52 protein-coding genes and 2 pseudogenes (1 of these 54 only partly in view) are annotated in these 55,695 nt (G+C 70.4%); 26 read left to right on the plus strand and 28 right to left on the minus strand.

Annotated elements, in window-relative coordinates; genetic code table 11:
- Positions 1-365, minus strand: a 365-nt coding sequence (locus ABTZ17_RS13370) for a sigma factor (RefSeq protein WP_352195706.1), incomplete at its 3' end; no start/stop codon positions are given.
- Positions 366-757: 392 nt separating this feature from the next.
- Here ABTZ17_RS13370 and ABTZ17_RS13375 point away from each other — a divergent pair.
- Entirely contained in the window at positions 758-1,186 is a 429-nt protein-coding gene (locus ABTZ17_RS13375) for a DUF3052 domain-containing protein (RefSeq protein ID WP_352195707.1), read from the plus strand.
- Positions 1,187-1,313: 127 nt separating this feature from the next.
- On the opposite strand, the gene ABTZ17_RS13380 is transcribed toward ABTZ17_RS13375, so the two are convergent.
- The 3 genes from ABTZ17_RS13380 to ABTZ17_RS13390 all read right to left on the minus strand — a co-directional run bounded on the left by ABTZ17_RS13380 (position 1,314) and on the right by ABTZ17_RS13390 (position 3,738).
- Positions 1,314-2,504 carry a PP2C family protein-serine/threonine phosphatase gene (locus ABTZ17_RS13380; RefSeq protein ID WP_352195708.1) on the minus strand — a complete coding sequence of 397 codons (1,191 nt, stop codon included), beginning with the start codon at positions 2,502-2,504 and terminating at the stop codon, positions 1,314-1,316.
- Positions 2,505-2,944: 440 nt separating this feature from the next.
- Positions 2,945-3,454, minus strand: coding sequence for a hypothetical protein (locus tag ABTZ17_RS13385; RefSeq protein WP_352195709.1), 510 nt, complete (start codon positions 3,452-3,454; stop codon positions 2,945-2,947).
- On the minus strand, positions 3,451-3,738 hold the full coding sequence (locus ABTZ17_RS13390) for an STAS domain-containing protein (protein WP_352195710.1): 288 nt from the start codon (positions 3,736-3,738) through the stop codon (positions 3,451-3,453). Before ABTZ17_RS13390 ends, ABTZ17_RS13385 begins: the two co-directional genes overlap by 4 nt.
- An 850-nt stretch (positions 3,739-4,588) precedes the next feature.
- On the opposite strand from ABTZ17_RS13390, the gene ABTZ17_RS13395 reads away from it, so the two are divergent.
- The 3 genes from ABTZ17_RS13395 (at position 4,589) to ABTZ17_RS36880 (ending at position 6,113) form a co-directional block, all read left to right on the plus strand.
- Entirely contained in the window at positions 4,589-4,957 is a 369-nt protein-coding gene (locus tag ABTZ17_RS13395) for a cupin domain-containing protein (RefSeq protein WP_352195711.1), read from the plus strand.
- A gap of 100 nt (positions 4,958-5,057) precedes the next feature.
- Positions 5,058-5,621 (plus strand): DUF6328 family protein, encoded by a 564-nt coding sequence (locus tag ABTZ17_RS13400; RefSeq protein ID WP_352195712.1) that lies wholly within the window; start codon positions 5,058-5,060, stop codon positions 5,619-5,621.
- 135 nt (positions 5,622-5,756) lie between these two features.
- The gene (locus ABTZ17_RS36880; RefSeq protein ID WP_502994664.1) at positions 5,757-6,113 is read left to right on the plus strand and encodes a hypothetical protein; all 357 of its coding nucleotides are present in this window, start codon (positions 5,757-5,759) and stop codon (positions 6,111-6,113) included.
- 172 nt (positions 6,114-6,285) lie between these two features.
- Here the strand turns inward: ABTZ17_RS36880 and ABTZ17_RS13410 are convergent, their stop codons facing one another.
- The 3 genes from ABTZ17_RS13410 to ABTZ17_RS13420 form a co-directional block, all read right to left on the minus strand.
- Entirely contained in the window at positions 6,286-6,729 is a 444-nt protein-coding gene (locus ABTZ17_RS13410) for a DUF2267 domain-containing protein (RefSeq protein WP_352195713.1), read from the minus strand.
- Positions 6,730-6,760: 31 nt separating this feature from the next.
- Positions 6,761-7,168, minus strand: a complete 408-nt coding sequence (locus tag ABTZ17_RS13415; RefSeq protein ID WP_352195714.1) for a DUF2267 domain-containing protein — start codon at positions 7,166-7,168, stop codon at positions 6,761-6,763.
- 126 nt (positions 7,169-7,294) lie between these two features.
- Positions 7,295-7,729, minus strand: coding sequence for an Hsp20/alpha crystallin family protein (locus ABTZ17_RS13420; protein WP_352195715.1), 435 nt, complete (start codon positions 7,727-7,729; stop codon positions 7,295-7,297).
- A 124-nt stretch (positions 7,730-7,853) separates the two neighbouring features.
- On the opposite strand from ABTZ17_RS13420, the gene ABTZ17_RS13425 reads away from it, so the two are divergent.
- The 3 genes from ABTZ17_RS13425 to ABTZ17_RS13440 all read left to right on the plus strand — a co-directional run bounded on the left by ABTZ17_RS13425 (position 7,854) and on the right by ABTZ17_RS13440 (position 10,428).
- On the plus strand, positions 7,854-8,540 hold the full coding sequence (locus ABTZ17_RS13425; protein ID WP_352195716.1) for an HSP18 transcriptional regulator: 687 nt from the start codon (positions 7,854-7,856) through the stop codon (positions 8,538-8,540).
- Between the two features lie 384 nt (positions 8,541-8,924).
- Positions 8,925-9,626, plus strand: a complete 702-nt coding sequence (locus ABTZ17_RS13435) for an SDR family NAD(P)-dependent oxidoreductase (RefSeq protein WP_352195717.1) — start codon at positions 8,925-8,927, stop codon at positions 9,624-9,626.
- Positions 9,627-9,633: 7 nt separating this feature from the next.
- Positions 9,634-10,428 (plus strand): YqjF family protein, encoded by a 795-nt coding sequence (locus ABTZ17_RS13440; protein WP_352195718.1) that lies wholly within the window; start codon positions 9,634-9,636, stop codon positions 10,426-10,428.
- Between the two features lie 322 nt (positions 10,429-10,750).
- On the opposite strand, the pseudogene ABTZ17_RS36885 reads toward ABTZ17_RS13440, so the two are convergent.
- Both ABTZ17_RS36885 and ABTZ17_RS13445 read right to left on the minus strand, forming a co-directional pair.
- A pseudogene (locus ABTZ17_RS36885) lies at positions 10,751-10,846 on the minus strand (hydrophobic protein); the annotation flags it as partial.
- A gap of 425 nt (positions 10,847-11,271) precedes the next feature.
- Positions 11,272-11,499, minus strand: a complete 228-nt coding sequence (locus ABTZ17_RS13445; protein WP_352195719.1) for a hypothetical protein — start codon at positions 11,497-11,499, stop codon at positions 11,272-11,274.
- Positions 11,500-11,778: 279 nt separating this feature from the next.
- Here ABTZ17_RS13445 and ABTZ17_RS13450 point away from each other — a divergent pair, with 279 nt between their 5' ends.
- The 4 genes from ABTZ17_RS13450 to ABTZ17_RS13465 all read left to right on the plus strand — a co-directional run bounded on the left by ABTZ17_RS13450 (position 11,779) and on the right by ABTZ17_RS13465 (position 14,712).
- The gene (locus ABTZ17_RS13450) at positions 11,779-12,606 is read left to right on the plus strand and encodes a DUF4397 domain-containing protein (RefSeq protein WP_352195720.1); all 828 of its coding nucleotides are present in this window, start codon (positions 11,779-11,781) and stop codon (positions 12,604-12,606) included.
- 147 nt (positions 12,607-12,753) lie between these two features.
- Positions 12,754-13,383 carry a class F sortase gene (locus ABTZ17_RS13455; RefSeq protein ID WP_352195755.1) on the plus strand — a complete coding sequence of 210 codons (630 nt, stop codon included), beginning with the start codon at positions 12,754-12,756 and terminating at the stop codon, positions 13,381-13,383.
- Positions 13,384-13,430: 47 nt separating this feature from the next.
- Positions 13,431-13,988, plus strand: a complete 558-nt coding sequence (locus ABTZ17_RS13460) for a sigma-70 family RNA polymerase sigma factor (RefSeq protein WP_352195721.1) — start codon at positions 13,431-13,433, stop codon at positions 13,986-13,988.
- Positions 13,972-14,712 carry an anti-sigma factor gene (locus ABTZ17_RS13465; RefSeq protein ID WP_352195722.1) on the plus strand — a complete coding sequence of 247 codons (741 nt, stop codon included), beginning with the start codon at positions 13,972-13,974 and terminating at the stop codon, positions 14,710-14,712. Before ABTZ17_RS13460 ends, ABTZ17_RS13465 begins: the two co-directional genes overlap by 17 nt.
- A gap of 352 nt (positions 14,713-15,064) precedes the next feature.
- On the opposite strand, the gene ABTZ17_RS13470 is transcribed toward ABTZ17_RS13465, so the two are convergent.
- Positions 15,065-17,143 carry a glycosyltransferase family 4 protein gene (locus ABTZ17_RS13470; protein ID WP_352195723.1) on the minus strand — a complete coding sequence of 693 codons (2,079 nt, stop codon included), beginning with the start codon at positions 17,141-17,143 and terminating at the stop codon, positions 15,065-15,067.
- A 149-nt stretch (positions 17,144-17,292) separates the two neighbouring features.
- Here ABTZ17_RS13470 and ABTZ17_RS13475 point away from each other — a divergent pair, with 149 nt between their 5' ends.
- Together ABTZ17_RS13475 and ABTZ17_RS13480 are read left to right on the plus strand one after the other, a co-directional pair.
- Positions 17,293-17,955 carry a glycosyltransferase family protein gene (locus ABTZ17_RS13475; protein ID WP_352195724.1) on the plus strand — a complete coding sequence of 221 codons (663 nt, stop codon included), beginning with the start codon at positions 17,293-17,295 and terminating at the stop codon, positions 17,953-17,955.
- A gap of 167 nt (positions 17,956-18,122) precedes the next feature.
- Positions 18,123-18,677 (plus strand): glycosyltransferase, encoded by a 555-nt coding sequence (locus ABTZ17_RS13480; RefSeq protein ID WP_352195725.1) that lies wholly within the window; start codon positions 18,123-18,125, stop codon positions 18,675-18,677.
- A gap of 349 nt (positions 18,678-19,026) precedes the next feature.
- Here ABTZ17_RS13480 and ABTZ17_RS13485 read toward each other — a convergent pair whose 3' ends face one another.
- The 5 genes from ABTZ17_RS13485 to ABTZ17_RS13505 form a co-directional block, all read right to left on the minus strand.
- Positions 19,027-20,316, minus strand: a complete 1,290-nt coding sequence (locus ABTZ17_RS13485) for a cyanophycinase (protein ID WP_352195726.1) — start codon at positions 20,314-20,316, stop codon at positions 19,027-19,029.
- An 87-nt stretch (positions 20,317-20,403) separates the two neighbouring features.
- Positions 20,404-21,618 (minus strand): M20 family metallopeptidase, encoded by a 1,215-nt coding sequence (locus ABTZ17_RS13490; RefSeq protein ID WP_352195727.1) that lies wholly within the window; start codon positions 21,616-21,618, stop codon positions 20,404-20,406.
- The gene (locus ABTZ17_RS13495) at positions 21,615-22,379 is read right to left on the minus strand and encodes an amino acid ABC transporter ATP-binding protein (protein ID WP_352195728.1); all 765 of its coding nucleotides are present in this window, start codon (positions 22,377-22,379) and stop codon (positions 21,615-21,617) included. Before ABTZ17_RS13495 ends, ABTZ17_RS13490 begins: the two co-directional genes overlap by 4 nt.
- Positions 22,376-23,302 (minus strand): amino acid ABC transporter permease, encoded by a 927-nt coding sequence (locus ABTZ17_RS13500; protein WP_352195729.1) that lies wholly within the window; start codon positions 23,300-23,302, stop codon positions 22,376-22,378. The genes ABTZ17_RS13495 and ABTZ17_RS13500 overlap by 4 nt, the downstream gene beginning before the upstream one ends.
- Before the next feature lie 53 nt (positions 23,303-23,355).
- Positions 23,356-24,306 carry an ABC transporter substrate-binding protein gene (locus tag ABTZ17_RS13505; RefSeq protein WP_352195730.1) on the minus strand — a complete coding sequence of 317 codons (951 nt, stop codon included), beginning with the start codon at positions 24,304-24,306 and terminating at the stop codon, positions 23,356-23,358.
- Positions 24,307-24,642: 336 nt separating this feature from the next.
- Here ABTZ17_RS13505 and ABTZ17_RS13510 point away from each other — a divergent pair, with 336 nt between their 5' ends.
- Positions 24,643-26,070: a pre-peptidase C-terminal domain-containing protein gene (locus ABTZ17_RS13510; RefSeq protein ID WP_352195731.1), complete on the plus strand. Its 1,428-nt coding sequence runs from the start codon at positions 24,643-24,645 to the stop codon at positions 26,068-26,070.
- 82 nt (positions 26,071-26,152) lie between these two features.
- Here ABTZ17_RS13510 and ABTZ17_RS13515 read toward each other — a convergent pair whose 3' ends face one another.
- Complete coding sequence (locus tag ABTZ17_RS13515; RefSeq protein WP_502994665.1) at positions 26,153-27,490, minus strand: aspartate ammonia-lyase; 1,338 nt, start codon at positions 27,488-27,490, stop codon at positions 26,153-26,155.
- 358 nt (positions 27,491-27,848) lie between these two features.
- Between ABTZ17_RS13515 and ABTZ17_RS13520 the strand changes: the two genes are divergently transcribed.
- A complete protein-coding gene (locus ABTZ17_RS13520; RefSeq protein WP_352195733.1) occupies positions 27,849-28,715 on the plus strand; it encodes a MurR/RpiR family transcriptional regulator in 867 nt (288 codons plus the stop codon).
- 177 nt (positions 28,716-28,892) lie between these two features.
- Positions 28,893-29,924: a MerR family transcriptional regulator gene (locus tag ABTZ17_RS36890; protein ID WP_502994666.1), complete on the plus strand. Its 1,032-nt coding sequence runs from the start codon at positions 28,893-28,895 to the stop codon at positions 29,922-29,924.
- A gap of 43 nt (positions 29,925-29,967) precedes the next feature.
- Here ABTZ17_RS36890 and ABTZ17_RS13535 read toward each other — a convergent pair whose 3' ends face one another.
- Positions 29,968-30,558, minus strand: a complete 591-nt coding sequence (locus ABTZ17_RS13535; protein WP_352195734.1) for an RNA polymerase sigma factor — start codon at positions 30,556-30,558, stop codon at positions 29,968-29,970.
- Positions 30,559-30,990: 432 nt separating this feature from the next.
- On the minus strand, positions 30,991-31,479 hold the full coding sequence (locus ABTZ17_RS13540; protein ID WP_352195735.1) for a DUF2267 domain-containing protein: 489 nt from the start codon (positions 31,477-31,479) through the stop codon (positions 30,991-30,993).
- 690 nt (positions 31,480-32,169) lie between these two features.
- Between ABTZ17_RS13540 and ABTZ17_RS13545 the strand changes: the two genes are divergently transcribed.
- Positions 32,170-32,346, plus strand: a complete 177-nt coding sequence (locus ABTZ17_RS13545) for a CsbD family protein (RefSeq protein WP_352195736.1) — start codon at positions 32,170-32,172, stop codon at positions 32,344-32,346.
- A gap of 398 nt (positions 32,347-32,744) precedes the next feature.
- Entirely contained in the window at positions 32,745-33,428 is a 684-nt protein-coding gene (locus tag ABTZ17_RS13550; RefSeq protein ID WP_352195737.1) for a hemerythrin domain-containing protein, read from the plus strand.
- A 79-nt stretch (positions 33,429-33,507) separates the two neighbouring features.
- Here ABTZ17_RS13550 and ABTZ17_RS13555 read toward each other — a convergent pair whose 3' ends face one another.
- Together ABTZ17_RS13555 and ABTZ17_RS13560 are read right to left on the minus strand one after the other, a co-directional pair.
- Positions 33,508-36,987 carry an ATP-binding protein gene (locus ABTZ17_RS13555; RefSeq protein ID WP_352195738.1) on the minus strand — a complete coding sequence of 1,160 codons (3,480 nt, stop codon included), beginning with the start codon at positions 36,985-36,987 and terminating at the stop codon, positions 33,508-33,510.
- Between the two features lie 272 nt (positions 36,988-37,259).
- Positions 37,260-38,180, minus strand: a complete 921-nt coding sequence (locus ABTZ17_RS13560) for a pyridoxamine 5'-phosphate oxidase family protein (protein WP_352195739.1) — start codon at positions 38,178-38,180, stop codon at positions 37,260-37,262.
- 616 nt (positions 38,181-38,796) lie between these two features.
- Here ABTZ17_RS13560 and ABTZ17_RS13565 point away from each other — a divergent pair.
- From ABTZ17_RS13565 to ABTZ17_RS13575, 3 genes are all read left to right on the plus strand, one after another.
- A complete protein-coding gene (locus tag ABTZ17_RS13565; protein ID WP_352195740.1) occupies positions 38,797-39,186 on the plus strand; it encodes a hypothetical protein in 390 nt (129 codons plus the stop codon).
- The gene (locus ABTZ17_RS13570; protein WP_352195741.1) at positions 39,162-39,512 is read left to right on the plus strand and encodes a hypothetical protein; all 351 of its coding nucleotides are present in this window, start codon (positions 39,162-39,164) and stop codon (positions 39,510-39,512) included. The genes ABTZ17_RS13565 and ABTZ17_RS13570 overlap by 25 nt, the downstream gene beginning before the upstream one ends.
- 194 nt (positions 39,513-39,706) lie before the next feature.
- Positions 39,707-40,780 carry an OB-fold nucleic acid binding domain-containing protein gene (locus ABTZ17_RS13575; protein WP_352195742.1) on the plus strand — a complete coding sequence of 358 codons (1,074 nt, stop codon included), beginning with the start codon at positions 39,707-39,709 and terminating at the stop codon, positions 40,778-40,780.
- Between the two features lie 10 nt (positions 40,781-40,790).
- Here ABTZ17_RS13575 and ABTZ17_RS13580 read toward each other — a convergent pair whose 3' ends face one another.
- Complete coding sequence (locus ABTZ17_RS13580) at positions 40,791-40,970, minus strand: DUF6087 family protein (RefSeq protein WP_352195743.1); 180 nt, start codon at positions 40,968-40,970, stop codon at positions 40,791-40,793.
- Positions 40,971-41,014: 44 nt separating this feature from the next.
- On the opposite strand from ABTZ17_RS13580, the pseudogene ABTZ17_RS36895 reads away from it, so the two are divergent.
- The 4 genes and pseudogenes from ABTZ17_RS36895 to ABTZ17_RS13595 form a co-directional block, all read left to right on the plus strand.
- Positions 41,015-41,098 (plus strand): annotated as a pseudogene (locus ABTZ17_RS36895) (helicase associated domain-containing protein); the annotation flags it as partial.
- Positions 41,099-41,836: a helicase associated domain-containing protein gene (locus ABTZ17_RS13585; protein ID WP_502994669.1), complete on the plus strand. Its 738-nt coding sequence runs from the start codon at positions 41,099-41,101 to the stop codon at positions 41,834-41,836. It abuts the pseudogene before it with no gap.
- 543 nt (positions 41,837-42,379) lie between these two features.
- Positions 42,380-48,529 carry an SDR family oxidoreductase gene (locus ABTZ17_RS13590; protein ID WP_352195744.1) on the plus strand — a complete coding sequence of 2,050 codons (6,150 nt, stop codon included), beginning with the start codon at positions 42,380-42,382 and terminating at the stop codon, positions 48,527-48,529.
- Positions 48,530-48,559: 30 nt separating this feature from the next.
- A complete protein-coding gene (locus tag ABTZ17_RS13595) occupies positions 48,560-48,763 on the plus strand; it encodes a DUF5988 family protein (RefSeq protein WP_352195745.1) in 204 nt (67 codons plus the stop codon).
- 284 nt (positions 48,764-49,047) lie between these two features.
- Here ABTZ17_RS13595 and ABTZ17_RS13600 read toward each other — a convergent pair whose 3' ends face one another.
- The 3 genes from ABTZ17_RS13600 to ABTZ17_RS13610 form a co-directional block, all read right to left on the minus strand.
- Entirely contained in the window at positions 49,048-49,440 is a 393-nt protein-coding gene (locus ABTZ17_RS13600) for an STAS domain-containing protein (RefSeq protein ID WP_352195746.1), read from the minus strand.
- A 311-nt stretch (positions 49,441-49,751) separates the two neighbouring features.
- Positions 49,752-50,111, minus strand: a complete 360-nt coding sequence (locus tag ABTZ17_RS13605) for an ATP-binding protein (protein ID WP_352195747.1) — start codon at positions 50,109-50,111, stop codon at positions 49,752-49,754.
- A 133-nt stretch (positions 50,112-50,244) separates the two neighbouring features.
- A complete protein-coding gene (locus ABTZ17_RS13610; RefSeq protein WP_352195748.1) occupies positions 50,245-50,649 on the minus strand; it encodes a hypothetical protein in 405 nt (134 codons plus the stop codon).
- Between the two features lie 767 nt (positions 50,650-51,416).
- Here ABTZ17_RS13610 and ABTZ17_RS13615 point away from each other — a divergent pair.
- On the plus strand, positions 51,417-51,713 hold the full coding sequence (locus ABTZ17_RS13615; RefSeq protein WP_352195749.1) for a hypothetical protein: 297 nt from the start codon (positions 51,417-51,419) through the stop codon (positions 51,711-51,713).
- Between the two features lie 153 nt (positions 51,714-51,866).
- Here the strand turns inward: ABTZ17_RS13615 and ABTZ17_RS13620 are convergent, their stop codons facing one another.
- The 4 genes from ABTZ17_RS13620 to ABTZ17_RS13635 all read right to left on the minus strand — a co-directional run.
- A complete protein-coding gene (locus tag ABTZ17_RS13620; protein ID WP_352195750.1) occupies positions 51,867-52,391 on the minus strand; it encodes a hypothetical protein in 525 nt (174 codons plus the stop codon).
- A gap of 677 nt (positions 52,392-53,068) precedes the next feature.
- On the minus strand, positions 53,069-54,181 hold the full coding sequence (locus ABTZ17_RS13625) for a transcriptional regulator (protein WP_502994668.1): 1,113 nt from the start codon (positions 54,179-54,181) through the stop codon (positions 53,069-53,071).
- A 302-nt stretch (positions 54,182-54,483) separates the two neighbouring features.
- Positions 54,484-55,044: a hypothetical protein gene (locus ABTZ17_RS13630; protein WP_352195751.1), complete on the minus strand. Its 561-nt coding sequence runs from the start codon at positions 55,042-55,044 to the stop codon at positions 54,484-54,486.
- 138 nt (positions 55,045-55,182) lie between these two features.
- Positions 55,183-55,695: the 3' portion of an alpha/beta hydrolase gene (locus tag ABTZ17_RS13635; RefSeq protein WP_352195752.1), read on the minus strand. Its footprint extends 303 nt past the window's final position; 513 of the gene's 816 nt are visible here — the last part of the coding sequence; the start codon falls outside the window, past its right edge; its stop codon occupies positions 55,183-55,185.

Here is a 55,695-nt window from a genome sequence, read left to right on the forward strand (position 1 = left end):
GCGGGGCGGGGCGCGGATCGGGCAGCCCTGGCCACCAGGTCGGTGCGGCGGGTGCGGGCGGCGAGCGCGTCGGCGACCTTGCGGCGGGTGATGCCCGTCAGCCAGGCAGGTACGGTCCCGCGGTCGGGCCGGAAGTTGGCCCGACCTTGCCAGGCGGCCACGAACACCTGTTGCGTGAGGTCCTCGGCGTCCTGACGGTCTCCCAAGGAGCGGAAAGCGAGGGCCTGCACGAAGCGGCCCCAACGGTGGTAGGCCGCATCCAGGCTGCGGGGGTCTCCGCAGACCAAGCCGCGTGCGATCCGCTCATCGGCCAGGTCGCGGGGAAGCTCGGCGGCCACACGGTCCGCTGTGCCATGGACGGTCATCGGAGCCTCCTGATCGCGGACGGCCGCTCCGGGCCGGCCAGGTCGAGGACAGTGCTCACGCTCCCTGCGGCCACATCCGTGCGACAAGTCGCATCGTTTCTGCACCGAATCGTTCTCGGGTGGCGAGGAGTCCGAGTACCGATCCCGCCCGCACCCCCGGCCCCGTTCCGCCTTGCCGGGCCCCCTCGACGATGCCCTGTCGAGGCAACCTCTGTCGCAGCCCTCCCGGCGGGTTTTCCGAGGTTTCGCGGTCGCCCGTCGTCGCGGCAGAAGACTGCGCCCGGTGTTCGGCACGCTGCGGGCTGCGGTTTGCGGGCTGCGGGGATCGTCCATCCGATGTGGATCGCCTCGCACACGGCATCGAAGACCCGCCCCGGGGTAGGAGGTCGTCCATGTCAGCGACACCAGATCAGGACGAGACGAACATGGCCGTCAGGCTGGGCTTCCAGCCAGGTCAGGTGGTCCAGGAAATCGGATACGCAGAGGACGTCGACCAACAGCTCCGCGAGGCCATCGAGCAAGCGACGGGCACGGAGTTGGTCGACGAGGACTACGACGACATCGCCGACGCGGTGCTCCTGTGGTTCCGCGAGGACGACGGGGACCTCACCGACATCCTGGTCGACGCCATCGCCTACACGGAGGAAGGCGGCTCGATCCTCCTCCTGACGCCGAAGTCCGGACGCGACGGCTACGTCGAGCCCAGCGAGATCGGGGAGGCTTCCACCACCGCGGGCCTGTCCGCGACGCGGAGCATCAACGCGGGCAAGGAGTGGAACGGCGCCAGGCTCCTCGCACCGAAAGCAGCCAAGAAACGGTAACCCGACACGTTCCGGCCCCCTTCGCCGCGCGTGGTACCGCACGCCACGAAGGGGGCAGGTCCCCTTCGGGGTGAATCAGAGCCTGTAGTGGCTACTGTACGTTTCGGTTTCTGGTGGCCCGTGGGTGTCAGAGGGCGGCGGGGGGCACGGTCTCGGGGCCGTGCCAGTCCAGGCACAGGACGGTGGCGTCGTCCCTGGGCGGCCGACCGTCATAGGCGTCCGCGACGGCGCCGACCAGGGCGCGGACGACCTCGCGGGGGTGATCGTCGCCCGTTTTGCGGAGCAGACCGGCCAGATCGACGGTGTCGGCGTCGCGTTCCTGCATGCCGTCGGTGTGCAACAGGAGGCGGTCGCCCGGGCGCAGGTCGAGGTTCTGTACGTGGTAGGGGCCTTGGAGGGGGACTCCGAAGGGGAGGTCGACGGTCAGTTCGAGTTCGGTGACGGTGCCGTCGCGGAGGCGTAGGGGCCAGGGGTGGCCGGCGTTGACGACTTGGGCGTGGGTGCCGTCGAGGGCGATGCGCAGGAGTTGGCCGGTGGCGAGGGTGTGGTGGCCGTGGTCGAGGAGGGCTTGGTGGAGTTGGTGGGCTTGTTCGGGGAGGGATTCGCCGGCGCGGCGGGCGCCGCGGGAGGCGTTGACGAGGAGGGTGGCCATGAGGGAGGCGTTGACGTCGTGGCCCATGGCGTCGGTGATCGACAGGTGCAGGGTGTGCTGGTCGAGGCTGTAGTCGTAGGTGTCGCCGGCGATGTCGGAAGCGGGCACGAGGGCTCCGGCAAGGGTGAACTGGGGTGCTTCGCAGGCGGAGGCGGCCGGCAGGAGCTGGCGTTGGATCTCGGCGGAGAGGCTGACGGTGGTGGTGCGGTTGCCCCAGTGGTAGAGGTCGGTGAAGCGGCGGTCGGTGACGATGATGTACGCCAGCGCGTGGGCGGCTTCCCCGACGTGTTCCAGGACGCCGGGGGCGAGGTCGGTGAGGAAGAGCTCCAGGACGCCGATGGTGTCCCCGCGGTTGGTCACCGGCGCCAGGACCCGCTGCCCGTCGCCCCGGTCGGCCGTCACCACCACGTGCTGGCCGCGCAGGACCTCGTCGTAGACGTCACTTCCCTCCAGGGGCACCTGCGCAGCACGGCCCTCACGTGGCGGACCCGCGGTGTCGTGGACGCGCAGCAGGCGTCGGCCGACGACGTCGACGAACAGGAACGACACGTACGTGGCACCGAACCGCTCGCGTAGGTCGCGTGCCACGACGTCGAGGGAATTCACCGGCGCCGCGGCCTCCGCCGCCGCCAGCACACCGGCCAGACCGCTCCGCTCATCCACCACGTCAACCTCCTCGTCATCTTCTCCTTCTCATTCCCGGAAACGACGGGAGGACGAAGCGGACACCGGCGTTCCCGGAGGGGATGCCCTCCGTTGCCGGTCGGTGGCGGGCGGGAAGTCCCCCCTCGGCGTCGGCTGGTGCGAGAAATCGACCTCTCCGAGCACCGCCGGAGCGGGCCCCCGCGGGCGCGCAACGGCGGCCGACGCGCGGACCGGTCTCGTTCATGGCAGCCAGCCCCCTCTGATCGCCGGAAACGTGCCACGGGAGGACTCTTCGACCGTACCCCCGTCCCACCGCCACCGGCAGACCGGGATCAGCGCGTCGACCGGCCTCGGACCACGTGGGGAAATCTGCCCGCGACCCGGCGGACGACCAACCCATCACGCGCCCCCGACGGCTACGGAGCTGTTGCGCTCCGGTGCCCCCGCGGGGCGGGATGGGGTCAGGAGGCCGGCCCTGGGTCCTGGGGGTCGTCAGCGTCCTTGTTCCGGGTGTCGGCCGCTGTGCGGGCCAGCGCGGTGCGCAGGTGGCGGACAGCGTGTTCCGCGTCGGCGAGTTCGCTGGTGGTGGGCAGGACGGTGCCGAACGCGCGGCCGCGGTCGACCGTCAGGGCCCGCCAGTGCAGGACGGGGGTGAGGACCGTGCTCGTGGTGGCGAGGAACCAGGCGAGGTGTCCGTGCGTGCGGGCGGTGGCGAGCGCGAGGACGGCCAGTGCTTCGCGGAGGTGTTCCAGCCGCTGGAGGCCGGGGAGCATTTCCTGGAAGCCGGGTGGGCCGATCACCGCTGCCAGGGAGTCGGCGGCCCGGCGAGCGAGGTCCCCGTCTTCGGAGCTCACCTCCCAGGTACCGTCCCGGACCAGTCGGTCGGCCTCCTCGGCCAACGCGGCCACCTGGGCGCGAAGGGTGGCCCGGGGTTGCCCCAGGACCGGTCCACCCGGCACGGGGGTGTTCACCGGTCCCCTTGCACGGGCCCGGCCCGGTCCCGGGGGAAGGCGGAGTCGGGAGCGTAGGTGAACAACGTGGTCGTGCATGTCAGGACGAACAGCCGCGCCAGTTGCCGCGGCACCTCGCCCACCAGGACCAGGCGGTCGCGAATGCCGAGCAGGAAATGGAGGAAGGAGGAATCCGCGAACGCGACCCGGGACACGTCGGCCATCAGTCGGGCGCCGCCCACGTCCTGCGAGACCGCTTGGAGGACGGGCCGGGAGTCCATGTCGAATTCGCCGGAAAGCGACACCCATACCGTCCCGGGGGGACCCGGGCGGGAGTCGATCACCGCCCGACAGCGAGCGGACGCGTACACACGAACATGTTCGGATTGCGAGGTCAGGCGGTCCATCGCTGCCCTCCCGGTAGTAAGGAGTGGCCCTCCCCTTCCAGGTACGGGAAGGAAGTGCGTGACCCTACGGCGGCCACGCGATCGAAGAGGTCCGTACCGGAAGCACCCCACCACACTTGTCAGGGGGATGCGGCAGCGCGGGTCACACCAACGGCTACTGGTTCACCTACCCCGAAACGAACGCCCGACCCGCTCCCGTCCGGCCGTGGCATGCAGGGGCCTCCCTCGCCGCCCCGCCCCGCCCCGATTACCCCCGGCCCTTTCACGGACCGGCGGCGTGCCGGGGCGGGCGCCGGGCCACCGCCGGCGTTCGTCGCCTCCTTGCCGGACGCTCCTCGACGGGGCGGGACAGTGGCAGGCTCCAGGTTGTCGCGTACGTCGTCGTTCGTGTCCTCCGGGGGGTGACGCGGGACCCGGGGGGACGGTCTCGCGCACTCGGCTCACTCGGGGAAGTTGGGGGGATCCGCTCCAGTCGCGGCAGCGGTCTCCTTTCGTCCCCGCCGGGCGAGCCCCGTCCCTCACCGCGTACGACGCCTCGTGTGCTGCCACACACGGGCCATGAAACGGTACGGGGCGGGCAGGTGCTCCCCAGAGTCATCGAGCTTCACGGTGAGACGACCCGAGCGCGAGGGCGGTGGTAGGGATGGGCAGACGAGCCCGTGTGCCGCCCGGAGGTCCCGCACCGCCCCAAGACCTCTTGGAGCTGGCCTGCGACGCAGGCCGTGACTATTCGAGCTGGCGACGCCGGTTGGCCGATGCCGACGGGGAGAGCCGCTGGATCCGGCTGTTCCGGGCCGCCGACGTGGTGGTCTGGGCCCTGAGTTGGAGCAGTTTGCCGGCGGGCACGACCTACCTCGACCACGAAGGAGTGCGGGGGGCCGTGTTCGTGGCACGGGGAGGTCTCGCACACGAGCGGGCCCGCCTGGGCTGTGCCCCACACTCGGAACAGGTCGGCGCCGGCCACGGCTTCTGCTTCGACGAAACGTTCTTTCACCGGATGTACGCGGTGGCTGACGCCGGACCCACCGTCACGGTGCACGTGTTCGAAGCGGCACCCTTCGACACCGGCAGCACTTCCGAACGGTGCGATCCGGTCCTCGGCCTGGGTCTGCCGTAGCTGCGCATCGAACCCACCGAACCGGCCCTCGGCACGGCTCGACAACCGCCGGTGAACCGCCTTGCACGGGCGGAGGTCGCCCGAAAGGGGCACGAATCCCATGAGGAAACCGTTGGGGCAACGCCCCCTTCACGGGGGCCTGGACACCTCGGCCCGCCCGTACAGGTACCCGGACCCGGCCCTCTTCCGAGACGCGACCGCTGTCCCGGAGGGCGCCCGGGAGCGAGTCAACCGTCGTTGGGGCGAGATCCTGCAGGAAACGCGCGTCGCCCAGACCGGCGGCCAGATCCTCTTCGGACTGCTCCTGAGCATCGCCTTCACGAACCGCTTCGAGAGTCTGTCCGCCTTCGGGCACGGCCTGTACATCGTCACGGTGGTGCTGGGAGCGTCCTCGACGGCGGCACTCATCGCGCCCGTCTCCATCCACCGGTGCCTGAGCGGGCTCCGGCTCAAGCACCAAGTGGTCGAAACCGCGGGCAAAATGATGGCCTACGGCATCGTCCTTCTGGCCCTGACCATCGCCTCCACCCTGCTGCTCATCCTCACCCTCGTGCTTCCCGCCCCCCTGGCCCTCCTGATCGTCGCCGGCGTCATGGTCTGGTTCGTGCTCTGCTGGTACGTGCTACCGCTGCGGTTGCGCCGTCGAGCACGACGACCCAGGTGACGGTGAAGCCGGACTCACCGGACCCGGTAGAGGTGACCATGCCCTTCTGTTCAGGGTGTCGACCAGACCGACCTGCTTGACGGCGGTCACCGGCGTGGACAGGGCCGCGTTGTCGAGACCTGCATCGCCCCTGACATGCACATGCGCCCCCTCGGCCGGACCGTCCACCTACTGGAGACGGCCCGACTGGAGGGCCGCTCCGACGAACCCCTCCGCGAGCACGAGACCACCACCATCGACGCCCGGCGCGCCCCCCCTCGAACCCGCCGGGGTCGGGACGGGCTCCTGCTGGTGATGGGGATGGACCACCGGCCCGCACGGCACGCCGTGGGCTCCCTGGCGCGTCACCCCGGACTGAGCGCCTACTTCGACCGCGTCATCCAGGCCGACACGTCCGCCGGGACCTTCGCGGAAGCACTCGCCGTCATCGGCGACTCCGGACCCACCAACGTCCTGACACGGCTGAGGGACCGGTTCTTTCCCGACGAGTAAGTCGAGGACCTCCTGCCGGCCGGGACGTAGCGCGCCTCGTTCGCGCCGGTGGGCCGAGGCCGTCGCCGGCCTCGGCCGAGTGAGGCGTCTGATCACCGACAGCAAGGCCTCACAGGCCGTCGCACCTGCGGAGGATCGTCCGCCGCACGATCCACCCGCCCCGGAGAGCTCGTCAGGCGGCGTGTTGGGGGCGGCGGAGTTCGGCGCGGCCGAAGAGGAGGGCGTAGCCGTCGGGGAGTCGGTGGAGGATGCGGTCGAGGAGTTCGGGTCCGGTGAGGCGGGCGACGATGTTGAGGACGGCGCCGGTGTCCCAGCGGGCGACGGCCGGGGAGGTGCCGGTGCGGGTGGCGAGGTCCTTGACGAAGCCCCAGCCGGTGAGGGGTTCGTTGTCGGGGATCTGGGCGGTGAGGGCGAGGGCGGCTTCGACGGGGAGGCGGTGGGCGAGTTCGACGCGTTCGTCGCCGACGATCTGACGGCCCAGGGCGGCGAGGACGTTGCGGACGGCTTCGTCGGCGCGTTCGCGGGTGGGGTAGGCGCCCTCGTAGCGGACGCGTTCCAGCATCTGCTCGAACGTCATGGCCGGCTGTGCCAGGTTCGGGAGGAGCTGGTCGTGCATGGTGCGGTCGCCTTTCTGCTCGGGCGTGGGGTCAGTGGTGGAGTCGGGTGTGGTGGGTGTGGCCGAAGAGGAGGTCGTAGCCGGGTGGGAGTTGGAGCAGGATCCGGTCGAGGAGGTCCTCGTCCACGGTGGCCGCGACGGTGGACAGAACGGCGCCGATGTCCCACAGGGCGGTTCGTTCGGTGGCGCCTTCGATCCAGGCCGCAGTGGCGCGGACGAAGCGCTCCGGGGTGAGCGGTTCCGCGGCCCGTAGCGGGTTGAGGAGGACCAGCGAGTAGGTTTCGGGGAGTCGGGCGGCGAGATCGGCCCTCACGGTCCCGACGAGGTGCGCCCCCAGCAAGGCCAGGACCACACGGGCCGCGCGTTCGGCTTCTTCCCGGCCGGTGTACTCGCCTCTCTCCCGGATGCGGTCGAGGAAGGTACCCGACTGAATCGGCATCTCAGTCACCTCCGCGGGAGGGGATGAGGAAGGCCCGGGTGACGGCGGAGGACGGGGCGAGGGGGGAGCCCCGAGCCATCCTCCGCCGCCACGGCGGGTTGTCGGCGTTGCGGGCGTTCGGCAGGCTCAGCCGGAGATCTGCTTGTGGTCCGACCGGCCGTTGATCGCGATCTTGCGGGGCTTGGCGCGTTCGGCGATCGGGATCCGCAGGGTCAGGACGCCGGCCTCGTAGTCGGCTTCGATGCGCTCGGTGTCGAGGGTGTCGGCAAGCATGACCTGCCGGGAGAAGACACCGAGGGGCCGCTCGGAGAGCTCCATCTGCGCGGTGTCGGCCTTCGGGCCCGGGCGGCGTTCCGCCTTGACGGTCAGCATGTTCCGCTCGACATCGATCTCGATCGCCTCGGTCGACACGCCCGGAAGGTCGAACGCGATCACGTAGGCGTCGCCTTCGCGGTAGGCGTCCATGGGCATCGCGGACGGCTTCGACCACGTCCCCGACGTCCCCGACAGCTGCTGGAAGATCCGGTCCATCTCACGGAACGGGTCAGTGCGCATCAACATCTGGACAACACCTCCGGTCGGTTCAGGCAGGAACTGCCAATGCGCTTCAACGTGCCTCCGTTGTAACATGTCATCGAAACGATGACAAGCAAGATGTCATCCACCCGACGACAAGAGGTCGATCATGACCGAAGCCGACCCCCACCCCCCACCGATCACCTTCACAGCAGCCACGACCGCATTGGAGGCCATCGAGCAGGCCGTCCGACACGCCCGACAGCAACACCCGGACGCAGCCCCCGTACGCGAGGAAGCGCCACAACCGGAGGCCGTCGGCGGGAAACCCGACCCGCAGGTCGTCCTGGCGGCACTACAGACGCTGCGCGAGGTCCGTGAGCAGCTCGCGGGCTGGGAGAGCGTGCTCATCGAGACCGCGCGTGATCAGGGAGCGAGCTGGACCGATCTGGCCGCGCCCCTGGGCGTCGCCAGCCGGCAGGCCGCCGAACGCCGCTACCTCCGCCTGCGCCCCGGCGCGGCCGGGTCCACCGGCGAGCAACGGGTCCAAGCCACCCGCGACGCGCGCGCCGCGGATCGCACCGTCACCGACTGGGCCCGCGGCAACGCCGCCGACCTACGCCGCCTCGCCAGCCAGATCACCGCCCTGACCGGACTCCACGAAGACGCCCGAGACGCCATGAACGACCTCAACCACGCACTCGCCGCAGCCGACGCGGCCGAACTCGTCCGCCCCCTCACCGACACCCGCGCCCACCTCCGCCCCCAGGACGCCGACATCGCCGACCGCATCGACGCCCTCACCCGCCACACCAACCGACTCCGCCAGAACAGCAACAACCAACGCAAGACCTGAACCGGACCGATACCGACGCCCGACGACATCCCCCACATCCCCGACATGCCCGTACCCGCAGCCACGACGCCCCTCGGCCGCGCCCGAACGTGACGCGGACCAGCCGACCCCCCGCTCCCCCGCACGGCTCCGGCCTCGGCGTCTACCGGTGGGTCGTGAAACGGACCATCCCCTGGTTCCACGGCTTTCACCGGCTCCGCATTCAATCGGAACGACGCAACGACACCGCGCCCGGCCTCCTGCGGTGCTCACGCCCGCCATTGCCAGGCGCGCAGCACCGTCGGCCCGCGTGTCCGTTCCAGTGCCCGTGGCTGCACCCGGGCAGCGGCCGGGCGGCGAATCAGATGATCAGTACTTTGTCCTCGACGTAGCGGGAGACAGGCCATGGAGCTACGAGGTGCGCGGATCCTCCTGCCAGGTGCCACCGGCGAGATCGGGGCGGCGCTCGCCGTACGGCTGCACGCCCTCGGTGCCCTCCCGGCGCTGGCCGGCCGTGACCGCGATGCCCTCAGCCGCGTCTCGGTGGCGTGCGCGCACGCTCCCGCCCGCGCCTTCGATGCCTGGGACACCGCGTCCTGCGCGACGACGGTCGACTGGGCGGAGGCGGAACTGGGCGGTCTGGACGGCGTCGTCACGTGCCTGGGAGTCGCAGCCTTCGGGCCGGCCGGAGAGGTTGAGGACGCGGTGGCGGAACACCTGATGGCGGTGAACGCGCTCGCCCCCATGGCGTTCCTGCGGGCCGCCGCGGGCCGGTTGCCCGAGGGCGGGGTCCTCGCGGCCGTCACCGGGATCGTCGCCGAGGCAGCCCCGGCCCGGATGGCGGACTACGCCGCCGCCAAGGCCGCGCTGGCCACCTGGGTGACGGCGGTCCGCCGTGAGCAGCGACGCCGGGGAGTGACCGTGTTGGAGATCAACCTGCCGCACATGGACACGGGATTCGCCGGACGCGCCGTGGTGGGGCGAGCGCCGCGGCTGCCACGGGGGCTGCCCGTTCCGGAGGCGGTGGCGGCGATCGCGCGGGCGATCTCCGAAGGAGCGAGTCTGGTTCGTCCCGGCAGCGGTGCGGTCCTCGAAATCGCGCGGTAGGTCCGACATGCCGAAGAGACGAATCGCGCACAGCTCCTCGTTCCGGGGCGACCGGCCCGCTGAGCCGCTCACCCCGCAGGCCCCGCGCCCTGTGCGGCACGTGCTGTTCCGGCAGCGGTGGCGGGACCTGGTGTTCCTGCACTGGCCCGCCGACGCGTTCGAGGTGGCCCGGCTACTGCCGGCCGGTACCGTGCCTGACCTACACCAGGGTCGGGCCTACGTCGGCCTGGTCTTCTTTCGCATGGAGAACCTCGCCTTCGGCCGCACGCCTGCCCTGCCGTACCTGGGGTGCTTCGGCGAGGTCAACGTTCGCCTGTACAGTCGCGATGCCGCAGGGCGGCGCGGGGTGGTGTTCCGGTCGCTGGACTGTGACCGGCTGTTGCCCGTATTGATGGCCCGCGGCGCGTTCGGCCTGACGTACCGGTGGTCCCGCGTTCAGGACCAATGGTTCGACAGCCGACTGCTGTACCGCACCAGTCGGCGCCGGGGTTCACGTGCCGGGGCACGGGTGTGGCTGGATGTCGCGGACGAGCAGGTGGCGGCCACGCCGCTGGAGGAGTTCCTCACCCAGCGCTGGGGGCTGCACCAGGGATTTCTCGGGCGCACCTACTACCTGCCGAACGCGCACCCTGCCTGGTCCTTCCGCAGGTGCACCCTGATGGGCTGGGAGGAGGACCTGGTCGCGGCGGCCGGGCTGTCGAGAGCTGAGGGCGAACCCGTGAGCGTCCTGTACTCGCCGGGCCTCCCGGTGGTCTTCGGCCCGCCGGAGCCCGTGGGCCGACCAGACGAGCAGACGGGTTGACGCACCCCGGCACCCCTAAGGCGTCGTGCGACCTTTGCAGCGGGCGTCGCGAGTGATCGAGAGCCCGCGCTGGAAGGGCCGTCCGGCCTGCGGGTTCCGGCGGAACGGGAGCGGCGCTTCGCGGGGCGGATGCGCGAGTGGACCGAAACGGGGCACAGGTGTCGAAGCGTGGACTGGGCACATGGGCCCCGACGCCCGGGCGGTCACCCGCTCTCATCCCTCGACGGCGACCGCCCGGGCGTCGGGGCACGGCACCGCCACGTCCTGGGCCCTCGCGCGCGGCGGTGCGCGATGACCGGGCTACCCGCGGCCGGAGCTGTTCTGGATGGGCAACGACCCCGACCAACCTCAGGATCAGGACTGCGATCGCGGCCCACCACAGGACCTTCACCGCGGAACCGGCACCGAACAGGATCAGAGGGCTGTGAAGGCGTCCCGGACGGTGTCGACGCGGCCGGGTCGAGGCCTCCGGTGTGACAGTGCAGGCAGGGGCCGCGGGTCACGCAGTTCACCTCTGGGCATCGATCGCACCCGGCCCGACCGAGACATCTCTCGATGCGTGTGCCATCCGTCGGCCCCCGGGAACGGTAAGGGGTCGATCAGGTTCGCCGTCCTCGCAGTGCCGAACAACATCCTTCTGGCCGAGCCGGGTGACGGGCCGCTTGTTCGGGTACCGGACATGAAGATAGTCGGCACGGTCCGTCAGCCTTGCTCCCCGCGCCGTTCGGCCAGCAGCAACGTATCCCGCCGGCCAGGCCCGGGCGCCGTCGCGATGGGGGCACGGGTGCAGGTACCCGTCCGGTGGCCGGCCGGGCCCGACCGGGGTGTCGGGCCCGGCCACTGTCAGTCGGTTGCGTTGCCGTCCCGTTCGTAGTTCGCCAGGGCGAGCCCCAAGGCGAAGAAGGTCGGCGCCCACTCCCCGACGAAGATTCCCCAGCGGTCCGCCCGTTCGAGGTCCTCCCGCCGGTTTGAGGCGAGCCAGGACGCGAGGGACAAGCCGATCGATCCGACGGCGGCGAGGTAGGCGTGCTCGCTGCGCAGGCCTGCATCGTGAAGAGCCTTGACGACCATCTCGGGATTCCTTCCATACGAGACGTGGAGGCTGCGAGCGATTCCCTGGCGCGATCCACCCTGGACATCGCCAAGCTCACAGAACGCTCTTTATGCGGACATTCCACCTTGATGGTCGGTGCGGATGCACCTGTGGTGACATTCCGCCCACCGGCGGAGCAATCGGAATCGGGCCTGGAGAAAGTCGGCCGTGAGGTGAAACCACTCGGCGACCCCTCGGCGAAGGCTTCCCCGACACAGGGTTCGAGACCTTCTCGACTGCTCGAAAGGATGCTGGTCATGAATTCTCGCTCCGCAGGTGCCGCGATGGTTCTGGGCACCGCCGCTCTCCTCACCCTCGGTTCCGGCGCCCCCGTGCTGGCCGCCTCGCAGGCCGACGAGGCGACCGTGTCCGTCCTGCACGCCGTCCCCGGCCTCACCGTGGACGTGTACGCGGGCGACAAGGAGCTGCTGCCGGACTTCACTCCGGGCACGTTGACCGATCCGCTCAAGCTCCCGGCAGGGTCGTACGACATCAAGGTCTTCAAGGACGGCGAGGGCCCCAAGGGCACCCCGGCCATCGAGAAGTCCGTGGAGGTCACGGCCGGTTCCAACGCCACCCTGGTCGCCCACTTGACGGCCGACGGCAAGCCGACGCTGGACGCCTTCGTCAACGACACCTCGAAGGTGCCGGCCGGCAAGGCCCGCCTCACCGTCAGGCACGTCGCCGCCGCGCCCGCGGTGGACGTACGGGCGGGCGGGACCCCGGTGTTCAAGGGGCTGGAGAACCCCAAGGAGGCCAAGGCCGAGGTGGATGCCGGCAGCATCTCCGCCGATGTCGTCCTCGCGGGCACCGACACGGTCGCCCTCGGCCCGGCCACCCTCGATTTGGCCGAGGGAAGCAACACGGTGGTCTACGCCTGGGGCAGTGCCACCGACAAGAACCTCGCCCTGAAGACCCAGACCATCGGAGGTATGCACTCCGCGCCCTCCGGCGTCCCCGCCGGTGAGACGGGACAGGCCACGTCGGTCGACCGCACCGCGCAGGTCGGCGCGCTCTCCGTCGGAGCGCTCATCGCCCTGGGCACGGCCGGATTCCTCCTGCGCCGTCGCACGGACGTCGGCTGACCTCTGCAAGCAGCCGCGGGTGCGGCCGTCGGCCTCCGGGCGACGGCCGCACCCGCGGCTCCCCCCACCCACATGCTCCGGAAAGGCTTTGACGTCATGGCAAGGTCCCTCACGGGGCGACGGCGGATTCTCGGACTTGTCGTGGGGATGACGGGCGTCCTTCTGAGCGTCCTGCTGGCGGTGACGCTCACGCGCGCTGCCTCCGGCACCTCGACCGATTTCGGAGCGGCCCCATCCGTGAACACCCGCGCCGAATCCGTCACTTCGGCGGAGGAGAAGCCGTCGCCATCGCAGACGGAACCCGACGACGCCCCGATGTCGAAAATCCCGGCTCCGACGTTCATGCACATCCCCCGACTGGGCTTGAGTGCCCCGATCGACCCGGTGGGGGTCGCGCCGGACGGACAGGTCGTCGTACCGGAGGACCCCGATCGAGTGGGCTGGTACCGCTTCTCCCCGCCCCCTGGATCCTCCGCAGGGTCCTCGGTGATCGTGGGCCATGTGGACGCGACCGGGCGCGGCCTCGGCGTCCTGGCGGCGCTGAGCAAGGTCGAGAAGGGCGATGGGGTCGCCGTGGAGCGGCCGGGAGGGACCGCGGTCACCTACCGCATCGTCTCTCGCCGCACGGTGGCCAAGGACGCGCTGGGGGAGTCGGAGGCGTTCCGCCGAGATGGACCACACCTGCTCACCCTCATCACCTGCGCCGCACCATACGTGCGTGAGAGGGGCGGATATCAGAACAACCTGGTCGTCACCGCAGTGGCGGTGCCCAGGTGAAGGGATCCTGGGGCGGTGAACAGGTTCTTGCCGCTAGTGTTGCGGTCGTGACCACCGATGCGGACGACAGCCTCGGCGAGCGCTTCGCCGCCGGCGACGAGGCGTCGCTGAACGAGGCCTACCGGCAGTGGGGTCCGCTCGTCTACACCCTCGCGATCCGCAAGCTCGGCGACACGGAAGAAGCCAAGGACGTCACCCAACAGGTGTTCGTCGGGGCCTGGGACAGCCGGAAGACCTTCGACCCCGCGCGGGCGTCCTTGAAGACCTGGATCATGGGCATCGCGCACAAGAAGATCGTCGACGCGCTGCGTCGGCGATCTCGCCACCTACGCGACGTGGAGGCCGTCATGGCCGTCTCCGGCGCGGCCGACTCGTCGGTACCGCTGACCGAGTCACTGCTGGAGTACGTCACGCTCATGCGTGAGATGGAGACCCTCCCCGATCAACAGCAGCAGGTCCTCAAGATGGCGTTCTACGAGGACCTGTCCCAGTCCCAGATCGCCGAACGCACCGGCCTGCCGCTCGGAACGGTGAAAACATACACGCGCCGCGGACTGATGCGGTTGAAGAAGCGGTTGGAGGTGGACGGTGCAGCACACCGATGAAGAAACCCTGGTGATGATGGCACTCGGGGAGAGCCCGGACCCGTCGGCCTCCCTGCACCTGCACCGATGCACGCTCTGCAGCAAGGAACTGGCCGCCCTCCGCAACCTCGTGAACGTGGCCAAGGAGCCCGGTCACGAAGAGGAACTCCTCACCCCGCCGGACAGCGTGTGGGCGGGCATCGCCGCCGAGCTCCGGCTGCCGGCGCAGGCGGCTGACAAGCACGTCCTCCACGACGCCCCCCGGGCAGCACCGCCCTCGGTCACACCGGGTGTCAAAGCCGGTCGCATGAGCCGCTTCACCGTGGCGCTGGCTGCCTGCGCCGCGTTGCTGGGAGCCGCCTCGGGCAGTGCGATCACCTGGTGGGCCACCCGCTCCGAGGACCCGCCCGCACGCACCGTGGCCGAAGGTCGTCCTCTGGATGCCCTGCGTGCCAGCTCCGCGGGATACGCGCGCATGGAAGATCGCAGCGGCAGCCGCACCCTCGACATCGTCGTGAAGGGCCTCCCCCGGACGACCGGGTACTTCGAGGTGTGGCTCATGGACCGGACCCACACCAAGCTGGTGTCGATGGGCGTCCTCGGCCCGGACGGTAGGGCGACCCTCCCGGTTCCGGCCAACATCGACCTGGACGAGTACTCCGTCGTCGACGTTTCGCTCCAGCCCTACAACGGCAAGCCCGACCACTCGGGCGACAGCCTCGTCCGCGGGGCCTACGCAAGCTGACGTCCCGCGGTCGGTCCTCCACCGAAGCTCGGTCCAGCCGAGCCCGTGGACCTCGTCCTTCTCGTCCTCATGTTGCTCGTCATGTTCGATGGAGGAGTCCGAGCACCGGGGAAGCTCGGTTCCGTTCGAGGATCAGAGCCCTTCCACCGACCCGCCGCTGCACATCTCCCCGGTGCGCACCGGTCGGGCCGGGCAACGGGGCGGTTGCCGAGCCCCGGACGTACGAGGGGCTCGCCGTACTCGTGCCGGGTCCTTCTTGCGCGCGGCCCCACGGCGTCGGGGCTCGTGGGGTTCTCGGCGTGACACTGTCATCGGACCCACTGGAGGGTGGGCGGCTCGATGCGCGGTCGTTTCATGCGCTGTTGCTGCTCGTATGGTGTTCGGGCCTCGGCTCGGTGGTGGACTGGTAGATCTTCGTGAGGTCCCGGGCCATGTCCGCGATCGCGTAGCGGGTGGTCACGGTCTCGCGGGCGGCGCGTCCCCAGTGTCGGCGTTGCTCCGGTGGGACGGAGGCGATTTTGCGGAGGCCGGACGCGAGACCTGCGGCGGTGGAGGTGTCCAGCAGGATTCCGTTTTCTTCGTGGCGCAGGTAGTGCGCGACTCCTCCGCGACGGGGCCCTGCGGCGGGAAGGCCGGCTTCCATGGCCTCCAGGATGGCGAGCCCGAACTCTTCTTTGGCGCTGGGGCAGACGTACCAGGCCGGTGTGCCGTGAACGGGATCTGCCAGGGCGTGCTCGAGGCGCCGGACGGTGTCGTTGGGCATGGCGGGCATCAGGGCCAGCCGGCGTGCCGCGAGGGGGTCGCGGGCGCGGAGCAGGGTGTCGATGGTGGAGCGCATGCGCTGCTCGTGGGGGGACGGGTCATGGGGGGTGCCACCGATCACGACGAGGGTGGTGGTGCGCCACAGTTCGGTTGTCAGCCAGGTGTGGACCAGGAGGTCTTGTTGTTTGACGGGGTGCAAGCGGCCCACGCAAAGGAGCAGGGGCAGGGTCCGATCGTCGGGGGACAGGGTGGCGGCGTGGGAGTCGCCTGCGAAGAGTCGGTCGAGGAGTCTGCGCCGTAGGGCTTCTTCGTGTGGGGTGGGTGTGTAGGGAGCGATGCCTTCGGGAGGGGCGGGCGGGCCTTGCGGGCCGTAGCGGGTGCGCAGGACGGGGAAGTAGCGGAGGAGGTCGTCAGGGCCGGTGCGTCCGGGTATGGCGATCACGGTGTCGGCTCGGGCGACCAGACGGTCGGCGCAGAAGACGCGGTGGAGGTCGTCGCGGAGGGTCTTCTCTGCGGCGGTGTCGCCGGGGTGGGCTCGGGTGTGTTTGCGGACAAGGGTCCGGTGCGGGTCCGGGGGTGGCGGTGAAGAGCAGGCGGGCTCCGGTCCGGGTCGCTGCGTGGGCCAGCGCGAGGGCCGCTTCGTCCGCGTACCGGACGTGGACGAGGTCCGGGATCGCAGACAGGGAGGTGAAGAGGCGTTCGGCCCACCAGGCGAGTGCGGGCCGGTGGTGGCGCCAGTCGTCCGGGTGAGGAGCGGTGGGGGCGTCGATGGGCAGTCGGAGCATCCAGTGGTCCGCGGCGCGCTGGAGGAGGAGGCGGGGGTCGCGTGCGAGGCGTCGTGGTCGGCGGTCACCACCGTCAGCACACGGTCGATGCCGTCGTGTGCCGCGAGCTGGTCTCCGAGGGCGGCGAGGAGGACGGCCATGCCTCCGCTCGCGCCCTGGCCCGGTGTGTCGAGGTCGCCGTGCAGCATGGTCTGGGCGACGGTGATTCCGTGTGGGCTGCCGCAGTCCTGCGGCTCGGGGTCGGGTGAGTCGAGGAGAAGTCGCTCGTAGGCGTCCTCGGCGGTGCCGGCCGCGGGCAGGTGCGGCGGACCGTCGGGCAGAAGGTGCAGGTAGCGCCAGGCCGCGTGGCGCACGGTCCGGTCCGGGGTGGCTGCTCTTCGCGCGGCCTCCGCGGCCGGCAGGGGGCGCAGCCCCGTGGATGTGGCGCAGTCGAGGAGGAACGCGGTGCGGGTGGTGTCGGGCGCCTCGTGCAGGAGGCGGGCCAGGGTTTCCTCGGCATGGGCGGTCCCGAAGTGCCGGACCGTGTCGGGCCACATTTCGCCCAGTACGGAGGAGACCGTGGGATGGTCATGGGCGTGTGACAGGAGGGCCTCGGGGGTGAGGGGGACGTCGAGGCGGCAGGCCCGGCGCAGGGAAGCCACGACGACGTCCTCCCGGTTCGGGCGTGGGGGCGTACCGGAGGCGGCCATGAGGAGGGGGCGAGGTCCGTACTCGGCGTCCAGCAGCATCCTGGCGCTGCCGTGCGTCCAGGGTGGCTCTCCGGTGGGTCGCTGTTGCCCGCGAGGGCCGTAGTAGAAGGCGTCTCGGGCCGAGGCGAGGGGATCCGGCTCGGCCGCGGTAGAGGCGGTGGGGGTGCTCCCCCGTTCCGGCGTGAATTCGGCCACCACGGCTCCTTCGTACGGACGAACGCAGACGCAGCGGGTTCCGATGCCGGGTGTCCTGTGGATGCACCCGGCACCGGAATCGGAGGTCCGTCGATCATGGTCGACCGTGCTGTGCATCCGGGGGCGGGGTCGAAGGGGAAGTGCTCTACATGCCTCGCGTCGTGGTCGTCAGTCCGCCCTTCCGCTCTCACGCCGCACCGCTGTCCGTGCTCGCCGGCGCGTTGCGCGAGCGCGGCGCGGATGTGGTCTTCGCCTGCACGGAGGCGTTCGAGGACCTCGCCGTGGGAGCGGGTCTGCGCTTCGTGCGGCTGGCGGTGACGCGGAAGGCCAACACGGGGGTCGCGGAGACGACGGCACAGGACCCGACGGAGGCCGGCAGGCTGACGGAGTTCCTGGACGCCACCCGGCAGGGCTCGATCGCAGCGCTGGCCACGCAGGCGCGGCACCGCCGGGCGGACATGCTCGCCGAGCCGGAGGCCGTGCTGGCACGGCTGCGCGCACTCGACGAGCACACCCGGCCCGACTGGTACGTGGTCGACCAGCTCGCCTACTGCGCGACACTCGCCCTGCACTGCCTGAGGGCCCGGTACGCGACGTACTGCCCGGGGCATCCGACGTACGTCCCGGGGGCCCCGACGTCCTCTTCGGTGTCCCTTACGACTGGCCGACGGCGCTGCGCCCCGATCCTCAGGTCCTGTCCCGGCTCGAAGACGCCGCACGGGACAACGACCGCACCTTCACCACCCTGTTCGAGTCGTTCCGGCAGCGCTTTGCTCCCGGGGCCCCGAGTCCGGGCCTCGCGTTCGCGCTGACCTCTCCACATGCCGTGCTGTACGCGTACCCCCACCTGCCGTGGCTGCCTCTCCCGCCCCGGGGGCCCTAGCACGTCTTCGCCGGACACATGACGGGCGCCCCGCCGTCTCTGGATCATGCGTGGGCGCGCACCCTGCGCAGGCTGCGGCGGACCGCGGACCGAATCGTGCTCTTGGCACTGGGCACCTTCCTGTCGGCGCGCGACGACGTCCTGCGCACCGTGGTGACGGGGGCGCTGAGGAGCACGACCAGGACGGCGTTGATCGTCTCCGCGGGCGGGAGGACGGACGAGCTCGCCGACCTGGCCGCAGAGGACGTCGTCATCGCCCCGTCCGTCCCGCAGCAGGCCCTCCTCCCGCACGTGGACGCGATGGTGCACCACGGTGGGAACAATTCCTTCACCGAGTGCCTGCGCTCGGGGGTGCCCGCACTGATCCTGCCGTTCTCCAGCGACCAGTTCGCCATCGCACGGGACGCAGAACGCTTGGGCGTGGGGCTCGTACGCGACCCGAATGCCCTGCACCCCGGCGACATCCCGCGGACGCTCGACACACTGCTCACGGTCACCGCCCCCGCCATGGCCGGTTGGGCACGCGCGCTCGACGCATCCGGACCGGGCCACGCGGCGGCACGACTGCTCGAGGTGATGGGGCGGGAGGGTCCCCGGGTCCGCATCGCGCAGCCACCGACCGATCATCGACGTCATTCGGCCCTTGAGTAGGCATTCTGCCCCCCGGGCCATGGTGGGAGGCCGCGCGCCCAGCGGAGTCTGCCTGCGCCTGGGGGCGTCAGGCGGTCTCGGTCCGCTGCGCCGTCTCCCTCGCTCTGCCTCATGTGCGGGTGTGCGGCGCCTGCGAGGGTGGTCAGGAAGCCGGGCACTGCGGTATCGACGGCAGAGAGGGGCGGGGACGACCCTGTCGGGAAGGTTGAGGCGGCGTCCACCCGACGGGGAAGCGCGTCCTCGGCGGCGACTGTGCCGGGCAGGACCCAGGTGCCGGTGAGGACGACCACCTCTTCTCCCGGAGGCAGGGGCCGGGAGGGTGGGATCGGGTCCGGGCCCCTGCCGGTTGTCATCGGTGTTCGATGCCGATCTGAAGGTTGACGAGGGACTGGGGGACGTTGGCGTCGGTCGTCCAGGTGCTGAAGTCGGTGCCCTTGGTGAAGGTGACGGTGAAGCGGGGGTCGGTCTCGAAGGTGGTGGCAGTCGCCGCCTTGTGCACGCGGGTGGCTGCCAGGGCTCGTGCGGTGGTGCGGAAGGAGTACGGCGTGGCGTCGGGGTTGGCCTGGGAGGAGAAGACGTCGGTGTTGGCGGGGATCGCGGCAGTACCCGTCGGGCGGACGGGGTGCTTGTCGGGGGCGGGCAGTGCGGCCCAGGAGCGGGGCCGGTACCTGTCGCCGTCGGTCAGGTAGGTGTAGCGGGCGCCGTGCAGGCTCCAGCCGGAATCACCCGAGCGGATGCGGGCCCGGCGCAGGTCGAGGACGGCGACGCCCTGGGGGCCCAGCACTGTCATGCGCTCACGACTGCTGCCGGGTGCGTCGACGACGAGGGCGGTGTTCTCCTCCAGGGCGTAGACGCGGTCGTGTCCGGTGTCGGCGGCGAGGCGGTAGGCCCGGCCTTCGCGTCCGTAGGCGCCGGTGTGGGTGTCGATGAGGCCGGAGGTGAGGAATCCGAATCCGCCTTGGGGGATGTGGCCGAGGCGGGTGGGGTCGTCGAAGTAGCCGGGGGCGCTGCCGTCGCGCAGGGCTTCGTAGGATTCGCCGCCGGTGACCATGTGGGGTCCGGAGGCGATCTGTGCTCCGGCGGAGGATCCGGCGATCACGGCTCCGTGGGCGAGTTTGGCTCGGATGGCCGCCAGGACCGCGGTGTCCTGGTGGGAGGGGCCGCGCAGGAGGGTGGTGATGTAGCGGTACTGATCGCCGCCGCCGAAGAAGAAGCCGGTCATGGAGTTGACCTGGTCGACGACGGTGGGGTCGTCGGCATTGGTGATGTGGTCGAGGTCCACAGGGATCCACTGGGCGTCGGCGGCGCCGTGCTGCCGGAACAGGTCGGCGTAGTAGGCGCCGTTACACGCCGAGTTGCTGCAGGTGGCGGGGTCGTCGGCGTTCGGGTCCCGGCTCTCCGGGACGGAGGCGGCGGTGATGACGCCGATGCGGGCCGCGGCGCCGCCGGCACGTCGGATGATCTCGCCGTAGACGGCCTTGTTGTCGGCCTTGAGGCCGCCTCCGATCAGCACCAGGGATCCCGCGGGGCGGTCGGCGGGTCGGGGTCCGGCCTGGGCGGCCGGGGTCATGGTGAGGAGGGTGAGGGCGACGCTGCACGTCAGGACGGTGCGGCGGGCAGGTCGGAGCGAGACGCGCATGGTGCCTCCGTGACTGGTGAGTACGCGGTCGGGGTGTGGGGGGCGTGCGGGCCTCCGCCCCGGGTGCCGGGGCGGAGGCGGTGGGGATCAGGGGGTGCGGGCGTCGCCGAGGTCGGCGATGAGCGCGGCCAGCATCGCGATGCGCTCGGGGACGGTGGAGACGTCGAGCCATTCCTGGGGGGTGTGGTCGGCGCCTCCGACGGGGCCCAGACCGTCGAGGGTCGGAACGCCCGTGCCCGCGATGAGGTTGGCGTCACCCACCCCGCCGGTGGCGGCCGCGCCGAACTCCACACCGGCGGCTCGTCCGGCCCGTTGCGCCGTCTGGAGCATGCGGCGCGAGGCGGGCGTGTCCTCCATGGGCGGGCAGAGGTCGAGCCGCTCGACGTCGATGCCGGTGCCCGGTACGGCCGGGTGGGCGGCGGTCTCCCGAATGGCCCGTTCGACCCGCTGGACATCGGCGGTCGTGGCCGCACGGACTTCGACCCTGAGCTCGGCTTGCGGGCAGACGATGTTGGCGCGGGTGCCGGCGCGGACGACGCCGACGTTGACCGTCACGTCGTCCCAGTGCCCGTTGAGGGCTTGGAGGGCGACGACGAGGTGGGCGGCAGCCAGTGCCGCGTTGGCTCCGCGTTCGGGTTCGATGCCCGCGTGCGCGGCCCTGCCCGTGACGGTGAGCAGGAAATCGGCTACGCCCTTGCGGGCGATGACGAGGTCGCCGTTCTCGCGGGCGCATTCGAGGCCGAGGCCGTAGTGCGTCCCGCGGGCGGTTTTCTCGATCAGGTCGCGCGATGACGGCGAGCCGATCTCCTCGTCGGGTGTGGCCAGGAAGACCAGCTCGTCGTAGGCGTCCGTTCGGTGTTCGGCCAGGATTTCCAGGGCGGCGAGGCCTGCGAGGAGGCCTCCCTTGTCGTCGCTGACTCCGGGTCCCGTGGCGGTGACTCCGTCGCATCGGAAGGGGCGGGCGGCCGCGGTGCCGTCGTCGAACACGGTGTCCATGTGACCGGCGAGGAGGATCCGGCGACCGCCGTCGGCTTCGGGGAGGCTGCCGCGTCTGCGGCCGATCACCGCGTCCCCGCTGCGCCGCGGCCCGTCGGGGGCGAAGCGGATTCGTTCCACTGCGAAACCCAGGCGGAGCAGGCGGTCCATCACCCAGTCGGCGACCTCGTTGACGCCGTCGGGGCTGTAGGAGCCTGAGTCGATGGACACCAGCGCTTCCAGGTCGCGCAGGTACCGGGTGAGGTGGGTGCGGGCCAGGTCCAGGAGTTCGGCGGTGTGCTCCTGCCGGGCGGCTGCGGGGCTCACAGGACCTTGGACAGGAATGCGCGGGTGCGCTCCTGCTCGGGGTCGACCAGGACGCGTCGGGGGTCGCCGGCTTCCACGACGACGCCTTCGTCCATGAACACCGCCGTGTCGCCGACCTCGCGCGCGAAGCCGATCTCGTGGGTGACGACGACCATGGTCATGCCGTCGGCGGCGAGCCGGCGCATCACGTCGAGTACGTCGCCGACGAGTTCGGGGTCGAGCGCGGAGGTCGGTTCGTCGAACAGCATCAGTTTCGGCTGCATCGCCAGGGCTCGGGCGATCGCCACCCGCTGCTGCTGTCCGCCGGACAGCTGAGCAGGGTAGTGGCCGGCCCGGTCACCGAGTCCTACCTGAGCGAGCAACGCGTGGGCGTGCTCCAGGGCCTCGCCCCGGGAGACGCCGGCGACCTTGACCGGGGCTTCGACGACGTTCTCGACCGCCGTCATGTGCGGGAAGAGGTTGAAACGCTGGAACACCATGCCGATGTCCCGCCGTCGGGCGGCGACCTCACGTTCGCGCAGTTCGTACAGCCGGTCGCCCTGCTGACGGTAGCCGACGAGGTCACCGTCCACGGTGAGCCTGCCGCCGTCGACTTTCTCCAGGTGGTTGATGCACCGCAGGAAGGTGGACTTGCCCGACCCGGAGGGGCCCAGCAGGCAGCAGACCTGCCCGCGCTCGACCGTGAGGTCGATGCCCTGGAGGACTTCCAACCCTGCGAACCGCTTGCGTACACCTTCGGCACGCACCATGGCCGTGCTCATCGGTTCCGCTCCTTGTCGTTCTTTCGGCCCGGTGCTCTTCCGGCGCCCGCCGTGCCCAGGAGGCGGCGCAGCGGTGAGGCTCCGGAGCCGCGGACGGTACCTCGGCCGTAGCGGCGTTCCAGCCACGCCTGGGGGATTCCCAGCAGGGTCACCAGGCCCAGGTACCAGAGGCTGGCCACGACGAGCATCGGGATGACCTGGTAGTTCTGCGCGTACACGGCCTGGATGTTCGACATGAGGTCGTTGGCGGAGATGACGGAGACCAGGGCGGTCATCTTCAGCATGTTGATGGTCTCGTTGCCCATCGGCGGGATGATGACCCGCATGGCCTGTGGCAGGACGATCCTGCGCATGGTCAGGGCGGGTCGCATGCCCAGGGAGTGGGCGGCTTCGGCCTGTCCGGGGTCCACGGACTGGATGCCGGCGCGGACGATCTCGGACGCGTAGGCGGCTTCGTTGAGTCCGAGGGCGAGGAGGGCGGCGACCGCCGGGGTGAGCAGGGAGTTGGTGTCGGCCTGGAAGAAGGTGACCTCGGTGAGGGGGATGCCGATCTTCACCTGGGAGTAGAGGGCGGCGGCGTAGCCCCAGAAGATGATCTGTACGAGCAGGGGGGTGCCGCGGAAGACCCAGACGAACAGGTTGGCCAGGCCGTAGAGAACCGGGCTGGACGACAGACGCATGACTGCGACCAGTGTTCCCAGGCCCAGGCCCAGGAGCATGGCGGCCGCGGTGAGCCACAAGGTGGTGGCCAGGCCGTCGAAGACCAGGTCGGCGAAGAGGTAGTCGCCGACGACGTCCCAGCGCAGGTTGTCGTTCTTGGCGAGGGATCCGATCACGCCGACGAGCGCGGCCACGGATGCCGCGGCGGCGGCCCAGCGGCCGTAGTTGCGGACGGGGACGATCTCCAGGGGCAGGTCCGGCATGTGTCCCTCCTCCCTGGACGGGTGTGCGGCCGGTGTGGTGGTGGCGGGCATCTCTAGTCCACCGCCGCGTTCTTGGTGGCCTTCTCGACGGCGATGGAGGCGACGCCATACTGGTCGTAGACCAGTGCCAGGGTGCCCTCGTCGATGAGGGCCTGGAGGGCCTTTTGGATGGCGTCGGTCAGTTCGGGCAGCTTCTTGTCCACGGCGATGCCGTTGGGGGAGGCGCCGTAGCCGCCGGGGGCCGCGGGGTCCTCCACCAGGTCGAAGGTGTTGCCGCTGTCGGCGGTCTTGGCGACCCAGCCTGCGGCGGGCTTGGTGAGGACCTGGGCGACGACCTTGCCCGCGCGCAGTGCCAGCTGGGCGTCGGAGTCCTTGGGGAAGGTCTGGATGTCGAGCCGCTCCCGGCCCGCCTTTTCGCAGGCCGCTTGGTGGTCCTTCAGGAGGTCGAGCTGGTTCGTGGCGGCCTGGACGGCGACCTTTCGTCCGCAGAGGTCGTCGAGCGTGGTGATCTTCGCCGGGTTTCCGTCCATGACCAGGACACCGGATCCCGAGCGCGAGTAGTCGACGAAGTCGACGACCTTCTGCCGTTCCTTGTTGTCGGTGATGGCCGACATGGCGACCTCGAACTTGCCGGCCTGGATGGCCGGGATGATGCCGTCGAACTTCTGCGGAGCGAACGCGAAGGACACGCCCAACTTGGCGCCCAGGGCCTGTCCGAGGTCGTAGTCCAGGCCGGTCAGCCGGCTGCTGCCCTCCTTCTCGAACATCTCGAAGGGCGCGTAGGGGACGTCCGTGGCCACTCGGACCCGGCCCGCCTTCTTGATCTTCTCCGGCAGGAGGCCGTGCAACGCCTGGTCCTTGTCGATCCGCACACCGGCGACGATGACGGGGCCGGCCGGGGTTGGTGCGGCATCGCCGCCGGAGTCGCCGCAGGCGCTGAGCGACACCAGCGCGGCGGCCACCGCCGCGGCCATCGCCATATGGCGGGAGGGACGAGTGTTCATGGAAACGCAGCCTCTCAGGGGGTGCCTCGCCGGCGGGATCCAGCCGCCGACCACAACCCGGAAGTTACAGATTCATCCTTACGCTGGCTAGATGTATCGCGCATTACGTTCATGTAACGCAGATCATCAGGGGATGATTGAGGACCTTAGGCGCCTAACATCCATATTTATTCGAGCCGTTTGAAGGCAGGTCCACTGAATCTGGTTGTACATCTTCCCGACATCGACAGCGGCTTGTATGTTCCGCTACCAATCCCCCGGAGAGCCCGCCCTTGGCGATGACGCTCCGTCGGCCGCCTCGTGCGGCTCCCCCGACCGCCCTTACGGAGCGCCCACATGACGCCACGCTCGTCCCGCACCACCGTGCCCCTCGTCCTCGCGCTGGCCACGGTCACCACCGCCTTGACGCTCCAGCAACCGGCCCACGCGGCAGCCGACCGGATCCGCCTGGGGAGCACCACGGACGTGAGCCGCGTTTCCTGGAACGGTCCCGCCTTCACCATGAACGGGGCGGGCGCAGTGGTGACCGCCTCCATGGCCCGTGCCGTCGACGAGATCCGTGGCGGCACCGGCAGTCTCGACGTCGTCGTCCTGTCCGGCTCCGCACCCACCTCGGGCAGCCCGACCCCCGAATGCGACACAGTCATGGCACTGTCCGGCGTTAACTCCTGTACCACCTGGACGCTCACCGCGGCAGCCGACGGCAACAACAGCCAGGTCAACACCGACATCCGCAACGCCGAGTTCGTGTACTTCGCAGGCGGCGACCAGTGCCGCTACGCCGCGTGGAAGGGCACCGCCCTGGAGGCGTCCGTCGAGTCCGTGGTCGCCAAGGGCGGCGGCTCCGGAGGCGGAAGCGCCGGCCACCACATCAACAGCCCCCTGGTCTACGACGCCTGCAACGGCAGCGTCACCAGCACCGAAGCCCTCGCCAACCCCTACAACCGCTACATCAGCTTCACCACCGGCATGTTCGAATGGGCCGACTACGGGGCCGTCCTCAACGACTCCCACTTCGTGACCCGCGACCGCATGGGCCGCACCATGGCCTTCCTCGCCCGCGCGGTGAAGGACGGCCTCGCCCCGGGCGGAACCGCCTGGGGAGTCGGCGTCGAGGAAGGGGGTGGATCACTCTTCCTCGACCGCAACGGAAAGGCCACCCAATACGGGAAGGACGCCTACGTCGTCCTCGCGGACCACCAGCCCGAACAGGCCCTCGACCGCAAGCCCCTCACCTACACCGGATTCAAGATCTGGCGCCTGGCCCCCGGAACGATCTTCGACTTCAGGAACCGCCCCACCTGCGGCTACTACCTGCGCAGTGTCACCGGCGGCGTCCCCGACACCAACCTCTACAACGGAACGCCGATCACCGACTGCGCCGGCCAAGGCGGCGGCACCCTCGCCGAGAGCGAGCCGAACGACACCCGCGACACCGCCGACGATGCCACCGCCCTCCCCTCCCCCGCGACCCTCACCGGCAGCATGAAGTCCGCCAGTGATCGCGATTACTTCAAGGTCTCCCTCTCCTCGGGCCGGACCGCCACCATCACCTGCGCGATCCCCTCCGCCTACGACGCCGACCTCTACTGGCTCGACGCGGCCGGCAGCACCCTGGAACGCTCCGTCAACGACGGCGCCGGCACGGACGAGAGCCTCACCTTCACCCGCACGGCCACGGGCACCGTCAACTACTACCTTCAGACCGAGGCATACAGCGGCTCCGGAACCACCCCCTACAGCTGCACCCTCACCAAAAGCTGACAGCCATCCTCCCCCAGCCGGCATACCGACCCCGAAGGCCCCGCACGTGCACCGAGCCGTGCGGGGCCCGGCCCCACCGGCGTCACACCGGATGCGCCAAGGTCCAAGGATCAAGCAGGGCATCCAGCTCACCCGCATCGAGCAGGCCCTTGCGTGCCGCCAGCTCTCGCACCGGCAGGCCGGTGTCCAGGCACGCACGGGCCAGTTCCGTGGCCCTCTGATAGCCGAGGACCGGGTTGAGCGCGGTGGCCAGACCCGCCGACCCCTCCACATCCGCACGCAGACGAGCCTCGTTCGCCTCGATCCCGGACACGCACCGCTTCGCCAGCAGCCGCCCCGCGGCGTCGAGACGCTCCACCGCGGTCAGCAGGAGGTGCACGATCAGCGGCTCGAAGGCGTTCAACTGCAGCTGCCCGGCCTGCGCGGCCGCCGACACCGACGCGTCGACACCGATGACGTGGAAGCAGACCTGGTTGACGGCCTCCGGCACGACGGGGTTCACCTTCCCCGGCATGATGCTCGACCCGGCCTGCAGGGCCGGAAGCCGGATCTCGCCCAGACCCGCGCCGGGCCCGGAACACAGCAACCTCAGGTCGTTGCAGATCTTCGACAGGCGCACCGCGTACTGCCTGAGCGCACCGGACAGACCGAGGAACGCACCCATGCCCTGGGTGCTCTCGACGAGGTCGCGGGCGGGACGGACGGGCACACCGGCCACCGCCGCAAGCCGGGGCACGACCGCTCGGGCGAAGCCCGGCTCCGCGTTCAGCCCGGTCCCGATCGCGGTCCCTCCCAGATTGACCTCCAGCAGCGCAGAAGCAGCGTGCGCCAACGACGCGGCATCGTCACGGACGGTCAGTGCGAACACGTCGAATTCCTGGCCCAACGTCATCGGCACTGCGTCCTGGAGCTGCGTCCGTCCCAGCTTCACGGTCTTCGCGAACGCCTCGCCGCGCTCGGTGAAAGCCTCCGCGAGCACGCCCATACTTCCCAGGAGCCTGCCGGAGGCCGCGTGCAGGGCGATCTTCACCGCCGTCGGATAGGCGTCGTTGGTGCTCTGCGAGCGATTGACGTCGTCGTTGGGATGCAGGTGCTCGTAGGCGCCGCGGGGGTGGCCCAGCAGCTCCAGGGCACGATTCGCGATCACCTCGTTGGCGTTCATGTTCGCCGACGTACCCGCACCCCCCTGGAAGACGTCCACGACGAACTCCTCGTGCAGCCGCCCGCTGCGGATCTCCCCGCATGCCGCCACGATCGCCTCCGCGCGCTCGGCCGGCAACACCCCGAGGTCCCGGTGCGCCGACGCCGCGGCCTCCTTGACGCAGGCGAGCCCCACCACCAACTCGGGGTGTGCGGACAAGGGGATCCCGCTCAACGGGAAGTTCTCCAACGCGCGCAGGGTGTGGATGCCGTAGTACACCTCCGCAGGAACGCTCCGCTCCCCGATCAAGTCGTATTCCGTCCGTCGTGTCCCCAACGCACTCCCTCTCGTCCCGCCCGGGCCATCACTCACTCGGTGAAGTATCATGCAATACAAATCTGCTTCGCAAGAGACAGTAAGTAGCATTTGTTACACCAACGATGGCGGACGCGCCGTCCGCCGAGGGCCTGGTGCCGGATTCCGCCCTGCGGCATCCGGAGCACCACGCTCACCTGCCGACGGTCAGGCAGCCAGGAAGGCCCCCTGGCCCACCCTGTCGGGCCCGGAGACCCGACGAGACGAAGCACTAAGCTCGGCGGACGCGACCATCAGGACGAACGGAAGGGAACACCCCACGATGAGCGGCACGCTCGCCGACGACATCCGCGCCAAACTGGGCGATTTCAGCCCCGCCGAGCGCAAGGTCGCCCGCGTCCTGCTGGCCGGCTACCCCTCCCCGGTCTTCGAGACCGTCGCCGTGATCGCCGACCGGGCCGCCGTCTCCACTCCCACGGTGCTTCGGTTCGCGGCACGGATGGGCTACCGCGGCTTCCCCGACCTCCAGGCCGCCGTTCGGGAGGAATTGGACGCCCGCAGCGCCTCCCCCGTCACGCTCTACGAAGCCGCCGGCCTGGGCCATGCCGAGGAACCGCAGGCGGCGGCCACCGTCCTTCAGCGGGCCGGCGCCGCCATGGGCCCCGCCCTGGAACGGACACTGGCCGAGATCCCTCCGCACGACTTCGATCGGGCGGTGGATCTCCTCGCCGATCGCAAGCGACGCGTCATCCTCGCCGGTGGCCGCTTCACCCACCTCCTGGCCCAGTACCTCGGCCTGCACCTGATGCAACTCCGGGAGGAGGTCCACTTCCTCCCGGACCGACCCGTCGAGCGGACCGCCGCCCTCACCCGGTTGACACGCCGCGACGTCGTGGTGCTCTTCGACTACCGTCGCTACGAAGAGGACAAGACCGCCATCGCCCGACTGGCCCGCGAAAACGGCGGCCGCACCGTGGTGTTCACCGACCCCTGGCTCTCCCCCGCCGCCGCCCACGCCGACGTGGTGCTACCCGCACACGTCGGAACCATGGCCCCCTACGACAGCCTCGTGCCCACCATGGCCATCATCGAGGCCGTCATCGCCGGCGTCATCGCCGCCCTCGGCCCCGACGGCCACAGGCAGCTCACCCACAACGAGGACACCGCCCGCCGCATAGGGCTCATCTGAACCACGCATCCGGCTCCGGCACCCGAACCCGGGCATGATGCTCTGGGCACGGCAGCCGGAACGCTTACGGTGCGTTGCCAATCGCCGCATCCGTGAAGCCCCCCGTACCCGAAGCTCCAGTGCAGGACAGAACCCGTTTCGTGGAGTTCTTCAAGACGTGGCAGTGGCAGGTGACCCATGTCGGACCCCGGCTCCCGGCAAGCGCATGACCTGACCACCGGCGCCGTGGCACGGCGACTGGGGGTTTCCCCGACCACGGTGCGTTCGTGGGATCGCCGGTACGGAATCGGACCGGCGGAGCACACGGGTGGGCGGCACCGGCGGTGGAGCTCCTCGGACGTGGAGGTGCTGGAGGACATGTGCCGCCTGACCACATCCGGGGTACCACCCGCCGAAGCGGCGCGCCGGGCACGCGCCCGGCGGGAAAGAGCAGTCGGGACGACGGTCCGCTCGGGCGGAGCCGGATCCGAGGCGCTCCGTCGACAGGACCGGTCGTCACCTGGGCCTGCCGCCTGGGCCGATCGGGCGAACCAGAACCCTGGCGGAGGTCTCCCGCTGGGCCGCGACGTGCGCCGGGAGTGCAGGGGCCTGGCCCTGGCGGCACTGCGGCTGGACGGCCCCGCCATGGCCACTCTGCTCGACCGGGCGGTACGCGCCTACGGCGTGGTCGTAGCCTGGGAGGAGGTGATGGGCCCGGTGTTGCAGGCCGCGGGGAGCAAGTGGGAGTACTCCCCCGAGCGATACATGGAGGTCGAGCATCTACTGTCCTGGCACGTCTCCACCGCTCTGAGCCGGTCTGTCACCGGTACCGCGCTCGAATCCGAGGCCATGGTGATCCTCGCCTGCGTCTCCGGCGAACGGCACACGCTTCCTCTGGAAGCGTTGGCCGCGGCTTTGGCCGAGCACGGCGTGCGGGCTCGCATGCGGGGGGCCTCCGTCCCGATGCCGGCCCTGGAACGGGCAGTGCGACGATCGGACCCGTGTGCCGTGGCGCTGTGGTCGCAGACGTCCGCCCTCGCCGGGCGGATCGCCCGCGAACCGGCCGCGACCCTGGGGGGACATCGCGAGCCACTGGTGCTGCTCGGGGGCCCCGGTTGGCTCGCCGGCGACCCCCCGCCGGGCACGGCACGCCCCACGGGACTGCGGGAAACCCTCGACCTGATCCTCCGGGCGTCCCGGCCGGAAGTGACGAACGGACGGACGACCTGAGAGGGCGCGCGGCTCACGGCGCGAGCCGGGACACTTCCACGACTCATGTCCCGGGGTGGACGATGCCGGCCCGGAGGCGGTGCAGCCCTCGGCGGGCGTGGCTCTTCACCGTCCCCAGCGGCAAGCCGGTACGAGCGGCGACTTGCGCTTGGGTCAGGTCCGCGAGGTAGACCAGTTCCAGGACGTCGCGCTGGGCGCGGGGTAGCCGGTGCAGCTCCTGGGCAAGAACGATCCCGTCGAGGACGTGTGCGAGACCGTCGTCGCGGTCTGCGGGGCGGGGCGCGGATCGGGCAGCCCTGGCCACCAGGTCGGTGCGGCGGGTGCGGGCGGCGAGCGCGTCGGCGACCTTGCGGCGGGTGATGCCGGTCAGCCAAGCAGGCACGGACCCGAGGTCCGGCCTGAAGTTGGCCCGACCTCGCCAAGCGGCCACGAACACCTGTTGCGTGAGGTCCTCGGCGTCCTGACGGTCTCCCAAGGAGCGGAAAGCGAGGGCCTGCACGAAGCGGCCCCAACGATGATAGGCCGCATCCAGGCTACGGGGGTCTCCGCGGACCAAGCCGCGCCCGATCCGCTCATCGGTCAGGTCGCGGAAATGGTCGGCGGCTACACGGTCCGCTGTGCCATGCACGGGCATCGGAGCCTCCTGATCGCGGCTTGCCTGCTCTAGGACTGTGCTCACGGTCCCTGCGGCCGCATCCCCGCGACAAGTCGCATCGTTTCTGCACCGAATCCCTCCTCGCGCGCCAAGGAGGTCGGGTACCGAGCCCACCCGCTCCCTTCGGGCCCCCTTCCACCTTGCCGGGGCCCCTCGACGTTGCCGTTTCGAGGCAGCCTCTGTCGCAGCTCTCCCGCCGGGGGCGCGGTCCGCCCGTCGCCGAGGCAGAGGACTGCGCCCGGTGTCCGGCACGGAGCGGACGCAGCGTGCGTCGTTCGCGCCGGTGAGCCACGGCTGTCGTAAGCCTCGGCCGGGTGAGGGGGTTTGATCACCGTCCAACAGCAAGGCCGCACAGGCCGTCGCACCGGCGGAATCGTTCGCCGCTCGACCCAACCGGCCCTGGCGAGCTCGTCAGGCGGCCTGGCGGGGCCGGAGTTCCGCGCGGCCGAAGAGGAGGGCGTAGCCCTCGGGGAGGCGGTGGAGGATGCGGTCGAGGAGATCCGGTCCGGTGAGGCGGGCGACCACATTGAGGACGGCGCCGGTGTCCCAGCGGGCGACGGCGGGGGTGGTGCCGGTGCGGGTGGCGATGTCCTTGACGAAGCCCCAGCCGGTGAGGGGTTCGGTGGCGGGGATCTGGGCCGTGAAGGCGAGGGCGGCTTCGACGGGGAGGCAGCGGGCGAGGTCGACGCGTTCGTCGCCGGTGATCTGCCGGCCGAGAGCGGTGAGGACGTTGCGGACGGCTTCGTCGGCGCGTTCGATAACTGCCCGGCTCCCCCGGCCCTTCGTAGCTCCCTCCGGGCCGAAGACCCCAGACCCGGACTGCCCTGAGCCCAGGTTACCGTGGACCGTCTCGGGCGCCGCTTCGGGCCTGCTGCTCGACAGGAGGAACGACGGCGCCATTCGGCAGGCGCCATGCAAGGTGGCCCGAATCGGAACAGTCAGCGCTCCGCGCCTGGGGCAATCGCCCCCGAGCCCCCAACCCCACGCTGTTCGTTCAGCACGTGTCAAAGCGGAGCGCTGGTATTGCCGATCCTTCCACTCGTATCGGTGACTGCCATGGCAGTCCTGATGCTCAACGTTGCAAGAATCGTTGACCGTGATGAGCGTCATGTACGTAAATGCGGGCGATACGGAGTCCGGGGGTTCTGTGAGCTGGTGTCATTGGCGCGCTGGCCCGTCCCAGACCGCGCGGCCCATCCAACTGGCGGGTCGTAGCGACGGCCTCCCATTCCTCCTGTACGCCTGCACGCCGTGCCGCGAACAACGGGGCCTGACGCCTCGCGGGCAGCAGCCGGGGCTCGCGACCGAGCGGGCCGACGGCCCACGGTCCTTCGCCTCCTGAAGCGGGCACCCCCGCCAAGTCACATGTGCCCGGAGGGTTCGGTGTCGGGCCTCAGGGGTCTGCCCCTCGCCCACTCTGCTGCCGTTCGAGCATACGACTCCTGAAGACCGGCAGCGGCGCCCCATAAGGACTCCGAGCACACTGGTCCGTCCGGGCCGCAACACAGAGGAACGCGCGGTGTTTGAAGACGCCGATCGGGAGCACGTGAGGGTCACGACCAAATCCGGTACCACAACGAGGAGGTCCCCATGTCGGGCACCGAGAAGACCAAGGCTCAGGTCGAGCAGGCGAAGGGCAAGGCCAAGGAGGCCGTGGGCCGCGCGGTGGGCAACGAGCGGATGACCGCCGAAGGCCACGCCGACCAGGCCAAGGGCAACGCCCGCCAGGCCAAGGAAGACGTCAAGGACGGCCTCCGCCGCCACTGAACCCACGCCACACGCAGCCCCCCTGCGCCAAGGCGCCCGCCGGGCCCCGATCCCTCCCTCCGGGTCGGGGCCCGGCTCCGTAATCGGCACGGGCTCCCGCACGGGATACCGCATCTGCCGCCTCCGGAGCGGCGGCGGGAGGCCGCAGGCCCCTCGGCCCGGAAACCTTCCGACCCGCGGGAGTCGTGGCAGGTGGCGGGCAGCGTCCGGCCGACCGCGACACCCGGGCGGGTATGCGCGACCCCGCGGGCGGTTGGACATCGGTGGTTCCCGGACTGCTCGGCACGGCCGAAGGGGGGCATCAGAGCCGAGCCGTTCTCGCGGAACGGTGCCTTCGCCGCAGGTGTGGGCAAGTCGGCTGCAAGTCGGGGGCAAACTCCTCCACCCAGAGTGGAGGCATGAGCAAGAGCAACCCTTCCGATCTGTCCGTTCACCCCTACACCCGCGAGATGGCGATGATCCACCAGGTGTTCCGCCGCGAGTCCCGTCTCCTGGCCGAGCTCGTCCAGGACGTGCCGGACGCCGACACCGGCCGTGCGCGGGTCCTGGCCGAGCACTGGCGTCTGTACACCATCGGCCTGCACGCCCATCACACGGGTGAGGACGAGATGCTGTGGCCGGTCCTCCTCCCTCACCTCGATCTCGACGCGGAGCAGGTTCTGGCGATGGAGGCCCAGCACCGTGAACTGACCGAGGGGATCGCCGAGGTGCAGGTGCTGATGGACCGGTGGCAGGCGTCCGCGCGGGGCGAGGACCGTGACGAGCTCGCGGAGGCGCTGCGCCGGCACCACCGTCACCTGTGTGCCCACTTGGACGAGGAGGAGCGGGAGGTGATGCCGCTGGTGGCGCTCCACGTGGGAGAGGAGGACTGGCACGCGGTCGGTGAGCGTGGTCTGGCCGAGACGCCTCGCGACCGGTTGATGATCGCTCTCGGGGCGATCCTGGAGGACTGCTCGCCCGCACAGCGGCGGGAGTTCCTGGCGCGGTTGCCCGTGCCGGCACGGGTGCTGTGGAAGTTGCTCGGGCAGCGACAGTACCGTCGCGAGACGTTGCGGATCCGCGGGCGGCGCGCGTCCGTGTGACGACTACGACCGTGCTCCCTCCCGGTGCCGCCCGACTCGTACGAGCACGAACCGCCCCGGTCGCCCTGCCGGGGCGGGTTCACCGCGGTGGTTGCGGTTCCGGCAGTTCGGCGAGCGCGGTGGTGGCGGCTTCCTGCCAGTGGGGGGAGTTCCAGGCCGCGGCGACCTGCGCGGCTTCGAGGTAGTGGCGGCGCGCGTCCTGGGGCCGGTCCAGGAAGCGGGCCAGGTCACCGAGGCTCTGCGCGACGGGCCGAAAGACGATGCTGAGGCTGCTCGCGCCTCCGGCGAGCCCACGCAGTGGCAGCAGTTCCCGGTAGACCTCGGCGGCCGCTTCGCGGTCGCCGAAGGCGATGGCGGCCGTCCCGCGGAGCGCGGCCAGGATCCCGAAGGCGAAGTCCCGCAGCAGGGGCATGCGCCGGTCGAAGGCCTCCCGGGCCTCGTCCGGGCGGCCCGCGGCGAGCAGGGCGAGGGCGGTGAGGGACTCGTTGTGGGGCTGGTACCTCTCCCACACGGCGAGCAGCTGGGGCAGGACCTCGGTGAGTCGTCCCTGTTGGAGGCGGACGCATCCGAGGGCGAGGCCCGCGAGTCCGCTGAGGTCGACGGAGCCCCGGTCGCGCAGTTCGGCGACGGCCGTGTCCATCTCCGCTTCGGCGTCGTCGAACCGTCCCTGGGTGAGGGCGAGCAGGGGGTGGCGCAGCCGGGCCACGGCGGCCAGGCCGTGGAGGTGGTAGGTGTGGGCGATCCTGTCCGCTTCCTTGAGGCAGTGCTCCATGTGGGTGGGATCGTTGCGGGCCGCGGCCATGCGGGCGGCCGTGTAGGCGCTCATCCAGGCGTACTCGGGCCGGTCCGGTGAGGCGACTTCGGTGAGCTCTTGGTGGAGGTCCCGGTAGGTGTCCGGGGCGAGTTCGCAGTCGATGCGCCGCAGCAGCGAGGTGAGGGTCAGGCCCCGTAGGGGGGGGTCTTCGGTGGCGCGGGCCAGGTCCACGGCGCGGCGGGCGTGTTCCACCGCTCGGGGGTCGGTGTCGTCGAGGGCGTCGGCCAGCTGGTCGGTGAGCAGGCACCGCTGCCGGTCGGTCAGGTCGACGCTTTCGAGGAGTCGGGTGAGTTCGGTGACGGCCCGGGTGTCGGAGGCGGCGTAGGCGCGCACGCGCCAGGGGGTGGGTTCGGTCCAGGTGGTGTAGGCGGCGGTCAGCAGCTCGGGGCGGCCGTCGGTACGGGCGGCTTGTACGGCCTGCTGTTGTGCCTCGCGGGCGGGGACGACGGCGCCCATCCGGATACGGCAGTCGACCAGTTGGCCGAGGAGCCGGACGCGGAGCAGGGCGGGGTCCTGATCGAGGAAGGCGCTGTGGTGGGTGTCCAGCAGGTCGAGGGCCGCGTTCAGGACGGTTTCGGCGTTCTGAGGGGCGTAGCGGCGGATGGCCTGTTCGCAGGCGAGGCGGGCGTGGTGGACGGCGGCCGTGGCGTCGGTGGTGACGACCGTGGCGGCGTTGAGGAGGTGGTGGGCGGTGGCGGCGACGTCGTCTGAGCCCAGGGCGATCAGGCTGTGGCCGAGCCGGGAGTGCATGCGGGCGAGCCGTAGGCGGGTGAGGTCGGCTTCCAGGGCGTCGCGTACGAGGGCGTGGCTGAAGCGGACGGTGCCCGGTCGTGGTTCGGTGAGGAGCCCGGCGGTGATGCCGGCGTCGAGGGCGTCGAGGAGTTGGTCGGCGTCGGTGTCGGTGGCGTGGAGCAGCAGGGCGACGGGGGCTTCGCGGCCTGCGACGGCGGCCAGGCGCAGTCCGGCTGTGGTGGTCGGTGCGAGGAGTGCCAGGCGTCGGCGCAGGACGTCGTGGACTCCTTGCGGGATGCGGGCCATGGCCTGCTCCTCGCCTTCGTCGACGAGCAGGAGGGAGCTCTCCCTGAGGTAGAAGGGGTTTCCGCCGGTGCGTGCGGCCAGGACGGCGGCGGCGTGGTCGCTGATGTCGGGGGAGAGGCCGCGCAGGAGCGTGGTCGCGTGCTCGGTGGCGAGTCCGGTGAGGTGCAGGCGCAGGGGGGTGCGGGCCGCCAGGCGGGCGAGGGCGGCGGTCAGGTCGCCCTCGCCGGTGCGGTAGGAGGCCACCAGGAGGAGGGCGGCGTCGGGTAGTTGTTCGGCGCAGAGGAGGAACAGTTCGACGCTCTCCTGGTCTCCGCGGTGCAGGTCGTCGAGGAAGATGGCCAAGGGTTGCCGGCGGGCGGCGTGGCGGAGCCAGTTCAGGAGCGCGCGGTGCAGGCGGAACCGTCGGGCGGGGCTGCCGTCCTGTTCGCTGTCGTCGGTGCCCGGGGTCAGCAGGGGCGCGAGTTCGGTGGCGTCCGCCTCCGGTGGAGGGGAGGTCTGGGCCAGGCTCGGGAGGATGTCGAACCAGGCACGGCCCGGTGGGGCTCCCTCGGTCTCGGGGCAGTCTCCGGTGACCGTGAGCCAGCCCTGTTCGCGCAGTTGGTGCCGGGCTGTGTCGAAGAGACTGGACTTGCCGATGCCGGCCTCGCCGGACACCAGAACAATGCGGGCCCGGCCGGTGCGGGCGCCGGCCGCCGCGGCCGCCATCGAGTCGAGTTCGGCTCGGCGGCCAAGGAGAGGACCTGGCAGTGGGTCGTCGGCGGCGGGACCCGTGGAAGGGCACGCCGCTTCGGTCGGCCGGTGGGGCTGGTCGGTGCCTGCGGGACGGGAAGGTTGGGGCGTCGCGGTGGCCTCTTCCTTCCACGGGGTGACGGCCGGAGGCGCGGACGCCACGGTCGCGGTGACGGACCCTCCCGAGGGGGCCGGCTCGGCTCCGCCGGTGGCCCGCTGCAGCAGGGGCAGGTCCTGGTGCAGCAGAGCGCGTTCCAGCGCTACCAGGGCGGGACCGGGTTCGATGCCCAGCTCCTCGTCGAGGACGTGCCGTGCCTCTCGCAGAGCGGCCAGGGCGTCCCCCTGCCGGTCACGGGCCCACAGGGCGAGCGCCAGCAGTCGCCAACCCTCCTCGTGGAGCGGCTCCTCGCGGGTCAGTGCGGTGGCCTCGGTGAGGGCCTGGGCGGGGCGATCGCACGCGAGGTGCGCGGCGGACAGGCGCTCCCGTGCGGTACGACGGATCTCCTCCAGACGGGTGCGCTCCCCCGCGGTCCAAGGCTCGTCGGCGAACTCGGCGTACGGCTGTCCACCCCAGGTGGCCAGGGCTCCCGTCAGCGCATGTGCGGCCTCGCGGGCGGGCATCCCCGCCCGCGAGGCGGCCGACACCCGCTCCTCGAAGACCCAGGCGTCCACAGCTTCCCGCTCCAGAACCAGCGCATATCCGTAGGGGGCGCTGACCAGGAGCCGAGCCGGCGTTCGCGGGGCCCGTCCCGGTTCGAGGGTTCGGCGCAGACGGGCGATGTAGGCATGAAGGGAGGCCTGCGCGCTCGGGGGGACGCGGGCCGGCCACAGCCTCTCGATCATCTGCTCCGTGGGCACGACCGCGCCACGAGCGAGCAGCAGCTGGACGAGGACCATGCGGGCGAGCCGGCCCCGCGTGTCGACCGCCCGGCCGTCGACCTCGACCCGGAACGGACCGAGCACCTTCATTGTGACCATGACAAGCACATCGTAAGGGGCGCCCCGTACCCCAACCGCCGCAGGTCAGTGGTGCGGGGAGCGCAGGACCGCCCAGAGGGCGACCTGCGTCGGCGCACGAAGCGGGGCCGGCGGGTTCGCTCCCGATGCGGGTGCGGGTGCGTGGTGGTGGAGCGGTGCGGTGGCAGTGGGCGTCACGCCGGCCCACCGCCTCGGACGGACCCCGGTGGGCCTCGAAGGGAGAGCCTTGAGCAAGGAGAACGGCGGGGGCAGGAGACGGGGCAGGGGCACGCTCAGCTCCGCTCCGCCAGGGCGCGGAAGCGGTCCCACTCGACCTTCGGGCGCTCCAAGCCACGCCGGGTGAGGTAGCGGTCGGTGGCCCGCTTGGCCTGCCGCAGGACCCGCAGGGCGTCCTTCGGGCCGCCTGACCCCATGGGTTCGATCACCGTGGTGGGAACGAGCAGCCAGCCGTCCGGGGTGGGGCACAGGACACCACGGACGAGGGCGTTGTACATGTGGTCGAGGTGCTCGTCGTGACGGTGGACCAGCAGCCCGGCGGGTCCCGGCTCCACCGGGCAGTCCGCCGGCACCTCGACCAGGTACCCCTCCGGTGTGGGCCGCGGCCGGGTACGGGCCAACACCGGCGCGCCCGAAGCGTCACGGCCCGTCAGCACCGCCGTGGGCAGGCTCGCCAGCTGCGCGGCCCCCGGCAGAGCCGACGGCACGGGTCCGCGCGGGGACGGCCCGGGCGCGGGCAGTGCGTCCAGCGGGGGCCTGACGTGGACTTCCTCCGGCTCGACGGTGATGAGCAGCCGCAGGTAGTACCAGGACATCAGCGGCCTCATGGGACGCGAAAGGTAGGCGCGGCTGTGGGGTTGCCGTTCGAACAGGCGGCGCCAGTACTCCTCGGCGCCCTGGGGGCCGGCCATGATCAGGTCGGGGCATCGGGCCCGGCCCCGTACGAAGATCTGCGGGGCGGGGTCCAGACCGGACCCCGTGGGGTCGGAGAAGAGCAGCGCGACCCTGCCGTCGCGTCGTACGTTCAGCGCCTTCTGCGCGAACGCGAGCGAGGTCGTCAACAGGATCGTCCCGTCCTCGCGGCATTCGGCCGCCGTGGGCCACGCGGCGGGTGCCCCGCTCTTGCCCAGAGTGGCGAACTCGCAGGTGCGATAGGCGTCCAGGGCCCGGCGAGGAGCGGTATCGAGCACGGTCACGACGCTCCCCCGGCCCCGAATGAAGAGTCCGCTTCGCGGCAGGCGGAAGCGAGCCGGAGCCCGGCCGGCGCCACATGGACCGTGTCGTGCAACGGTGGCGATGGCGGTGACGCGGATACGGGTGCGGACGAGGTGCCACACGGGATGACGGACTGGCTCGCGACCGCGGCTCGGAGGCCACGGGCAACACGGAAGGACGGCACGTTCGGGTTCCTCTTGGATCAGGGGGGATGGTGCGAGCCCTACGGTGCCGGTCCGGCCTTGGCACCGACTTGCCGGCCACTTGCCACCGACTCCGGACCCGCACCCCCTCACCCCACCTTCCAAAAGCCCTCAGGGCGCACACCGGACCCGCCCTACGCACCGCCCGGCAGAAGCCATTACGCGTCGTCAGAGGGGTTCCACGATTCCCGACCCACGGCGGCAGTCGAATCACCTCCGAGGAAGTCGACCACCACGCCCGAACACGCCACCTACACACCCGGGAGCCGCCGCCAGGTCACCCTGGGCCCACGCGCCACCGGCCCCGGAAGAAGCGACCATCCACACGGCCAGTCCTCGCCGTCCGCCGAGCCGACGAGGCGCAGCACAGGGGCTGTCGGGGTGTGGGTGGCTGGTGCTGCCCAAGACCACGGCCGCCCTGTTGGCGTCCCGGCCGGAGAACGCCACCGCGATCACGGTGCCCTCCCTCGCCCCGGGCGCAGACGCGGCGAGGGCGTTCCTGTTCGGCAAGAACACCCGATCGAAGATCTCCGGCTGGACGCAGAAAGTCCTGGCCGACCAGCCCCTGTGCAAGGCCAAGGGAGGATCGGCCGTGCGGTTGCTTGCCCTGGTCCTGGCCACGCGAACCGACGCCGGCGGCCTGCTGGGCGCGGGGGCCGGTGTGCGGGTCAGTGCCCTGAACTGCATCCGGCCGGTGAGAGAAGCGGCCGTGAGCCCCTTGCCTTGCCCCGCCGGGGCAGGCAAGGAGCCGTCGTGCGCATGCCGAACTTCACCAGCCGTCTGAGCCTGGAGGACGAGGTCCTCGTCATCACCGTCCACGACCCCGTCACCACCGACCAACGCGCAGCCCTCACCGACGACCTGCACACCCTGATCACCTCACACGCGCCCGCGGGCGTCGTCATCAGCCTCACCCCGCGGGCCGGAACCACCCCGGCCGCCTCCGTGGTCCTGCGGCTGTCCCAGCACTGCGCCCGGGCCGGGCTTCCCCTGGCAGTGGCCACTCCCGCCCCGGCGGTCCGTCGTCTGATCAACGCCAACCAGCCGTCCCTGCCCGTCCACGGCCACACCGACGACGCTCTCCAGGCCGCACGACACCGCCGTCACTGAAAGCCCCGCCGGGCCCGAGCCCGGCCGGCGGCTGCAGGCCGGCATCCAGGGCATGTTCCGCGCGAGACGCCGCGAGGGCCGGCTGCGCGCCTGAGCCCTGGTGGCGCAGTCAGAAGGTCGCGTTGGTGTGCGTGTTCTGTGTGACGCCAATGGTGTCGCAGCGCACCTCGGTGGGCCGGTCGCAGCGTGGGGCGTTGTTCCGACTCGCCGCGGAGCGACAGCACGCCGAGACCTGCCCGCTCAACCTCGTGGAAGTCCTGCAGACGATCGCGCACGGCTCGCAGGGCGTGGCCGTGGTGGAGGGCAACGAGCTCCACCTGGTCCTCCCCGGCGACCTGACCGGTCTCGGCGCCCCGACCCCGGCCGATGCGGGTCCGGCCGATGTCGGGGACCGGTTCGGCCTGGACGTCGTCACCGTGCGGCCTCTGTTGCCGCCGCTGATCAACAGCGCCGTCGTCATCGCCCGCTTCCTGCACCACCACGACCACGACCCCGATGTCGTGGCCCAGTTCAAGGTCCGGCGGCCCGGGCAGGCCCGTGCGGTGAGCTGGGGCGAGTTCTGCCACGGCCCCACCCCTGGCGATCATGCCCGCTTGTACGAGCGGCTGACCGGCGGGGCGAGGCCGGACCATCCCGTGGCCGTCTACGGCCGTATCACCGCGGTCCAGCGGGACCGTCAGGGCAGGCCCGTCGTCCGGCTCGCCGACGGGCACGGCTACAGCGTGCGGATCCGCTCCGACCACGCACCCCTGCTCGACCGGCTCACCGCGGGCGCCTTCGTCCTGGCCGTCGGCATGTGGAAGGTATGGACACCCGACCGCGGCCGGCCCGAGCTACAGCTGTTCGCCGAGGAGCACTGGCAGCTGGCCCACTGGACCTACGACGACACCACCGGCAGGTGCGGCCCACCCGCGTACCCAAAGCCTCTGTCCCTGTCCCAGCGCACCCTGCGCCAGGCCCGGACCGCCGCGGCCGCCCCGCGGCCCGGCAGACGCCCCGAGCCGACGCCTGCCAGCCCGCCGCCGCCCGCACTTCCCATGCCGACGACACCGCCACCTGCTGTCCCGCCGGCGCCGGCGCCGGCCCGCGCGACCGCGCCGGTGCCTGCGCCCTCCTCACCTGCGCGGCCGGACCCGGTGACACCGGCCGCAGTCCCGCTGCCCGCCAAGCCGTCGCTGCCGCCACGGCCGATGTCCCCGCCCGAGCCCCCGGCCCCGGCTGAACCCCATCGGCGGAGGAAGTGGTGGCCGTTCGGCCGGCGCACCTGAACACGGCCGATCAGGAATGGGGCCTGCGGTGCCGACCCGTGGCCTTGGGCAGTACGGCGTCCGTGGGACCCGGCGTGCGCTCGGCTTCCTCGTTGAGGTTCATGAGGTGGCGCTGGGCGGCGGCGTAGTGATCCACGAGCACGGTGGGGGCCCGGTAGCCGTCCCAGCACCAGCAAACGGAACCTGACACGGACGAGCAGCCGCCCGCCGTCCCGCTGACAGGGCTACCCGCTCGGGCAGTGGATCGCCGACAACCGGCGCTTCCACGCCCGCGGAGACCTCGACGAGGCTCGCATCGCGCAGTTGGAGAAGCTGGGCATGGTCTGGTCGCACTACGACGTCGCCTGGGAAGACGGCCGCGCGGCCGCGCGAGGATGGGCGGAGGCGAGCGGGCACCTCCTGGCCCCGACCGAGGCCACACACCAGGGGTACCGGGTGGGGATCTGGCTCAAGAACGCGCGAGCCGCCGCCCGCAACGCCACCGAGAACGAACGACGGCGGGCCGAGGGCCTGCCCGTGGAATCCTCCACCGGAGTGTTGACGGAAGCGCGCCGCGAACAGCTGGACGACATCGACCCGTCCTGGTGCCCGGCCTGGGCAATCGAATGGCAGCGCGCCTTCCACCTCGTCCGACTCCACCTGGAGGGCGGGGGCGAGCTGCCGGTGGGGCCGGGAGTGGTGGTGCACCAGGGCGAGGACCTCGGACGGTGGATCCGGGCGCAGCGGTTGGGCTGGGACAGGCTCAGCACCGTGCAGCAGTGGATGTGCGGGCAGATCCTCGGGATCGAACCCGCGGCCGAAGAAGAGAAGCCGGCCCCACGCCGTACGCAGGCCGACAAGTGGGCGGTGAACTTCGAGGCCGCCCGGCAGTTCTTCGAGCGTGAAGGGCACCTGCGGGTGCCGAGGAAGCACGTCGAACGGCTCGTCGTCGGCCAGGCCCAGGAGGAGCGGGAACTCCGGCTCGGAGCCTGGATCGGGAACCAACGCAGCCGGGCCGCGACCCTGACCCCGGAACGCATGGAGCAGCTGTCCGCGATCGGGATGAGGTGGGCGTGATGGGCATTGTCGTCACCGAGTGGGACGCGAGGGGTGTCCTGGCTGCTGTGGAACGGTTCCCGTGGACCCTGGCGTCGCCCGGCTCCCGGTGTGTGCCACTGGCGATGTCGCCATGGGGAGCGATTGCGCACTGGCTCGCTGATTGAGGGCAAGTCGCGTGTGGAACAGAAAACGGAGATGGCGATCTGCACCCGGGCATCAGGAGAAAGTCCGGCAGGTGGCGCGAGATTTTTACTGCCATTAAATGACACTATGCAGCCGATCTACAATTCCTTCAAACTCGACACATCGGCGACTCCTGAAATATCAAAAACTCTTTCACCGTTCATGACTTCAGACACCCCGAAAAGATCTCGAAGGAGTGGACGCCAGAGACCGGAGGTACGACATTTGACAAAAGTTGCAGAAATGTATTCGCGATGAAAACCGCCATCAAGGTCAATTTTACAACACTCCGGAATTGCGTTTTAATTACGCACACAAAACCTTGGAGAGGGTTTCTCGCATGCACAACAGAAAGGGCGTTTCGGGCAAATGGAACCAATGAGGCTCGAAGGCGGCCGAGTTGCACCGGTGGCCGTTGTGGGTGCGTCATGCCGGTTGCCCGGTGGGGTGGACTCGCTGAGCGGATTATGGCGGCTGCTGAAGGAGGGCCGGGAGACTGTCGGGAGCGTTCCGAAGGAACGCTGGGACGTCGATGAGATAGCTGCGGGGCTTCCGGACGGAGTGGCGAGAAGGATTCGGCACGGCGGCTACCTGGAAGAAGATCTGGGAGCCTTCGATTGCGAGGCCTTCGGGGTCTCCCGCTCGGAGGCGAAGTGGCTGGATCCGCAGCATCGTTTGTTACTGATGGTCTCCTGGGAAGCGATCGAGAACGCAGGAATCGCTTTGGATCGTCTTCGCGGCTCGCAGACCGGAGTGTTCGCAGGGATGTACACGCCCGACAACTACCTGCGTGGTCACCGCAGGCCGCAGGATTCCGAAGCCTACTGGTACTCCGGTGGAATCCACGGGGTAGGTGTGGGTCGAGTTTCCTATCTCTTGGACTTTCACGGTCCTTCCCTCGCGGTGGACACGGCTTGCTCGTCGTCGCTTGTCGCGGTGCATCTGGCCTGCCAGGCGCTGCGGGCGGGCGAGTGTCGGGCAGCGCTGGCCGCAGGGGTTTCGGCGGGACTGGGGCCGGAGGTGATGGTTGCCGCTTCCCGATGGGACATGCTTTCCCCCTCTGGACGCTGTCACCCGTTCAGTTCGGACGCCGACGGCTACCTGCGGGCCGAGGGTTGTGGCGTGGTCGTCTTGAAGCTCTTGGAGGACGCGCTTCGGGACGGGGACCGAGTCCTGGCGGTACTGCGGGGGTCGGCCGTCAATCAGGATGGCCAGTCGGTGCGGCTGACCGCGCCTTCCTCCGAGGCCCAGGCCGCCGTGTTCACCGAGGCCCTGCGCGTCTCCGGAGTGGACCCGATGCAGGTCGGCATGATCGAGGCTCACGGTGCAGGAACACCGGTCGGTGATCCGCTGGAGTTCGCCGCGACGGACAATGTCTACGGCATCGGCCCGCAGCCATGTGCACTGGGGTCGATCAAGAGCAACATCGGTCATACCGAACCGGCCTCCGGAGTGGTGGGGCTTCTGAAGGTGATCGCCAGTGTGCGGCACGGGCAGGTGCCCGCGACGTTGCACTTCAAGGACTGGAATCCGCAGATCGACGCGTCGGGTTCCCGGTTGTTCGTTCCGACCTCGTTGCAGCCCTGGCCCGTTGTCGGAGGACCGCGTATCGCGGCGGTGTCCTCCTACGGGGTAGGCGGGACCAACGCCCACGTGATCGTCGAGCAGGCTCCCAATCGTGTGTCCGCTGCCAGGGAGGTCGATGCCTCCCAGGAGACCGGCCGATGGACGTTTTTGTTCAGTGCCGGCTCCGAACCGGCGCTCAAGCGCACCGTGGAGCGCATCGCCGGATGGTTGGAGTCGGACGGTCGTGCCACGCCCTTGACCGATGTCGCCCACACGTTGGCGGTGCGCCGCTCTCACGGTCCCAGCAGGGCGGCCGTGGTCGCGGAGTCGAGGGCGCAGCTCGTCTCGCGGCTCCGTGCCTGTGCGGCGGGGGAGGCGGAGGCGGGTATCGCCGTGGGCACGGTGGTGCCGACCGGGCCCGGGCCGGTGTTCGTGTTCTCCGGCCATGGCTCGCAGTGGGCGGGCATGACCCAGCGACTTCTCGACCGGGATCCTGCCTTCACGGCCGTCGTCGACGAGCTGGAGCCGCTCATCCTTGACGAGGGTGGGTTCTCTCTGCGACAGGTTCTCTCGGCCTCCACATTGGCCACGAGCGTGGGGGTTGTGCAGCCCGTGTTGTTCGCGGTGCAGCTGGGACTCACTGCGATGTGGAAGGCAGCAGGCGTGGAACCGAGCGCCGTGATCGGTCACTCCATGGGTGAGGTGGCCGCCGCCGTCGTCAGTGGAGCACTCGGCCTCGACGACGGTGTGAAGGTCATCTGCCGCCGTGCGCGGCTTTTGACCCGGGTGCGGGGAGGCGCGATGGCAGCGGCGCGCGTTCCGGCCGCCGAGGTCGAGTCCATTCTCATCGCCGAGGCTGCCGACTCTGTCGAGATCGCCGTCGTCGCCGCTCCGGACAACACCGTGATCTCTGGCGATGCCCTGCAGGTGGACGCGATCGTGAAGCGATGGGAGCATGCCGGGATTCCGGTGGCTCGGGTGCAGGTGGACGTGGCGTCCCACTCCCCGCAGATGGATCCCATCCTTGACGAGCTTCGTGCGGTGCTGGCGGACATCCGCCCGCTCGAACCCCGCTGCCGCTTCTACTCGACGGTGACCGACGATCCGCGGGCCGAGGCGGTTCTCGGGGCGGACTACTGGGTCGCCAACCAGCGGCGGCGCGTCAGGTTCTCCGCAGCCGTGGAGGCCGCGGCGGCAGACGGCCACACGCAGTTCGTGGAGATCAGCGCTCACCCCTTCCTCACCCGTGCCATACCGGCCACTCTGGGTGCGGGGCAGGCAGCCGTGGTGCCCAGCCTCCTCCGCGACGGCGACGAGCTCTTGGACTTCGCCACCCATGTCGGTGCCGCGCATACCGTCGGAATCCCGGTGCCGTGGGAGAGCCTCTACGCCACCGGGAAACTCGCCGACGTCCCCGGCACCAGCTGGACCATGGAACACCACTGGGTCGCCCCCAGTAACCTCGTGGCGCACCAGAGCGTCGACGAGGCGGACGCCCACGGTGGTCACCCCCTCTTGGGCGCGGCGGTGAGCGATCCCGACCGCGCCGGCCGCAAACTCTGGCAGGCCCAGTTGACTCACCAGCTGACCTCATGGCTCGCCGAGCACAAAGCCGGTGGCATGTCGGTCATGCCCGGCGCGGCCTGGTGCGAAATGGCCCTCGCCGCGGCCGCCCAGACCCTTGCCCCCTCCGCAGGCGGCGTCCGTGTGCAGGATGTGAGCTTCGACTCTCTGCTCGTCCTGACTCCGGACCGGCCACCACATCTGCACGCGCAGACAGTCCTCGATCACTCCAGCGCGGCGTTCGAAGTCGCTTCTCAGGGCGGGGAAGGCAAGGAGGTGCACAGCCGCGCCGTTCTGGCTCCGGCCGCGGAACTCCCTCCACCCATGCCCCTGGACACATCCGAGCTCGACCGGAGGTTCCCGGTGGTCCTCGACGTCGAGGAACTTCGTCGGGCCTGGCGGACCACCTGCTCGGTGTCCTTCGGCCCTGCCTTTCGCGCCATACGCTCCCTTGCGCTGCAGGACGGCCCGGCCGCTCCGGATGCTCTCGCCTGCCTGACACTTCCGGACTCCGTACGCGCCGACACCGCCCGGTTCGCCTGGCATCCAGTCCTGCTCGACGGCTGCCTGCAGTCACTGCTGGCCCTGTGGACCTCTCTCGCCGACCTCCCCGAAGGACGAGCGTTGCCGCAAGGTATCGGGGAGTTGCAGACCTACGGCGACACCTCCAGGGGCACCTACGCTCTCGTGAAGGCTCACAGCGTCGACAGTCGGCAGGTGATCGGATCGATCCACCTCTACGACCCCGAGGGCCTGGTCGTCGCACGCGCAGAGCGTGTTCGGTTCACGCACGTCCCCACACACACCACCCCCGCAAGCCGTCTGAAGAAGTACCTCAACGGTGTGCGCTGGGAGGCCCGGCCGCTCGAAGCCGCGTCACGCTCCGGCACCCAGTGGCTTGTGCTGACGGAGGGCGAGCCACCTGCATGGCACCGGGAACTCCTTGACGATCTCGCCCGGCAGAGCACCGTGAGCCAACTTCCCGTCTCGCTCGACACCGACTCGTCAAGCCTCGACGACACACTGACGCGTGCCCTCGCCGCCTCCCCGACTTTGACCGATGTCCTGATCATGCCGACGGCCACAGTGCGCACCGGCGGCATCCCAGAGACAGCGCGCCAGCGCGTCGCCCGCGCGCTCACGGTGATCGGCTGCCTGGCCCGGCACGATCGAGGCGTTCGTCCACGGATCCTGGCCTGCAACGGCCACAGCATCGCGCAAGCGCAGAACGTGGACCTGTCGCAGTCGGGCATCAGCGGTCTCCTGCGCGTCGCCGCCTACGAACATCCCGACCTCCGCCCGGCCCTCTGCGACACCGACACCCTCACACCGGTCGGAGACATCGTCCGGCAACTCCTCGCCGACGACCCCGAGGACCTGGTGGCATGGCGTGCCGGAACCCGTCACGTGGCCCGTCTCACCGCGACTCCGCTGACCCCGGCCGACATCCGTACGGCCCCGTGCCATCCGGCCGAAACGAGCCTCGTCGCCGATGGAAGCCGCCTGGAGCGTCTGCCCGAGACGCCGGCCGACGCGGACCTGCTACCCATCGTCGTCTCCGCGATCCGTCCCGGCGACCCGCACACCGCACTCGACACCGTCGCCGGCACGGCTCACGGCCCTGACGGGCAACCGCGCGTGGTCGCCACGTTCATGCCCCCCGGCCCGCCGCGCAGCCGCATCACCGCCGACCCGCAATGGACCGTGCACGTTCCCGGCATCACCGCCACGGCCGCAGCGGCATCGCTGCTTCCGTATCTGCACGCCCACCTCACCGTGCATCACCTCTCCCGCATCACACCCGATGAGCACGTGCTGCTGCTCGGCCCCCTCACACCCATCGCGACCGCGATACGCAACACCGCCGAGGCAGCAGGCGCGATCGTCGGTCACCAGCACTCGACGCGGACCGGCACCCGGATCCAGGACCCTGCCACAGGGTGGGACGTCGTGATCGATCTCCACACCGGATCAGGACCCTCGCTCCCAGACTCGCTGCGCCTTGCCGCGGGCGGCCGCTACCTCTCCGCCCCCGGCAGTACAGAACGGACGTTCCCGGCAGGAGCCAACACCCTTTCATGCCGTCCGGACGTCGCCGCGTTCACGCAACGTGATCCCGCAGGGGCGATGGAAGCTCTCGTCCGGATCGCCGCAGCCCTCACCGAAGGAAGACTGCCACTCCTGCCCCACAGGGTCGCCGAGATCCCCGAAGACCTCGACACCACAGATCCACACGACAACCTCGTCCTGCGCTGGCCCGACCGACCACTACCGGCAGCCCTGCCCGTCGACCCGGCCACGCTCGTCCGCCACGACGGCGCGTACCTCGTCACAGGCGGCCTGGGCGGGCTCGGATTGGAAATCGCCCGCTGGCTCGCCCGCCGCGGCGCAGGCACCGTCATCCTCAACAGCCGCTCCCATCCGACACCGGAAGCCACCGCACTCATCGAGGCCCTGCGACGCGACGGCTGCGCCGTCGAGGCGATCCCTGCGGACCTGGCCGAGCCAGGCACCGCCGAATCGCTCTGCGCCGCAGCCGAACACCATGGCCATACTCTGCGCGGCATCATCCACGCCGCCGCCGTCGTCGAAGACGCAGCCATCGTCAACACCAGCCCCGATCTACTTCAGCGCGTCTGGCACCCCAAGGCAACCGGCGCCTGGCTCCTGCACCAGGCGAGCAGAGCCCACGAGCTCGACTGGTTCGTCGCCTTCTCCTCCTTCGTCCCGCAGGCCGGCTCCCCGGGCCAGAGCGCCTACGCGGCGGCTTCCGCATGGCTCGACGAACTCGTCGCCCACAGAGCATCCACGGGACTGCCGGCACTTGGCATCAACTGGGGGGCCTGGGCCGAGGTCGGCATCGGCGCCCGCACGATCGGTGCCCGCGGATTCGACACGATCCCCCTGCACGACGCTTTCGAAGGGCTCGAATTGCTCCTCGGGCACAACCGCCCCCACAACGGCTTCGTCAGCATCGACCTGGCGCGATGGCTGGAGCCCTACCCCGACACCGCCGCCCTGCCCTTCTATTCCAGCCTGCTCACCCGAAGCGAACACCGGACGACGGCCGAAGGCCGCGACCCCCGGGTGGAAGCCATCCTGACGGCACCCCCGAACTTCCGCTCCGGCCCGCTCACCGAGTACCTCCTCCACCAAGCAGCCGAAGTGCTGCAATGCAGCCCCGACCGCCTCACACCCCACACCTCCTTCACCGCACTCGGCATGGACTCCATGAGCACCGTCCAGCTGCGCAACCGACTGCAGGCCGCGTTCGAGATCACCATCCCCCGAGTGATCCTGTGGACCAAACCCACCGTGACCGCCCTGCGCAGCTACCTCCTGGAACACCTGCCTACCGGCAACCGCGCCGCCCCCGACCCGACAGAACGGACAACCTGACCCCACCCCACGCCCACGAAAGAGCCCCCCATGACAACACGGGAAGCACTACTCGAAGGCGGCCCTGCCGACATCCCCCACCGCCACACCATCAGCGACGACGACCCCGATCGCATACGCGTACGACGCCTCGCCGGCTACGAGCACTACGAGTTCACCGGCACCTACCGCACGCAGGGACCCGAGCACCTGCCGGTCTACCGCTGGATCTACAGCACCCGCATCGCCGAGTAACAACCCGACCCACACCGAGAACCGCACGACCGACACGCGAGACCCCGACACCACAACGGAACCGGGGTCTCGCACCCCCACCACGCACCTCGCTCAACCTGCCCGCCACAAGCAGCCTCCGGAACAAAGCGGGCCTCGGCGTGACTGCACCGGCGCGCTTGACCACGCCCTCCCTGCCCGCCACCGCAAGGCCACCCACACCCGGCCCCGCCGACCCGCGCACCGACCAGCGACCACGGCCGGCCCGCGCCACCACCCGGGGCGGCCATCCCGGGCGCGGGTGGTCACGGACCCTGGTGCGGAGAAGGGTCCGCCGGGCGGAACGGGAGCGGGACGGCCGGATGCCAGGAGGGCGGGGCGTGGGTGAACACCGCGGTCACGCCGGTGAGTTCGAAAAGCCGGGCCAGGAGTGGTGGGAGCGTGCCGGCCAGGACCGGTCGGGGCCGTATGTCCAGCAGGGCGTTGAGGAAGGAACAGTCGGCGAAGGTGACGGCCGATACGTCCAGGACCAGGCCGTCGCCGCCTTCGGCGAGGGCGGCCTTGAGGACGGGTACCGCGTCGATGTCGAAGTCACCCGACAGTCGGGCCCAGACCGTCCCGTCCGGCCGCCGGCCGGGTTCGACCTCGACCCACGCGTACGCCTGTGGGGACGGGAACAGACCGGCACTCACCGGCATCGGAACTCCACGCATCGTGCCTGCCATCCCCGTCGAAGAAGGCCCTCCCCTCCCGCGAGCGACAGGAGGGAAGCACACGGCCACGACGGCCATGTGAATCGAGGAAGTCCGGGCCCGGGACACCCCCACCCACGCGAAGAGGAGGGGACGCTGCAGCACGGGTCACACCAACGGCACTCCCCGGAGCCTAGCCACACAGCGAAACGTCCACCCCGCCGACACCCGGCCCACCACACCCACGAGCGACCCCGAAACCTTCTATATCAGGTGAAAACGTCCTGGCATACCCGCCCGGCAAAGCCGCTGTTCCGTCAGACGAGACGGAGCACCGCGGTGACGGTCTTGCCTTCGGGACCGGTCTCGACACCGACGTGCTCGGAAAGACGCGTGACGAGCGGCCACCCGAAACCACCCGGCCGATCCGGGCCGCCCTCACGCAGGATGGGAAGGTCCGGGTTCGCGTCGGTCACGGACAGCCGAAGGACGTCACCGTCGACCCGGGCGTGGAAGGCCCGGATACCGCCGCCGTGCCGGACCGCATTGGTCGCCAACTCCGAAGCCACCAACATCACATCCGCGGCGACCACCGTGTCCAGATCGATCCCTGCGGCCACCAGCACCTCACCCACACGCCGCCGCGCCCCGGCCGCTGTCACCGCCACCAGTCCCACCCCCCCACCGTGAAATCGACCCCGACCGCGGCTGGCCGCACCGGACGTTCTGGAGCCCGACCCTCGCCCGGGCACGCCCGACCCACACCCGAACCGCCTGCCCGAGACCCCCGACGCCACACCCCACCCGGACTCAGGACCGGGACGGAAGAACCCGGGCGCAGGAGGAGGGAGTGAGGGGGGTGGGGCGGTCCCGGTGGCTCTTCTTCTTGAACCGCGGGTAGCCGACCTTGCGCCCGGCTCGGAGGCGACGGAGGGAGTCGAGCCAGCTATTCCACGCCCGGTCCGCGTCGATGAACGCCGGCTGGAAGGCGTGGGTGTCGACCTCGTGCCACCACGGACACGGCCGCTCCGGGCCGAACGCCCCCTCCGGTAGCCGCCCGTCGCCCCGGGAGTCGCCCTTGAGCTCGTTGAGGTGCTTCCGGATCTGCGGCTTCGACTGGACGGGGACCTTCGCCCGCCGCCGCGCCTCCGCTTCCTCAACGCCCTCGACCCCGCTTTCCACAGCCGCCGCCTGTACGGCGCTGCTTCGGCTCATGCCGGACCTGCACAAGCGAGCGTCCCGACGACGCTGCTCCCGCTGATCACGGGCTCTGCGGAACGGCGCACGCGCGGCTCTGAGCCCCTCACCCGGGCCCGGCCGTCACTGAGGATTCACGCCCCGCGCACGGGGCTCTCACGGCTGTACAGCAGCGTTCCGGGGCAGCCGGCTCGGCAATGGTCCCCGCGGGCGAGTGCAGGTCCTGTCCGGCCGGAGTGGCGAGGGTCGTGTCGAGCCGGCCTGTGGTGGTGGCCCCCGCTGATCGAGACCTGCCTCCTGCCCCGGCTATCGCGGGGAAGGAGGTGTCGGCGGCGAAGGGAGGCTTGCCCACGGGGTCTGACCAGCCACGACGTCCATGATCGAAAAAGTGGGGGTCCCACTCACGGTCACACCCTCGGTCCCCCGCCTCATCCCCCGTGCAAGCAACCCTCCAGCCCCCTCACGGTGCAACCCTCCCGACCGCCGATGCCGGGCCGGGAAGCCGCGGGTGCGCCGGGACACGCTAGTTGTCACCTGGACACGGTTTCTGTCACCGCGAGCGCCAGCAAGGGGCGAGCAGAAAACCCCGGCCTCCACTCCTCCGCCCGGCTACTGTGCTGCTGGCAGATCGTCCGACCGACGAGGAGGCTGAGTCGTGCTGACCACTACGCATCCCCCGTAGGTACCTCTGGAAAGCCCAGAGGGCCCTACGGAGGCTCTCGATGTCCCGAACCGTACGCACGACTCCCAGGCGACTCCGCGTCCAAGACGACGCTTCGGAGTCCATGTCCCTGTACGACCTGCGCTACACGCACTGTGAACTGGACCAGGCCGCCCGCGAAGGCCGTCGCCCTGTCCCGACGAAGACACTGCGCCAGATCACCTCCTGGCAGCGGATGGTGCTCGACTGCAGAGAAGGCTCGTTCTCGACCGAGATCGCCACAGCTGAACGCCGGGCTCGGCTCCAGGGTCGACTCGAGGCTCAGCGGATCCGCGGACTGCACCACTCCGGCCACGACCTTGACGGCGCAGATATCCCTCCGGTACGCCACCGTCACGACGGGCTCTGGAACGCTTGGTAGACACGACGCCCAGACTGACCGGCATGGGCGAGCACAAAAGTGTCTACGGCAGGTCGGCCAAGGGGCTTGCGCCTTCCTGTCCTCATACGTGATCGCTCATCGCCACCAGGCTGCCCACGAAACTGCGGTCAGAGCCAATTTCAGAGATCGCCATCAAGCGCAGGCCCGCAGCTCCCTCGGCTCCGCCAACGGCCCACTGCTTCCCACCTGGTAGAGCCCCAGCAGCCGGCCCCCGGCCACCAGCCGGCCGCACAACGCGCAGGACCGGCCGGTGAGCTGGTAGGCGGTGAGGCGGGCCAGGTGCTCCGGAGCGAGGCGGGGCGGCTCGGGACGGGGGCCGGTGACGGCCAGGAGAGCCCCGTGCAGCTCGGACGTGGGAGTCAGGGGCCGGCGCTGCGAGCAGAGCCAGTACGGGCCGGGCGGAGTGTGCCGGACTTCGGCGGGGGTCGTGATGTAGGTGGACTCCCCGAACGTCTCCGCCTGCGGGGGCCATTGGTGGTCGGCGGTGGTCCGGGCAGGGACCAGGAACGTCATCACCCCGCCTTCGACGATGATGGGGCCGCACTGGTCGCGGAGGTGATCACGGACCTCTGCGCCGAGGGAGCGGGGCATACGGACGGCGTCCCAGGTCCGGCCGGCGGGGGTCAAAGTGCTGCTCGGGTCGGTGCGCTCGGCCACGGGTGCCCCTTCGTGCTCGTCACGATCGTGCCGCGATGATCCCGCCGCCCCCGGGGCGGTCCCAGGGACGGAACGTCCCACTTTCCGGCCCTACTTCGCGGGCTGCGCAGTCGGCCGTCAGGTTTGCGAACCAGGCGGCGCCGCACACTCGTTGGGTTGCTCGTGCTGGCGGGTGTGCGGCTGTGTTCGATCTGGGTGTCACCGGTGAACGTGCGGGCGACCACCGGGATCAGGGGGTGCCATCCGCACTCTCCCTACGATCCCGGTCGAGGGAACGCCGAAACTCACGGAAGGCAGATATCAGGTCCGGGAGTTGGCGCAGGATCGAGGCGGCAAATGTGATCAGAAGCCCTACGAGCCCAAAGGTAGAAATGATCACGCTGGTGGCGGCATCCATGGGAAAGAGCATGGGTCCGGCCTCTGACCAGTGCAAACAGACAGCGCGACAAGATCCACATCTGCAATTCGGGAGATTCCCGATCAATCGGATATCAGACCCTGTTGAGCGCTACCCGCCTTGACCAGCAGGTCTCTTCAGGCAACTACACCATACGCCCACGGGCGAATGACATAAGGGCCGCGACCCTACTTTCTTAAACATCGTTCCATCTTCGACTCAAATCATTCCCTGCTTGACTGAAATAGCCCTCTTTCAAAGAATGAGACGAGAAAAGTGCCTAGATGATGCCGAGGAACGCGGCGAGGCCGCGCAGGCCCGGCGGGCGGCGGGGGCCCGCCCACAGGTCGGCGACGATGGCGACCGCGAGGGTGTGATGGCGCATCCACCCCGGGGCGACCCTCCGCAGCCGCTCAAGGGCTCGTACCGCTCCCTCGGCGTCCCCGATGTCCGTGTGCGCGCGGGCCACATCGAGGAGCAGCCAGGTGCGCCACGACGGCGGGACCGACCCGCTCAGCCGCAGGCCCCGCGCGAGCGACAACGCTTCTTCGGGGCGTTCGTGCTGCACGGCCAGGCGGACGCGCTCGATACGGACCGAGGACGGCGAGAACACCGACACCAACCGAGGGTCGGTCGGCGGTGGGAGCTTGGCGAGGCGGGCCGCGGCCTTCTCCGCCGTGCCCATCATCTCCTTGGCCGTGGCGTAGTCGTCGCTGCGGGCGTAGGACGTGGCGGCGGACATGACCAGGCCGCCCCACACGCGTAGGCCCTCCGCGCTCCGGCCGTGCTCGCGCTCCACCACATCCGCCGCGTGCACCGCCAGCTCCCGGGCGTCGTCCAAGCGGGCTTGGCGCTGGTAGGCCCATGCCACGGAGGTGGAGACCATTCCGGGCAGGAGGGGGTCCGAGGACTCCCCCGCCGCCGCGTAGGCGCGCTCCAGAGCGCTCAGGGCGAGGTCGGTCTTGCCGAGGCGGATCGCCAGGTGGCCCGCAAGCTGGAGAGCCTTGCCGAGGGCGGCTTGCCCGGCCGCGCGCTGGTCGGCCGTCCCGGCGGCGGCCAGCAGACGGGTATCCGCGACGATCCCCGGCAGGACCTCCATCAGCCGACCGAACGCGGCATCGTGGTAGAGCGTCCACGCGTCCGCCAACTCCGCGCGCACCAGAGGCAGGGACAAGAGCTCGGCGGCGGCCGGCTCCGCCGGCGGCACCCACAGCGGGGGCATGATCGCCCTACGGACCGCCACGAGCTGCGGAGGCTCAGCGTCCCCGCTGGACGGGACCGCAGGGGGATCCCCGAGGAGGGCCGTCAGCTCCACCCCCAGACCACCCGCCAGGGAATGCAGGGTGGGAAGCCGGGCGGAGTGCTTGCGCCGCTGCTCCAACTTGCGGATCACATCGGCGCTTACACCGGACTTCTCCGCCAGGCCCTCTTGAGTCAGCGCCGCAGCCGGCCCAGCCGCTCCCCCACATGCTCCGCACCCATACCCCCGAACCTAGCCCCGAGCAGGCCCGCTTGGGGACGGACCAGCACACCCGCCCTACCCGACCCCACCCCCGCCCCCGCAGGCCCCGGCGGCCCGGCCCGGCCCGGCCCGGCCCGGGGCCGGGCCGGGCGGGTGAGACAGCCGGCCGGGGCACGGTGGTCTCCTACGGGCCGGTAGAACGTGTCCGGCGGGTCACACGGCCGACTTCACCCTCAGCAACCTTCCAGGACACCCTTTACTGCGTCATGGAAGTCGTGCCGCAGCGACCTGATCTGATTCCACCAGCGCTCTCGGTCTTCCAGTGAGGGAGATCTTCCCAACTGGAAGGTAACGGCCGGTACCCGGCACGCCACGAGAATTCTGACCGCCAGGTGGTAAATCTCTTCAGGCCCTACCGCTTCGATAGAGTGCACACTCTCGTGAACCTCATCAAAAGCGGACAGAACATCTTCAACAATAGGATCGGGAGCCAAGAGGGTTCGCCGAAACTGCGCCAACGAGTTCTGCAGAAGCCTGTACTCGGCACGACGCGCTTCAGCCAGCCAACGCGCGCGCTCCGCCTCCTCCTGCTTGCGCACAAGTTCCATGGCATTGCGGTGGCCGGCCTCTGCCGCTTCCAATACGTTGCGGTGGTTGGCAGCGGCGACCTCCAAAGCAGTCCGGTGGGACGCCTCGACCTGACGTAGGGCGGTGTGCATCTGCCAGCGGCCCAAGAGCACGCTCACGGGGATCCCTGCGAGGGCCAGGATTGCGGCAACGCCCGTTGCATCCATGACAAGAATCATCGCTGATGCGATCCGTCCTCATGTGCAGTTGCCGGAACACCCCCTGTTTCGATTGCCGCGCCTACGCCTTGGCCGCTGGGTAAGCCCATGCCGGAGAGTCCGAGCGCCTGATCCGCCGGACAGACCCTAGGCGGTCAGAAAGTCGCCCACCCGCTCGATCACCTGCGCCTGCCACGCCTGCGACTGCGGATCGGCGTACCCGGGATCTTCGTGCACCGCGAAACCATGCTGCGCCCCCGCAAGCTCCAGGACTTCGACCGGGCCGCACACGACTCGGGCGTAGCGGCGGGTGGATTCGATGTCCACGAAGGTGTCCTTCGTGCCGTGGACGAACAACGTCGGGGCGCGGACCGCGGACAGGTACCGGTCCGGGTCGAGGAACAGCGCTTCGTTGTGCAGGGCGCGGCCCAGCTCGAACGGGCTGCGCTCCGTCCAGCCGCGGCCGTCGAGGTCGGCCGCGGCGGCCTCGGTGATGTACTCGCCGTCGTCGTAGTACGGGCGAGAGGTGATGTACCGCTCCCGGTAGTCCAACCTGGGGTTGAGGAGGACCAGGCGGCCCACGTCGTCCGGCCGGTACGCCGCATGCAGGGCCGCCGCCCCACCGGAGAACGACGCGGCGATCACGTGGACGGGACCGGC

This window comes from Streptomyces sp. NPDC097619 (genome assembly GCF_040302735.1).
Classification (GTDB): Bacteria; Actinomycetota; Actinomycetes; order Streptomycetales; family Streptomycetaceae; genus Streptomyces.

What these genes read in the sequence shown, in the direction of transcription:
- ABTZ17_RS13550 (WP_352195737.1), top strand. Translation starts at nt 32,745, where the DNA reads ATGAGCAAGAGCAACCCTTCCGATCTGTCCGTTCACCCCTACACCCGC.
- ABTZ17_RS13445 (WP_352195719.1), bottom strand. Translation starts at nt 11,499, where the DNA reads ATGGTCGTCAAGGCTCTTCACGATGCAGGCCTGCGCAGCGAGCACGCC.
- ABTZ17_RS13505 (WP_352195730.1), bottom strand. Translation starts at nt 24,306, where the DNA reads ATGAACACTCGTCCCTCCCGCCATATGGCGATGGCCGCGGCGGTGGCC.
- ABTZ17_RS13500 (WP_352195729.1), bottom strand. Translation starts at nt 23,302, where the DNA reads ATGCCGGACCTGCCCCTGGAGATCGTCCCCGTCCGCAACTACGGCCGC.
- ABTZ17_RS13510 (WP_352195731.1), top strand. Translation starts at nt 24,643, where the DNA reads ATGACGCCACGCTCGTCCCGCACCACCGTGCCCCTCGTCCTCGCGCTG.
- ABTZ17_RS13485 (WP_352195726.1), bottom strand. Translation starts at nt 20,316, where the DNA reads ATGCGCGTCTCGCTCCGACCTGCCCGCCGCACCGTCCTGACGTGCAGC.
- ABTZ17_RS13440 (WP_352195718.1), top strand. Translation starts at nt 9,634, where the DNA reads ATGCCGAAGAGACGAATCGCGCACAGCTCCTCGTTCCGGGGCGACCGG.
- ABTZ17_RS13590 (WP_352195744.1), top strand. Translation starts at nt 42,380, where the DNA reads ATGAGGCTCGAAGGCGGCCGAGTTGCACCGGTGGCCGTTGTGGGTGCG.
- ABTZ17_RS13425 (WP_352195716.1), top strand. Translation starts at nt 7,854, where the DNA reads ATGACCGAAGCCGACCCCCACCCCCCACCGATCACCTTCACAGCAGCC.
- ABTZ17_RS13375 (WP_352195707.1), top strand. Translation starts at nt 758, where the DNA reads ATGTCAGCGACACCAGATCAGGACGAGACGAACATGGCCGTCAGGCTG.
- ABTZ17_RS13540 (WP_352195735.1), bottom strand. Translation starts at nt 31,479, where the DNA reads ATGGCGCCGTCGTTCCTCCTGTCGAGCAGCAGGCCCGAAGCGGCGCCC.
- ABTZ17_RS13495 (WP_352195728.1), bottom strand. Translation starts at nt 22,379, where the DNA reads ATGAGCACGGCCATGGTGCGTGCCGAAGGTGTACGCAAGCGGTTCGCA.
- ABTZ17_RS13535 (WP_352195734.1), bottom strand. Translation starts at nt 30,558, where the DNA reads ATGCCCGTGCATGGCACAGCGGACCGTGTAGCCGCCGACCATTTCCGC.
- ABTZ17_RS13435 (WP_352195717.1), top strand. Translation starts at nt 8,925, where the DNA reads ATGGAGCTACGAGGTGCGCGGATCCTCCTGCCAGGTGCCACCGGCGAG.
- ABTZ17_RS13545 (WP_352195736.1), top strand. Translation starts at nt 32,170, where the DNA reads ATGTCGGGCACCGAGAAGACCAAGGCTCAGGTCGAGCAGGCGAAGGGC.
- ABTZ17_RS13455 (WP_352195755.1), top strand. Translation starts at nt 12,754, where the DNA reads ATGACGGGCGTCCTTCTGAGCGTCCTGCTGGCGGTGACGCTCACGCGC.
- ABTZ17_RS13570 (WP_352195741.1), top strand. Translation starts at nt 39,162, where the DNA reads ATGCCGAACTTCACCAGCCGTCTGAGCCTGGAGGACGAGGTCCTCGTC.
- ABTZ17_RS13595 (WP_352195745.1), top strand. Translation starts at nt 48,560, where the DNA reads ATGACAACACGGGAAGCACTACTCGAAGGCGGCCCTGCCGACATCCCC.
- ABTZ17_RS13610 (WP_352195748.1), bottom strand. Translation starts at nt 50,649, where the DNA reads ATGAGCCGAAGCAGCGCCGTACAGGCGGCGGCTGTGGAAAGCGGGGTC.
- ABTZ17_RS13415 (WP_352195714.1), bottom strand. Translation starts at nt 7,168, where the DNA reads ATGCCGATTCAGTCGGGTACCTTCCTCGACCGCATCCGGGAGAGAGGC.
- ABTZ17_RS13555 (WP_352195738.1), bottom strand. Translation starts at nt 36,987, where the DNA reads ATGGTCACAATGAAGGTGCTCGGTCCGTTCCGGGTCGAGGTCGACGGC.
- ABTZ17_RS13475 (WP_352195724.1), top strand. Translation starts at nt 17,293, where the DNA reads ATGCCTCGCGTCGTGGTCGTCAGTCCGCCCTTCCGCTCTCACGCCGCA.
- ABTZ17_RS13400 (WP_352195712.1), top strand. Translation starts at nt 5,058, where the DNA reads ATGAGGAAACCGTTGGGGCAACGCCCCCTTCACGGGGGCCTGGACACC.
- ABTZ17_RS36890 (WP_502994666.1), top strand. Translation starts at nt 28,893, where the DNA reads ATGTCGGACCCCGGCTCCCGGCAAGCGCATGACCTGACCACCGGCGCC.
- ABTZ17_RS13585 (WP_502994669.1), top strand. Translation starts at nt 41,099, where the DNA reads ATGGTCTGGTCGCACTACGACGTCGCCTGGGAAGACGGCCGCGCGGCC.
- ABTZ17_RS13615 (WP_352195749.1), top strand. Translation starts at nt 51,417, where the DNA reads ATGTCCCTGTACGACCTGCGCTACACGCACTGTGAACTGGACCAGGCC.
- ABTZ17_RS13410 (WP_352195713.1), bottom strand. Translation starts at nt 6,729, where the DNA reads ATGCACGACCAGCTCCTCCCGAACCTGGCACAGCCGGCCATGACGTTC.
- ABTZ17_RS13520 (WP_352195733.1), top strand. Translation starts at nt 27,849, where the DNA reads ATGAGCGGCACGCTCGCCGACGACATCCGCGCCAAACTGGGCGATTTC.
- ABTZ17_RS13420 (WP_352195715.1), bottom strand. Translation starts at nt 7,729, where the DNA reads ATGTTGATGCGCACTGACCCGTTCCGTGAGATGGACCGGATCTTCCAG.
- ABTZ17_RS13600 (WP_352195746.1), bottom strand. Translation starts at nt 49,440, where the DNA reads ATGCCGGTGAGTGCCGGTCTGTTCCCGTCCCCACAGGCGTACGCGTGG.
- ABTZ17_RS13630 (WP_352195751.1), bottom strand. Translation starts at nt 55,044, where the DNA reads ATGGATGCAACGGGCGTTGCCGCAATCCTGGCCCTCGCAGGGATCCCC.
- ABTZ17_RS13450 (WP_352195720.1), top strand. Translation starts at nt 11,779, where the DNA reads ATGAATTCTCGCTCCGCAGGTGCCGCGATGGTTCTGGGCACCGCCGCT.
- ABTZ17_RS36880 (WP_502994664.1), top strand. Translation starts at nt 5,757, where the DNA reads ATGCACATGCGCCCCCTCGGCCGGACCGTCCACCTACTGGAGACGGCC.